At 46.2% G+C, this 57,671-nt stretch carries 48 protein-coding genes; 3 read left to right on the plus strand and 45 right to left on the minus strand.

The features are described 5' to 3' along the window. The 22 genes from AC0NJP_RS03985 to AC0NJP_RS04090 all read right to left on the minus strand — a co-directional run. Nucleotides 1-1,721, minus strand: a 1,721-nt coding sequence (locus AC0NJP_RS03985) for a hypothetical protein (RefSeq protein ID WP_474698850.1), incomplete at its 3' end; no start/stop codon positions are given. A gap of 898 nt (nucleotides 1,722-2,619) precedes the next feature. Next, nucleotides 2,620-3,057 carry a hypothetical protein gene (locus tag AC0NJP_RS03990; RefSeq protein WP_474698851.1) on the minus strand — a complete coding sequence of 146 codons (438 nt, stop codon included), beginning with the start codon at nucleotides 3,055-3,057 and terminating at the stop codon, nucleotides 2,620-2,622. Between the two features lie 96 nt (nucleotides 3,058-3,153). Next, on the minus strand, nucleotides 3,154-3,765 hold the full coding sequence (locus AC0NJP_RS03995; protein ID WP_474698852.1) for a LysE family translocator: 612 nt from the start codon (nucleotides 3,763-3,765) through the stop codon (nucleotides 3,154-3,156). Nucleotides 3,766-4,028: 263 nt separating this feature from the next. Continuing rightward, nucleotides 4,029-5,513 carry a hypothetical protein gene (locus AC0NJP_RS04000; protein WP_474698853.1) on the minus strand — a complete coding sequence of 495 codons (1,485 nt, stop codon included), beginning with the start codon at nucleotides 5,511-5,513 and terminating at the stop codon, nucleotides 4,029-4,031. 163 nt (nucleotides 5,514-5,676) lie between these two features. Next, nucleotides 5,677-6,147 carry an SsrA-binding protein SmpB gene (gene smpB / locus AC0NJP_RS04005; protein WP_474038929.1) on the minus strand — a complete coding sequence of 157 codons (471 nt, stop codon included), beginning with the start codon at nucleotides 6,145-6,147 and terminating at the stop codon, nucleotides 5,677-5,679. 126 nt (nucleotides 6,148-6,273) lie between these two features. Beyond that, nucleotides 6,274-8,811, minus strand: coding sequence for a ribonuclease R (gene rnr / locus AC0NJP_RS04010; RefSeq protein WP_474698854.1), 2,538 nt, complete (start codon nucleotides 8,809-8,811; stop codon nucleotides 6,274-6,276). A gap of 2 nt (nucleotides 8,812-8,813) precedes the next feature. Continuing rightward, entirely contained in the window at nucleotides 8,814-9,209 is a 396-nt protein-coding gene (locus AC0NJP_RS04015; protein WP_474038931.1) for a PaaI family thioesterase, read from the minus strand. A gap of 271 nt (nucleotides 9,210-9,480) precedes the next feature. Next, nucleotides 9,481-11,481, minus strand: coding sequence for a sodium-translocating pyrophosphatase (locus AC0NJP_RS04020; protein WP_474038932.1), 2,001 nt, complete (start codon nucleotides 11,479-11,481; stop codon nucleotides 9,481-9,483). Nucleotides 11,482-11,540: 59 nt separating this feature from the next. Continuing rightward, nucleotides 11,541-11,771, minus strand: coding sequence for a preprotein translocase subunit SecG (gene secG, locus AC0NJP_RS04025; protein WP_474038933.1), 231 nt, complete (start codon nucleotides 11,769-11,771; stop codon nucleotides 11,541-11,543). 117 nt (nucleotides 11,772-11,888) lie between these two features. Then, nucleotides 11,889-13,175 (minus strand): phosphopyruvate hydratase, encoded by a 1,287-nt coding sequence (gene eno / locus AC0NJP_RS04030; RefSeq protein WP_474038934.1) that lies wholly within the window; start codon nucleotides 13,173-13,175, stop codon nucleotides 11,889-11,891. Between the two features lie 28 nt (nucleotides 13,176-13,203). Continuing rightward, complete coding sequence (gene gpmI / locus AC0NJP_RS04035; RefSeq protein WP_474698855.1) at nucleotides 13,204-14,742, minus strand: 2,3-bisphosphoglycerate-independent phosphoglycerate mutase; 1,539 nt, start codon at nucleotides 14,740-14,742, stop codon at nucleotides 13,204-13,206. 75 nt (nucleotides 14,743-14,817) lie between these two features. After that, a complete protein-coding gene (tpiA, locus tag AC0NJP_RS04040; RefSeq protein ID WP_474698856.1) occupies nucleotides 14,818-16,740 on the minus strand; it encodes a triose-phosphate isomerase in 1,923 nt (640 codons plus the stop codon). A gap of 75 nt (nucleotides 16,741-16,815) precedes the next feature. Beyond that, the gene (gene gap, locus AC0NJP_RS04045; RefSeq protein ID WP_474038937.1) at nucleotides 16,816-17,820 is read right to left on the minus strand and encodes a type I glyceraldehyde-3-phosphate dehydrogenase; all 1,005 of its coding nucleotides are present in this window, start codon (nucleotides 17,818-17,820) and stop codon (nucleotides 16,816-16,818) included. A 13-nt stretch (nucleotides 17,821-17,833) separates the two neighbouring features. Beyond that, the gene (locus AC0NJP_RS04050; RefSeq protein ID WP_474038938.1) at nucleotides 17,834-18,865 is read right to left on the minus strand and encodes a sugar-binding transcriptional regulator; all 1,032 of its coding nucleotides are present in this window, start codon (nucleotides 18,863-18,865) and stop codon (nucleotides 17,834-17,836) included. Between the two features lie 313 nt (nucleotides 18,866-19,178). After that, complete coding sequence (gene rpoN / locus AC0NJP_RS04055; protein WP_474038939.1) at nucleotides 19,179-20,561, minus strand: RNA polymerase factor sigma-54; 1,383 nt, start codon at nucleotides 20,559-20,561, stop codon at nucleotides 19,179-19,181. Between the two features lie 15 nt (nucleotides 20,562-20,576). Further along, a complete protein-coding gene (hypE, locus tag AC0NJP_RS04060; RefSeq protein WP_474698857.1) occupies nucleotides 20,577-21,590 on the minus strand; it encodes a hydrogenase expression/formation protein HypE in 1,014 nt (337 codons plus the stop codon). Continuing rightward, nucleotides 21,587-22,678, minus strand: a complete 1,092-nt coding sequence (gene hypD / locus AC0NJP_RS04065; protein ID WP_474698858.1) for a hydrogenase formation protein HypD — start codon at nucleotides 22,676-22,678, stop codon at nucleotides 21,587-21,589. Before hypD ends, hypE begins: the two co-directional genes overlap by 4 nt. Further along, a complete protein-coding gene (locus tag AC0NJP_RS04070) occupies nucleotides 22,665-22,889 on the minus strand; it encodes a HypC/HybG/HupF family hydrogenase formation chaperone (RefSeq protein WP_474038942.1) in 225 nt (74 codons plus the stop codon). Before AC0NJP_RS04070 ends, hypD begins: the two co-directional genes overlap by 14 nt. Next, entirely contained in the window at nucleotides 22,880-25,156 is a 2,277-nt protein-coding gene (gene hypF, locus AC0NJP_RS04075) for a carbamoyltransferase HypF (protein WP_474698859.1), read from the minus strand. Before hypF ends, AC0NJP_RS04070 begins: the two co-directional genes overlap by 10 nt. Nucleotides 25,157-25,204: 48 nt before the next feature. Beyond that, nucleotides 25,205-26,569 (minus strand): thioether cross-link-forming SCIFF peptide maturase, encoded by a 1,365-nt coding sequence (gene scfB / locus AC0NJP_RS04080; RefSeq protein ID WP_474698860.1) that lies wholly within the window; start codon nucleotides 26,567-26,569, stop codon nucleotides 25,205-25,207. Between the two features lie 101 nt (nucleotides 26,570-26,670). Then, nucleotides 26,671-26,811 (minus strand): six-cysteine ranthipeptide SCIFF, encoded by a 141-nt coding sequence (gene scfA / locus AC0NJP_RS04085; RefSeq protein ID WP_474038945.1) that lies wholly within the window; start codon nucleotides 26,809-26,811, stop codon nucleotides 26,671-26,673. Nucleotides 26,812-26,875: 64 nt separating this feature from the next. Further along, nucleotides 26,876-27,964: a copper amine oxidase gene (locus AC0NJP_RS04090; protein WP_474038946.1), complete on the minus strand. Its 1,089-nt coding sequence runs from the start codon at nucleotides 27,962-27,964 to the stop codon at nucleotides 26,876-26,878. A gap of 82 nt (nucleotides 27,965-28,046) precedes the next feature. Here AC0NJP_RS04090 and AC0NJP_RS04095 point away from each other — a divergent pair, with 82 nt between their 5' ends. Next, nucleotides 28,047-29,183 carry a metallophosphoesterase gene (locus AC0NJP_RS04095; protein ID WP_474698861.1) on the plus strand — a complete coding sequence of 379 codons (1,137 nt, stop codon included), beginning with the start codon at nucleotides 28,047-28,049 and terminating at the stop codon, nucleotides 29,181-29,183. Here the strand turns inward: AC0NJP_RS04095 and AC0NJP_RS04100 are convergent. The 11 genes from AC0NJP_RS04100 to AC0NJP_RS04150 form a co-directional block, all read right to left on the minus strand. Next, on the minus strand, nucleotides 29,173-29,967 hold the full coding sequence (locus tag AC0NJP_RS04100; protein WP_474698862.1) for a polysaccharide deacetylase family protein: 795 nt from the start codon (nucleotides 29,965-29,967) through the stop codon (nucleotides 29,173-29,175). The genes AC0NJP_RS04095 and AC0NJP_RS04100 overlap by 11 nt on opposite strands. Beyond that, nucleotides 29,964-30,920 (minus strand): DNA-binding protein WhiA, encoded by a 957-nt coding sequence (whiA, locus tag AC0NJP_RS04105; RefSeq protein ID WP_474698863.1) that lies wholly within the window; start codon nucleotides 30,918-30,920, stop codon nucleotides 29,964-29,966. Before whiA ends, AC0NJP_RS04100 begins: the two co-directional genes overlap by 4 nt. Before the next feature lie 12 nt (nucleotides 30,921-30,932). Beyond that, a complete protein-coding gene (locus AC0NJP_RS04110) occupies nucleotides 30,933-32,294 on the minus strand; it encodes a gluconeogenesis factor YvcK family protein (RefSeq protein WP_474698864.1) in 1,362 nt (453 codons plus the stop codon). A 3-nt stretch (nucleotides 32,295-32,297) separates the two neighbouring features. Further along, a complete protein-coding gene (gene rapZ / locus AC0NJP_RS04115; RefSeq protein WP_474038951.1) occupies nucleotides 32,298-33,176 on the minus strand; it encodes an RNase adapter RapZ in 879 nt (292 codons plus the stop codon). 82 nt (nucleotides 33,177-33,258) lie between these two features. Continuing rightward, nucleotides 33,259-33,996: a PHP domain-containing protein gene (locus tag AC0NJP_RS04120; RefSeq protein WP_474698865.1), complete on the minus strand. Its 738-nt coding sequence runs from the start codon at nucleotides 33,994-33,996 to the stop codon at nucleotides 33,259-33,261. Nucleotides 33,997-34,072: 76 nt separating this feature from the next. Next, nucleotides 34,073-34,798, minus strand: a complete 726-nt coding sequence (gene bioD / locus AC0NJP_RS04125) for a dethiobiotin synthase (protein ID WP_474698866.1) — start codon at nucleotides 34,796-34,798, stop codon at nucleotides 34,073-34,075. A gap of 15 nt (nucleotides 34,799-34,813) precedes the next feature. Then, complete coding sequence (gene bioF / locus AC0NJP_RS04130; RefSeq protein WP_474698867.1) at nucleotides 34,814-35,998, minus strand: 8-amino-7-oxononanoate synthase; 1,185 nt, start codon at nucleotides 35,996-35,998, stop codon at nucleotides 34,814-34,816. Next, a complete protein-coding gene (locus AC0NJP_RS04135) occupies nucleotides 35,982-36,764 on the minus strand; it encodes a 6-carboxyhexanoate--CoA ligase (protein WP_474698868.1) in 783 nt (260 codons plus the stop codon). The genes bioF and AC0NJP_RS04135 overlap by 17 nt, the downstream gene beginning before the upstream one ends. Further along, nucleotides 36,742-37,233: a hypothetical protein gene (locus tag AC0NJP_RS04140; RefSeq protein ID WP_474698869.1), complete on the minus strand. Its 492-nt coding sequence runs from the start codon at nucleotides 37,231-37,233 to the stop codon at nucleotides 36,742-36,744. The genes AC0NJP_RS04135 and AC0NJP_RS04140 overlap by 23 nt, the downstream gene beginning before the upstream one ends. A 231-nt stretch (nucleotides 37,234-37,464) precedes the next feature. Further along, the gene (locus AC0NJP_RS04145) at nucleotides 37,465-38,268 is read right to left on the minus strand and encodes a Cof-type HAD-IIB family hydrolase (RefSeq protein WP_474698870.1); all 804 of its coding nucleotides are present in this window, start codon (nucleotides 38,266-38,268) and stop codon (nucleotides 37,465-37,467) included. Between the two features lie 95 nt (nucleotides 38,269-38,363). Continuing rightward, entirely contained in the window at nucleotides 38,364-40,067 is a 1,704-nt protein-coding gene (locus tag AC0NJP_RS04150) for a methyl-accepting chemotaxis protein (protein ID WP_474698871.1), read from the minus strand. A 315-nt stretch (nucleotides 40,068-40,382) separates the two neighbouring features. Between AC0NJP_RS04150 and AC0NJP_RS04155 the strand changes: the two genes are divergently transcribed. Continuing rightward, nucleotides 40,383-41,240 carry a MurR/RpiR family transcriptional regulator gene (locus tag AC0NJP_RS04155; RefSeq protein ID WP_474038959.1) on the plus strand — a complete coding sequence of 286 codons (858 nt, stop codon included), beginning with the start codon at nucleotides 40,383-40,385 and terminating at the stop codon, nucleotides 41,238-41,240. A gap of 247 nt (nucleotides 41,241-41,487) precedes the next feature. Here AC0NJP_RS04155 and AC0NJP_RS04160 read toward each other — a convergent pair whose 3' ends face one another. The 5 genes from AC0NJP_RS04160 to uvrC all read right to left on the minus strand — a co-directional run bounded on the left by AC0NJP_RS04160 (nucleotide 41,488) and on the right by uvrC (nucleotide 45,588). Then, a complete protein-coding gene (locus tag AC0NJP_RS04160; protein WP_474698872.1) occupies nucleotides 41,488-41,994 on the minus strand; it encodes a hypothetical protein in 507 nt (168 codons plus the stop codon). A 125-nt stretch (nucleotides 41,995-42,119) separates the two neighbouring features. Continuing rightward, nucleotides 42,120-42,281 (minus strand): rubredoxin, encoded by a 162-nt coding sequence (gene rd, locus AC0NJP_RS04165; protein WP_474038961.1) that lies wholly within the window; start codon nucleotides 42,279-42,281, stop codon nucleotides 42,120-42,122. 76 nt (nucleotides 42,282-42,357) lie between these two features. Beyond that, entirely contained in the window at nucleotides 42,358-43,125 is a 768-nt protein-coding gene (locus AC0NJP_RS04170) for a TPM domain-containing protein (protein ID WP_474698873.1), read from the minus strand. A 14-nt stretch (nucleotides 43,126-43,139) separates the two neighbouring features. Beyond that, entirely contained in the window at nucleotides 43,140-43,697 is a 558-nt protein-coding gene (locus AC0NJP_RS04175; RefSeq protein ID WP_474698874.1) for a LemA family protein, read from the minus strand. 97 nt (nucleotides 43,698-43,794) lie between these two features. Continuing rightward, nucleotides 43,795-45,588: an excinuclease ABC subunit UvrC gene (gene uvrC / locus AC0NJP_RS04180; protein ID WP_474698875.1), complete on the minus strand. Its 1,794-nt coding sequence runs from the start codon at nucleotides 45,586-45,588 to the stop codon at nucleotides 43,795-43,797. A gap of 147 nt (nucleotides 45,589-45,735) precedes the next feature. On the opposite strand from uvrC, the gene AC0NJP_RS04185 reads away from it, so the two are divergent. Beyond that, nucleotides 45,736-47,064, plus strand: a complete 1,329-nt coding sequence (locus AC0NJP_RS04185) for an acetyl-CoA carboxylase biotin carboxylase subunit (RefSeq protein ID WP_474698876.1) — start codon at nucleotides 45,736-45,738, stop codon at nucleotides 47,062-47,064. Nucleotides 47,065-47,170: 106 nt separating this feature from the next. Here the strand turns inward: AC0NJP_RS04185 and uvrA are convergent, their stop codons facing one another. From uvrA to AC0NJP_RS04220, 7 genes are all read right to left on the minus strand, one after another. Further along, nucleotides 47,171-49,993, minus strand: coding sequence for an excinuclease ABC subunit UvrA (uvrA, locus tag AC0NJP_RS04190; protein ID WP_474698877.1), 2,823 nt, complete (start codon nucleotides 49,991-49,993; stop codon nucleotides 47,171-47,173). Between the two features lie 110 nt (nucleotides 49,994-50,103). Then, nucleotides 50,104-52,218 (minus strand): excinuclease ABC subunit UvrB, encoded by a 2,115-nt coding sequence (uvrB, locus tag AC0NJP_RS04195; protein WP_474698878.1) that lies wholly within the window; start codon nucleotides 52,216-52,218, stop codon nucleotides 50,104-50,106. A 580-nt stretch (nucleotides 52,219-52,798) separates the two neighbouring features. After that, nucleotides 52,799-53,950, minus strand: coding sequence for a S41 family peptidase (locus AC0NJP_RS04200; RefSeq protein WP_474698879.1), 1,152 nt, complete (start codon nucleotides 53,948-53,950; stop codon nucleotides 52,799-52,801). 93 nt (nucleotides 53,951-54,043) lie between these two features. Beyond that, complete coding sequence (locus AC0NJP_RS04205) at nucleotides 54,044-55,162, minus strand: murein hydrolase activator EnvC family protein (protein ID WP_474698880.1); 1,119 nt, start codon at nucleotides 55,160-55,162, stop codon at nucleotides 54,044-54,046. Between the two features lie 46 nt (nucleotides 55,163-55,208). Continuing rightward, nucleotides 55,209-56,096 carry a permease-like cell division protein FtsX gene (ftsX, locus tag AC0NJP_RS04210; protein WP_474038970.1) on the minus strand — a complete coding sequence of 296 codons (888 nt, stop codon included), beginning with the start codon at nucleotides 56,094-56,096 and terminating at the stop codon, nucleotides 55,209-55,211. Beyond that, on the minus strand, nucleotides 56,086-56,772 hold the full coding sequence (gene ftsE, locus AC0NJP_RS04215; RefSeq protein WP_474038971.1) for a cell division ATP-binding protein FtsE: 687 nt from the start codon (nucleotides 56,770-56,772) through the stop codon (nucleotides 56,086-56,088). Before ftsE ends, ftsX begins: the two co-directional genes overlap by 11 nt. Nucleotides 56,773-56,912: 140 nt before the next feature. Beyond that, nucleotides 56,913-57,644 carry a zinc metalloprotease gene (locus AC0NJP_RS04220; protein WP_474698881.1) on the minus strand — a complete coding sequence of 244 codons (732 nt, stop codon included), beginning with the start codon at nucleotides 57,642-57,644 and terminating at the stop codon, nucleotides 56,913-56,915. Nucleotides 57,645-57,671: the final 27 nt, after the last annotated feature.

A 57,671-nucleotide genomic window follows, 5' to 3' on the forward strand; every position in this document is an offset into this window, starting at 1 on the left:
AGTTGCACATTCAATGTTTCTATATCATTTACGTCCGGATCGACAATCCTCATGCTGCTAAACGGCGTAATAGTCCCATTATCGTTCACGGTCTGCCCTGCTACCCCACCACTAATCGTCGGGGCAGTATCACTCGACTTTACTGTAATTCCAACTGCAGTTGATGCTGCCGTATAATGCGAATCGCTAACTCTTACTGTAAAGGTAACATCTTGCTCACTTCCAGCCGTCAACGGATTCGTTGGCGTATAGATCAGCGTGTTCAGATCATTTTGCACCTGCTCAACACTGCCTGTCGCGCTGTATACTCCGGTACTGGAATTGTAGCTACCACTAGCTGCAGTAAGCCTTCCCATCCACGGACTTTTCAGTTGCACATTCAATGTTTCAATCTCATTTACGTCCGGATCGCTGATCCTCATATTGCTAAACGGCGTAATAACCTCATTATCGGTTACCGTCTGCCCTGATACTACGCCACTAATCATCGGGGCAGTATCACTCGACTTTACTGTAATTCCAACTGCAGTTGATGCTGCTGTATAATGCGAATCACTAACTCTTACTGTAAAGGTAACATCTTCCTTACTTCCAGCCGTCAACGGATTCGCTGGTATAAAGTTCAGATTATTCAGATCATTTTGTACCTGCTCAACACTGCCTGTCGCACTGTATACTCCGGTACTGGAATTGTAGCTGCCACTAGCCGCTGTAAGCCTTCCCATCCACGGACTTTTCAGTTGCACATACAAGGTTTCAATCTCATTTACATCGGGATCGCTAATCCTTATGCTGCTAAACGGTGTAATAACTTCATTATCGGTTACTGTCTGCCCTGATACTACGCCACTAATCATCGGTGCAGTATCACTCGTCGGTGCAGTATCACTCGACTTTACTGTAATTCCAACTGCAGTTGATGCTGCCGTATAATGCGAATCGCTAACTCTTACTGTAAAGGTAACATCTTGCTCACTTCCAGCCGTCAACGGATTCGTTGGCGTATAGATCAGCGTGTTCAGATCATTTTGCACCTGCTCAACACTGCCTGTCGCGCTGTATACTCCGGTACTGGAATTGTAGCTACCACTAGCTGCAGTAAGCCTTCCCATCCACGGACTTTCCAGTTGCACATTCAATGTTTCAATATCATTTACGTCCGGATCGCTGATCCTCATATTGCTAAACGGCATAATAACTTCATTATCGGTTACCGTCTGGCCTGATACTACGCCACTAATCATCGGGGTAGTATCACTCGACTTTACTGTAATTCCAACTTCAGTTGATGCTGCCGTATAATGCGAATCGCTAACTCTTACTGTAAAGGTAACATCTTGCTCACTTCCAGCCGTCAACGGATTCGTTGGCGTATAGATCAGCGTGTTCAGATCATTTTGCACCTGCTCAACACTGCCTGTCGCGCTATATACTCCGGTACTAGAATTGTAGCTACCACTAGCTGCAGTAAGCCTTCCCATCCACGGACTTTTCAGTTGCACATTCAATGTTTCAATCTCATTTACGTCCGGATCGCTGATCCTCATATTGCTAAACGGCGTAATAACCTCATTATCGATTACCGTCTGCCCTGATACTCCTCCACTAATCATCGGGGCAGTATCACTCGACTTTACTGTAATTCCAACTGCAGTTGATGCTGCTGTATAATGCGAATCGGTCACTTTCACTGTAAAGGAAGGTTGTACCGTAACAACCATTTTTATTCCCCCCTGAAACTATAGATTTCTAAAATCTCTCGACGGGAAAGCCGCTTAACAAGCCTCCCACTATGACGCTTGATAATTTCACGATGTATAAAACCATGATATATATAATTACATTTTACCACTTCAGTATTTTTTTCCATTCCATATATAAACTATAATATTGTAGGATATATATCAAATATTATTTTTTTATTCATAATTGTCAAACGAGACAACATATTTAAACTATTCTAGCCAGATTCAGGAAAACCCTACAGAAACATATATTTTTTTATTTTAAGAAAAACTCATTTTACTGATTAAGATACCCGTAGCCTTTCAAAAAAACCGCAAATTTCGCGGGTTTTCAAATTTTCCAGATTTACATGGTGGAGGCGAGGGACATCGAACCCCTGTCCAAAAATATTAATAGTTCGTAACAGCCACGCCTCTATCCCTGCATTTCCCCGCTATAAATTCAGCCGTCTATTTTCACTAAAACTCTACACAAGCTTTAAACTTTCGTCATTATTTTCTTTATGAAAAGTTAGATATCTGTTTCACTTGTGATCAATCCAATTTAATATGGCGATGGTTACTTCCTGTTCTTTCCCCAAAAAACCATTATAAGATCGAGAATCGCAGGGTTTAGATATGGGGGTATCACCGCCATGCACTGTAACAAAGGGAATTTTAAATTTGTCAGCTATCTGTTTAGCACCCAAATAAGGACATACAGGGCACTCATCGTTATAGTTATGAATCATTAACATTGGAATTTTAATATCTTGAAAAGGAAAGTTTACTAAACCGCCTTTTAGTATATATGTTGAAGTTAACACAATCCCGGCTAACTTAGTTTGTAAATTCTTACAGATGTAAGCTGCTGAAACTGTTCCTCTACTAGTTCCTACAAAGAAACCCTGATTCCAGGAAATCGTGCTTTAACATCATCAACTATTTTCGCCAGATCGTCGGCATGAGTAGTACTTGCCCTAAAACTATTTGACATTCCCTCGCTATTATCAGACGGCATATCAACAACAATCGATGCGGTATAGTCATTGACGAAAAGTTCGCGCGACCTGACCAGAAAATTACTGGGATGCTCCAATTCTATCATGTTATCAACTTTCTTAATACCAACCTGTCCCTCACTACCGGGAAAAAGAATAACGGCCGTCGTAGGCATTCTACTATCTTGCCAAGTTATTAAATAGTTTTCTGTGAAATTATCTCTTACAGGGAAATTAACAACTTTAGAATTTATTTTGGCAAAGCTTATGGATGAAAAGAGACTAATAAGGAAAACAAAAATAGGTATTTTTACGCTAAATTTACGCAACATATTTTTCTCCTTAATAGCTTTTAGATTACACTTTACTAATTTACACTATAATTCAAGAAAATCCTCCTGTCACCACATATAGCTTCGAGTAAAAACTCAGGGTTTTTCATACAAAGCTAACTTTATTCCTAATCCTATTAAAATTGATCTGAGAAAACGGCCAAGCCAAGTGCTTACTGCGACATCATTCTGTAATACCTGTGTAATCTTAGAAGCCAATAGAACAAAAATGCACTCAATAGGAAACCCTATAAGAATTACAATTATCCCTAAGCCCGCTAGTTGCAGCGGCACTGAAGCAATTTCTGGACGAATAAACTGAGGTAAAAACGCCATAAAAAATATCGCGACCTTGGGATTGAGTATGTCAACTAGCATTCCTTGCTTAAATGCATTCCATGGGGACAGATGTTCTATAGATTCATCAGACAACTTTAAGCTCGTTCCTGGGCAACGCAAATTCTTTATTCCTAAATAGACTAAGTAAGCAGCACCTATGTATTTTACGACATTGAATGCTGTTATAGATGTTGCAAGAACAGCCGAAAGACCTAATGCGGCGGCACCTACATGCACTAGCGCACCAGTACAAACGCCTACGGATGAGGCTATTCCTACCGCTTTATCACTGGTAAAAGTCCTAGATAGAATAAAAATCAAATCCGGCCCAGGTGATAAATTTAAAGCAATTGCAGCAGCTAAAAACACGATTCAATAGGCATAATCCATATGATCATCTCCTTAGTAATCAGAAAGAAAAGTTTTAATTTTAATATTGTATTCCTTTAATAAGTTACAGACAATAGCGACTTAATTATTAAAAAGCCAATACTTAAATGAAGGAAACTATGGATAAATTAGAAAAAGAGAAAACAAACGCAGATCTGCATCACTAGACAGCAAAAGTCCAGATAATCTAAAAAAGATCATCTGGACTTCTATTGAAAAACAGTTATTCCCCAGCCTAAATCTCAGCGGGTTTTATAACCCTGATAGTCTTTCAACTTCGTATCCTTGGCGAGCATCTGTCCGATGGTCATGCCGCCATTGAGTTCAGCAACAGCTTTTAAAGCCCGATCTGACAAGAAGACTTTGCTCGATTTTCCTAAGAACTGTGTCTGCCGATCCGGCCACAACTGACCTGTTGTTTCATTGCGGCCCTGCAAAATATATTTCACGTCCCCCTGATCATTGGCCTGCTGCAACGAAATCTGCTGTGTTGTCTCATACTCAGCGATAGCAGCGCATAAAGCCGCATCATCTTTCCGTTGACGATTCATAATCAGCACGGCTTTCGTGTCCTTAAATTCTGTGCAGAAATTAAAGTCGCCCTGGGAATCCATCGCAGCGAAGATCGGCCCTTGTCCATTATATAAGGGACGAATTACTTTTTCGATACTTAGCGACTTACCCACGCCTTGCGTCTGATCATGCAAATCATAGTCATACTGATTGATATAAGTTCCGTCAGCGCCTAACTTATTGGTCATACCCACCACATTGACCACGCCGGGAATCGCAAAATACTGAACAGCCGCTTTCACCACATCGACCTGCGAGGCCGATACAACCCAAGGATCAATGCCATTGTCCGCTAAAGCGCGATATAATTCCTTCATTTCCGGTGTCACCGTAATTCCCAGTTTAAAGGATACAGCAACCGTTCCGGCTTCACTGGCAGTGCCATCAGGTGTCGTATATTTCCCTTTGGTCCAAGTCTGGCCTTTGGCCGGATCGCCATAATAGCTATCACACTGATAGGCCAAATTGAAAACTTCCTGGGGCGTCATGCCTGTAAACCAGTAAGTCACCCAAGGATAGGATACAGACGTATCCATAGTTTCTGACACAGCATCATAGAGCCAGCGCATTTTAGCACGAAAATCCTGATAAGCAAAGGTATTTTTTACATCGGTCGTGACTTCGCTGCCTGCCTTGGTCACAACTCCTGCTTCATATAAAGTCCGATAATCATTCACCGCATCATTAATCGCCGCCTGGATGGTGACAGGCTCGCCTTCACCATCATTAGCGCCATAAGTAAGTGTCAATTTATCATCAGGAATACCTGATTTCAGAATCGTTCCTAATTGATCTGGCTTAATGGCAAAAGCCAAATGATCTAATTGCCAAATAATCAGTTGTTCTTCTACGTCCATGATCGAGGTCGTATTATCAAAATCAAAGGTCGCATAAGGACGACGGCTCGCATGATAATTGGGCGAGTTTTTGCCATACTTCTGTAAAAACGCATTGATCGTTGCTTTCGTCTCTGGTTCCCAATTTACGCTCTGCAAATACCCTGACTGGGGTTGTTGGGCGGCAATCGGCGTAGTCATAGCAGCCAATTCGGCGGCTTGCGCATACACAGGGGGCTGCCATAAATTGAACGATAGTACCGTACTTAGAACGCCGCCGGCAAGACATAGCGCTTTTGCTGACTTCATTTTTTTCATAAGTGGTAACACATCCTTTCCATTCCTTTTCAGTATAGACCGGGAAAAGCGAGGCTGTATTATCGTTATATTAAGTTTTTGTTACGTTTCACCTACTGCAAAAAACAAATAAAAAAACGAGACAAAAATTTGTCCCGTTCGGTATTACCTTTATCACAGTTGTCTAATCTCGCTGCCGATCTTTTAAAGCACGATCCACGTCCCGTTTTGCCTCACGCGCTGCTAAATCCTGGCGTTTATCATAATTCTTTTTCCCGCTGGCAAGACCAAGCTGTAATTTCGCTTTTCCCCGCGCAAAGTAAATTTTAAGCGGCACAAGTGTATAGCCCTTGGTCTGAGTCTGACCAATCAGTTTCATGATTTCCCGTTTATGCAATAACAGCTTACGCGTCCTTAGCGGCTCATGATTATAACGATTTCCCTGTTCAAAGGGACTAATATGTACATTATGAAGCATCACTTCTGCATTTTCAATGCGAGCAAAGCCATCCTTTAAATTGGCTTTCCCGGCCCGCAGGGATTTCACTTCCGTACCAGTCAGCGCAATCCCGGCTTCATAGCTCTCGTGGATAAAATAATCATGTCTAGCTTTACGATTTTCTGCAACAATTTTAATACCGGTTTTGGCTTCCATAGGAAATACCCCCTTTTTTGCCTGTATTTCATCATATAGCAAAATGAAAGATCCGTCAAGGATGACAGCAATAACAAGGGCGGGAGCCTTTTCCCGCCCGAAAAAATCCTATTAGCGAATCACAAATCATCCTTCAAAAGACTGACGCTTTTTCTGGCGCGCCGCTTTGCTTTTCGAACGCTTCTTTTTCGCCCGTTTCGCTTTGGCGGCGATCGGATCATACCAAGCATTCTCTTTCTGCGTCACTGGCTTTGCCACGGGCGCTGTCTTAGCGATCTTGCCTGTTCTTCCTTTACTTGACGTTGTCCGTCCATTCTGTTTCACTGTCTTTTTATCAGAAGTCAACACATATACAGAAGAGTCCCCTGGTACATGCGTTCTCGACACAGTAGTGTCTTTACCTGTCCGGCTTCTATCGTCTTGACCACGCGAGTCTTTCCCACGGCCAAACTTTTTATTTTTTCCTGAGCCGCGACTATCACCGCGTCCTTTTTTCAGGAAAACAGGGCGATCGGCTTTAAAGCGAGGCGTAAGACCTTCGCCCTCCCCAGCTAATAAGATAAAATCAATACTGCGTTCTTCTGGATTCACCTTCACAAGTTTAATCTGCACGGGATCGCCTAAACGATACTGTTTACGCGTTCTCTCGCCTAGCAACATATAACGTTCTTCCAGGTACTGATAGTAATCGTCATCCATGGTAGAAACATGGACAAGACCCTCAATGCCATTTGCTAATTCCACAAAGAGACCAAAGGCCGTTACGCCGCTGATAAAGCCTGGGAACTCTTCGTCCACAAACTGTGCCATATATTCTACTTTCTTCAAGTCTACCGTTTCGCGTTCGGCATCTGCTGCCGCCCGTTCTCGCAGCGAACAATGATGCGCCCATTCCGGCAAAAGCTTCAAGAGAGCATCCTTTCGTTGTGGCGTTAAGCTCTTGCCTTGGAAGGTTTCGCGCAGCAGCCGATGAACAATCAAATCAGGATAACGGCGAATCGGTGATGTAAAGTGCGTGTAATAGGAAGCAGCCAAACCGAAATGACCTAAATTTTCCGCTTCATAGCGCGCCTGCTTTAACGATCGCAGCATAACTGTGCTAATAATTCGTTCTTCTGGCTGTCCTGCGATATTACTTAACACTTGCTGCAACGCCAAGGGCTTCACTTCGCCTGTCGTAGCAATTGCTTGGCCAAAATTATGTAAAAGCCCATTTAATTTCGCAATTTTCTCTGGTTCCGGTTCTTCATGCACGCGGTATACAAAAGGCAGTTTGCGCCGAACCATATGTTCGGCTACCGTTTCATTGGCGACAAGCATAAACTCTTCGACAATCGATTCAGCAATCGAGCGAACTCGCTTGACAATTTCTACAGGGTGTCCCGCTTCATCAAGTTTTACTTTTATTTCCGGGAAATCAAAGTCAATGGCGCCGCGGCGCATCCGACGATTCCGTAAAATCAGACAGAGGCGCTCCATTTCTTCAAAATGCGGCACAAACTCCTGATATTCTAAACGCAGCGACTCATCTTGCTCTGCAAGAATCTTACGAACGATCGTATAGGTCATCCGTTTTGTCACATGAATCACGCTAGGGAAAATCTCATAAGTTAAGACCTTGCCATCAGGGCTGATTTCCATTTCACAGGACATGGCCAGCCGATCTTCTCCGGCATTTAAGCTGCAGATTCCATTGGAAAGACGGCGTGGCAACATGGGGAGCACACGGTCGACAAGATAAACGCTTGTCCCTCTTTCGCGGGCTTCTTGATCGAGAATGCTGTCTTCCGTGACATAATAGCTAACATCCGCAATATGGACGCCGAGACGGTAGCGACCACCGCTTAAGCGCTCTACTTCTACTGCGTCATCAAGATCCTTCGCATCTTCCCCGTCAATTGTTACGATCGTCCGTTGCCGTAAATCGCGTCGTCCCGCCAATTCGTCCGGTGAAATCTGGCTAGGAGCCTGTTCAGCCGCTGCTTTGACTTCTTCGGGAAAATCGACTGGCAAATTATGCTTTTTTATAACGGATAGAATTTCGATTCCCACATCGCCAGGCGAGCCAAGAATTTCGCTGACAGAACCTTCGGCACTACGGCCCTTATCAGGCCACTTGTGAATAGTAGCAACAACTTTTTGCCCATTTTCCGCGCCATGAAATTCTTCTTGCGGAATAAAAATATCATAGCCAATCCGTTTATCGTCAGGCGTCACAAAGCCATAATGGCGCCGCGCCTCAAAGGTTCCTACAATGGATGAGTTCGCCCTAGTGACAATGCGAATAATTTCGCCTTCCTGAGCCCGTCCAATGATTTTGCCACCGTGAATTCGGGCGACAACACGATCATGATTCATCGCTCCATTTAACGCATGAGGTGCAATATGCACATCAGGCAAATCTGGAATTTCACTAATCACAAACCCAGCGCCCTTACGGGTCATCTCGAGTCGTCCGACCATGAGATTCATGCGCTGCGGTACGCCATATTTGTCAAAGCGCGTTTTAATGACTTGGGCACTCTGCTCCAAGCTCTCTAATACCTGCCAAAATTCTTGTAGCGCTTCACCGTCTACAGCAAGCTGATCGGCCAAATCTTCCGCCGCCAGCGGCTTATAAGCTTCGTGATTCATAAACGTAAGTATTCGTTCTGTTAAGTTCATTTTCATTCATCCTTTAGCACGATCACAGTAGTCTTGCCTTCGGCTGTCACTGTTCCGTCTGCCAATTGAATTTTACCAAGTAGTTCATACATCTTGCCCTTTACCTTTACAATACGGCCTGTCACTGTAAGGGGTTCACCGATAGGCGTCGGTGCGCGAAATCTTACTTCCAGCCTTGCGGTCAGTGCTTTCATTCCCTTAGCGTAAATATAGCGAGCCGTCGCTTCATCGAGAAGCGTACTGATAATGCCGCCATGCAAAATTCCATCATAACCTTGATGCTCTTTTTGCCCGACAAAAATCGTCTTATATACATTATCTTCTTCCGTGAATTCCAAATGCAACCCAATTGGATTTTGCCGTCCGCAGGCAAAACACCAGTCATTTTCTTCTTTCATTATTTTACCCCTCCAAGCTATAAAATACTCGTAAAAGGCTACAAATTCATCGCCTTCTTAAAAACATACTATACAGGCTCACGTGGGCTGATCATTCAGGCTTAGTATATATTTATAATTACCCCTTAAGGCAGTTTTCCGCCTAGACAAAAAAACACGTTGCTATTCATTGTATTTCTCCATTTTCCAATTAAAACCTTTAAAAAGTCGTCTTTTGCAAAAACAAGAAAACGACAGCCTCAAAAGAAGCTGTCGCGTCTTTACCGTTGCCCTAAAAGAAGAGCAAAGGTGCAATAATTAAAGAAATCGTTCCGGCCACTTTAATGAGGGGGTTCATTGCCGGTCCTGACGTATCCTTAAAGGGATCGCCAACCGTATCGCCAATAACAGCAGCCGCATGAGTCGGTGTGCCTTTACCGCCGTACTGACCTGATTCGATATACTTCTTAGCATTATCCCAAGCTCCGCCGGCATTGGCCATGAAAATCGCCATAAGTACGCCAGCAGCCGTAACCCCGGCTAAAAAGCCAGCAAGCGCTTTTGCGCCAAGAACAAAGCCGACAAAAATCGGCGATCCGACGGCAAACAAGCCTGGTACCATCATCTCACGAATGGCCGCCCGCGTGGAAATATCAACGCAACGAGCATAATCCGGTCGTCCCGTTCCTTCCATAATGCCAGAAATTTCACGAAATTGACGGCGTACTTCGCCGATCATTTCAAAAGCAGCCTTCCCAACCGCTTCCATAGTAAAGGCGCAAACAAGAAACGGCAGTGTCGCTCCTAAGAAAATCCCGATGAGCACACCTGGTTCAGTCAGATTCACCACGAGATGACCACCGATAAGTAACGAACTAAGCTTAGGATTCTTCGCCACCTCTTCACCAAAAGCAGTAAAGAGAGCTAACGCCGTCAAAGCGGCAGAACCGATCGCAAAGCCTTTCGCAATGGCGGCTGTCGTATTGCCTACAGCATCAAGCTGATCCGTCGTTTTCCGTACATTCGGTTCCAGTTCAGCCATTTCAGCAATACCGCCAGCATTATCAGCAACAGGACCAAAGCTATCGACAGCAACAACCATGCCAGCGGTGCAAAGCATGCCCATAGCGGCCATAGCAATACCGTAAATACCGGCTTGTTGAAAGGCAATCGCTGTAGCGATACAAAAAACAACCATAGGTAAAGCCGTGCTTCTTAAACCATTAGCAATACCAGCAATAATATTGGTGGCAGCGCCAGTCTGAGATGCATCGGCAATCAGGCGAGTCGGTTTTTTCGCATGGGACGTATAATACTCCGTAATCGAACCGACAAGCACATTGACGATAAGACCGCAAACCACAGCAATAAAAATACCTAATCCTTTACTGCCGAAGGTAGCCGTAGCCAGAAAGTAGGCAAGAACTGCTACAATGAGGTTCGTTCCCCAAAGACCACGATTCAAAGCAGCCTGAGGATCGCCATTTTCGCCGGTCCGCACCAAAAAGGTACTCACAAGGGCGGCAAAAATCCCAGCAGCGCCCAAGAGCAACGGGAAAATAACGCCATCAACGCCAAACAGTCCGTTGCCAATGAGCATAGCGGCAATCGCCGTAGCGCCATAAGATTCAAACAAGTCTGCTCCCATGCCCGCCGTATCGCCGACATTATCGCCGACATTATCAGCAATAACGGCCGGATTCCGTGGGTCATCCTCGGGAATCCCAGCTTCGACTTTGCCGACGAGGTCGGCCCCGACATCAGCTGCTTTCGTAAAAATACCACCGCCAACACGAGCGAAAAAAGCAATGGCGCTGGCGCCGAAAGCAAAGCTATTGATCACGCTAGGATCGCCAAAGATTAAATAAAGAACAGATACGCCAAGCAGTCCGAGTCCCACAACAGACATCCCCATAACCGCCCCAGCACGAAACGAAACGCTTAACGCTTTGTTGAGGCTGGTTCTGGCTGCTTCTGTTGTGCGGGCGTTCGCTTTTGTTGTCGAGCTCATGCCAATATAACCAGCAATGGCCGAACAAACTGCGCCCACTAAAAAGGAAATAGCGAGTTTATATCCGGAAACAACAAACAAGAGGACAAAGATAATGACAGTAAACGGAATGAGGGTTTTATACTGGCGGTTTAAAAATGCCATAGCCCCTTCAAAAATCGCCTGTGACAGGCCTTGCATTTTCTCATTACCGGGATTCTCCCTGAGGACGCTCGCAGCAAGATACGCTGCAAAAAGCAATGCGACAACTCCGGCAACAGGTGCAATGTAGATCATTTCCATTTTTGCATTCCTCCTTTATTTGGCTTACCAGAAAAAACCTTCCGCCAAATGCCCGGATTCTATTGTGAAAGTTTGACTAAGACCATGGTGACAATAGCGAACAAAACGCCTAGTACCATCGTTGCTTTCGCCAGAATTTCATCAACGCCTTTTTTCTTACCGCCGAAGATCGCTTCTGCGCCGCCGCTAATCGAACCGCCCATGCCGGCACTTTTACCGGACTGCAGAACGACTGTGGCGATAAGAGCCAGGCAAATAACGGCCTCTACAACCATCAGTGCTGTATACAAAGATATACACCCCCTACTTTATACAATTCATTGTAGCATACATTAAATGGCATCCGCAAGAGACCCTGAAAAGCGCTCTGCTTTTCAGGGTCTCTAAATTTGAAGCAACTATGCAATTTATTTCAGGTTATAAAACACTTTACGGCCTTTATATTGCGCTAAAGTGCTCAGTTCTTCTTCAATACGCAGCAGCTGATTGAACTTAGCAACGCGGTCCGTACGAGTCGGCGCGCCTGTTTTGATTTGGCCAGCATTCACAGCTACGGCAATATCAGCAATCGTAGCGTCTTCGGTTTCGCCGCTACGATGAGAAATTACGCAAGTGTAGCCAGCGCGTTTCGCCATTTCAATCGTATCAAACGTTTCTGTCAGCGTACCAATCTGATTGACTTTAATCAAAATGGAGTTAGCTGTCTGTTGTTTGATGCCTTGGCTGAGGCGTTCCGTATTCGTTACGAATAAGTCATCGCCAACGATCTGAATTTTGCTGCCTAGTTTATCTGTAAGCAACTTCCAGCCGTCCCAGTCGTCTTCACTGAGACCGTCTTCCAAGGAGATAATTGGGTATTTGGCGACAAGCGCTTCATAGTAGGCAACCATTTCTTCGGAAGTTTTTACGACACCTTCGCCTTCTAGATGATACTTGCCGTCTTTATACAGCTCCGTTGCGGCCGTATCAATGGCTAAAACGATTTGTTCGCCTGGTTTGTAGCCTGCTTTTTCAATGGCTTCTACAATCGCAGCGAGAGCTTCTTCATTCGAAGCAAGATCCGGTGCAAAGCCGCCTTCATCGCCGATCGCTGTATTTAAGCCTTTATCTTTCAATACTTTTTTCAAAGTATGATAGATTTCAGCATTCCAACGCAGACCTTCCGCAAAGCTTGGAGCGCCAACAGGCATGATCATGAATTCTTGAATATCGACGGTGTTGTCAGCGTGTTTACCGCCATTTAAAATATTCATCATTGGTACAGGCAGTTCTTTGGCATTGATACCGCCAAGATACTGATAGAGAGGCAGACCAATGGATTCTGCGGCGGCTTTCGCGGCGGCGATGGAAACGCCAAGAATGGCATTGGCGCCGAGTTTGGCTTTGTTGGGCGTACCGTCCAGTTCCAGCATCAATTTATCAATGCCAATCTGATCAAGAGCATCCATACCAATTACTTCTGGTGCAATCAGGTCGTTGACATTTTTCACAGCGTTCTGTACGCCTTTACCTAAATAACGGCTCTTGTCGCCATCGCGCAGTTCTACTGCTTCATAAGCGCCAGTCGAAGCGCCAGATGGAACAGCGGCGCGGCCTCTAGTGCCATCTTCTAAATATACATCTACTTCCACGGTAGGGTTTCCGCGGGAATCCATAATTTCACGGGCAAATACATCAGAAATAATTGTCGACATTGTAAAACCTCCTACAATAATTTACACTTTATTTTTCCAGCAAAGTCGTGCCAGTCATCACAGCAGGCTGCGGCACCTTAGCTAAATCAAGAATCGTCGGCGCAAGATCAGCGAGACGACCTTCCTTCAGTTTGGCCCCGCGATGCTGCTCAGAAATCAGAATGAGCGGCACTCGGTTTGTCGTATGAGCCGTAAAGGGCGTTTTATTCACTTCGTCATACATATACTCAGCATTGCCATGATCGGCTGTAACAAGAACGATTCCACCGCGATCATGCAGTGCATCAACGACACGACCGAGGCACGTATCAACCGTTTCAACAGCGCTAACCGCAGCATTCATAACCCCAGTATGCCCCACCATATCACCATTAGCAAAATTTAAAATGATGAGATCATGTTTGCCTGACTGAATTTCCGCTACTACGCGGTCAGTAACCTCCACCGCACTCATGGAAGGCTTCAAATCATAGGTGGCTACCTTAGGTGAAGGAATCAAAGCACGATCTTCCCCTTCATAAGGCTGCTCTTCGCCGCCGTTAAAAAAGTAAGTCACATGGGCATACTTTTCCGTTTCGGCAATGCGGAGCTGTTTTAAGCCTGCTTCGCTAAACACCTGTCCTAAAGTCTGGCGAATCTCCTGCGGCGGATAAGCTACAGGTACGCCAAAGGTTTCGTCATATTGCGTCATGGACGCAAACTGAACAGGTAAGTAGCCTTTTTCCCGCACAAAACCCGCAAAGTCTCCCTTGATGAAGGTTTGCGTTAACTGCCGAGCACGGTCGGGCCGGAAGTTGAAGAACACGATGCCGTCGCCCGCCTTGACACCACAGGCGGAACAAGCAACGGCCGTCGGTTTGACAAACTCATCGGTTTCCCCGCGTTCATAGGCGGCCTGCAATGCTTCCACTGCAGTTTTCGCCTGGAAACCAGTGCGGCTTACAATGGCGTCATAGGCAAGTTGCGTTCTTTCCCAGCGTTTATCACGATCCATTGCGTAATAACGGCCAGCGATCGTCGCGATCGCGCCAATACCTGTTTGGGCCATAGCCGCTTCCAGTTCGTCAATATATGCTTTAGCGCTCGATGGCGGCACATCACGCCCATCGAGAAAGGCATGAATATAGACTTCCTTCAAGCCCTGCTCTTTCGCCATAGCGACAAGGGCTTTGAGATGACCAATATGACTATGAACGCCGCCGTCAGACAAGAGCCCCATCAGATGCAGAGCGCCATCTTTCTGCTTTGTTTCATTCATAACTTGCAGCAAAACAGGATTTTGATAAAATTCGCCGTCCCGAATGGCTTTGGTAATCCGCGTAAGCTCTTGATAGACAACCCGGCCAGCGCCAATATTCAAATGGCCGACCTCGGAATTGCCCATCTGTCCGTCAGGCAAGCCTACGGCTTCACCGGAGCAGGCCAGAGTCGTATGCGGATACATTTCCGAGTACAGTGTCATATGGGGCGTATTTCCCTTGGCCACTGCATTAAAAGGATCATCAGCCCGGCCGATTCCCCATCCGTCTAAAATAACTAAGGCGATTGGACTTTTCAATTTACTCATGGCCTTCCCCCCTAACAGATCCATTTCTTATTCTATTGCACGATGAAGCAAGGTTTATAATTCGTAGTTTATGATTCAATAATTGATAATTTTAGCAAAGCCGTCAGCTTCGAGCGCTGCACCGCCCACCAGGGCGCCGTCAATATCGCTTTTCGCCATGAGTTCGCCAATATTTGAAGCTTTCACGCTGCCGCCGTAAAGAATGCGCACAGCTTGAGCTGCTTCATCGCCCACAAGTTCCGCTACTTTCGTGCGGATCACAGCGCAAACTTCATTGGCGTCGTCAGAAGAAGCTGTCCGGCCTGTACCTATAGCCCAAATGGGTTCATACGCAATGACAAGTCCAGCCACTTCACTTGCCGTAAGACCAGCTAGCCCGGCAGCGACCTGACCATTCACCCAGCTTTTCGTTTCGCCAGCTTCTTTTTGCGCCAGACTTTCACCAACGCAGAAAATCGGCAAGAGCTTCGCTGCGAGAGCCGCTTTAATTTTCTTATTGACGGTTTCATCGGTTTCGGCAAAATATTCCCGCCGTTCCGAATGACCAATAATTACGGCTTCACAACCAATATCGACAAGCATGGCTAGAGCGATTTCACCGGTAAAAGCGCCTTTGGGTTCAAAGTGAACATTTTGCGCCGCTACTTGAATCGCACTGTCTTTCACAGCCGCAGTTACTGCTGCTAATGCCGTAAAGGGCGGGGCAATAACGACTTGCGCTGCAGCGCCTTTGGCTGCGTCAATTAACGCCTGAGCCAATTCTACCGCTTCTGCAACCGTTTTATGCATCTTCCAGTTTCCCGCAATCACTGGACGTCTCATGTCCGCCAGAGCGGCAATACCAGGAAGAATCTTACCTTCTAAATATTCGAGCGAAGCGCCGCCGCCCGTAGAAATATGACTGATTTTTTCAGCAAGACCGGTCTTTTCTAAGGCAGCAATGGAATCGCCGCCGCCGACAATACTGGTAGCGCCTGATTCGGCTACCGCTTTCGCTACAGCTTCGGTGCCCTTCGCAAAAGCATCCATTTCAAAGACGCCCATGGGTCCGTTCCAAACGACGGTCTTAACACCAGCAAGAGCAGCAGCAAAAGCTGCCTGACTTTTGGCGCCAATATCAAGAGCCATGCCCGCTTCGTCAATTTGATCAACAGGAACGGTTTTATGGGGAGCATCAGCTGCAAAAGCCGCCGCTACAACTACATCTTCCGGCAGCAGCAGATTGACCTTTCTTTCCTTCGCTTTGGCAATGAGTTCTTTCGCCAAATCAATTTTTTCTGCTTCTACCAAGGATTTACCGGTTTTATAGCCCTGAGCCGCTAGGAAGGTATTAGCCATCCCGCCGCCAATAATGAGCGTATCCACTTTGGTTAAGAGATTGTCAATTACACCGATTTTATCGGAAACTTTCGCACCGCCGATAATGGCTGCAAAGGGACGAGCCGGATTGGCCACAGCCTGACCGACAAAAGCAATTTCTTTTTCCATTAAGAAACCAGCTACCATGGGGATGAACTTCGTGATCCCTTCGACCGAAGCATGGGCCCGATGGGATACGCCGAAAGCGTCATTGACTGCCACATCAGCCAGTTCCGCCAATTGACGGGAGAACTCTGGATCATTCTTTTCTTCGGCCTTATGATAGCGCAGATTTTCTAACAGCAAAATCTGACCAGGCTGTAACGCCATGGCTTTTTCTTTGGCAACAGGTCCGATACAATCTTCGGCAAACAAAATTTCCTTGCCAAGCAAGCTGCCGAGCGCTTTAGCCACAGGTTGCAAACTGAATTCTGGCACTCTTTCGCCTTTTGGTCGTCCCAAATGAGCTGCCAAAACGAGCGAAGCCCCTTGTTCCAAAAGATAGTTCAGTGTTGGCAGCGTAGCCCGAATCCGCGTATCGTCTGTAATGTTTTGGGCTTTGTCCATGGGTACATTGTAGTCGACCCGAACAAATACGCGCTTTCCTGTGAGAGAAATATCGCGAATTGATTTTTTCACAGTAAATTCCTCCTAAAAAGGGTCACAAGTAGCTTGTGACCCTTTCGTTGTTTACTGATTGGCATTATGAATCGATTAGAGGCCTTTTTTCGCAATATAGACAACTAAGTCTACAACGCGGTTCGAATAACCCCATTCATTGTCATACCAAGATACGACTTTGGCCATGCCGTCAACAACCATTGTGGACAGTGCATCAATCGTTGAGGAAGCGGGGCAATGGTTATAGTCAATTGATACAAGCGGTTCTTCCGAATAATCCATGATACCTTTCAGTTCGTTCTCTGATGCTTTCTTCAAAGCTGCGTTAATTTCCTCCACAGTAGCCGGTTTTTCCAAATTTACCACTAAATCGGTAATGGAAACATTGGCTGTAGGCACACGCATGGCAAAACCGTTCAATTTGCCTTTCAGTTCAGGCAGTACAAGAGCTACTGCTTTCGCAGCGCCTGTCGTAGTCGGAATAATGCTCTTAGCCGCAGCACGAGCACGGCGCAGGTCTTTATGGGGCAGATCAAGAATCTGCTGGTCATTCGTGTAGGAATGAACTGTTGTCATCAGACCTTGTTTGATACCGAAGTTTTCCATCAGAACTTTGGCAAAAGGCGCCAAGCAGTTCGTCGTGCAGGAAGCGTTGGAAATAATATGATGCGCAGCAGCGTCATATTTGCCTTCGTTAACGCCCATAACAATGGTAATATCTTCCCCTTTAGCTGGAGCGGAAATAATAACTTTTTTAGCGCCTGCTTCAATATGAGCTTTGGCTTTGTCTCCTTCGGTAAAACGCCCCGTCGATTCAATAACAACTTCTACGCCAAGCGCTTTCCAAGGCAGTTTGGCTGGTTCCCGTTCAGCCAATACTTTAATTTTTTTGCCGTTAACAACAATATCAGAACCTTCTACTGTAACTTCTGCATCAATTTTACCGTGAATGGAATCATATTTTAGAAGGTGAGCCAGCGTTTTTGCATCCGTTAAATCATTAACTGCCACAATTTCTACGTCGGGGTTATTCAAAGCTGCCCGAAATACGTTGCGACCAATTCGCCCAAAACCATTAATCCCTACTGTCGTTGCCATAATGTGATTCCTCCTATTTTTTGTTATGTATAATCATTTGCATGACTTTCGCCGCCGCTTCGTCAATGACGAGAATTCCGGTACGACTCGCTCTGGCAACGGCAATGACTGCCTCTGCCTTACTGGCGCCGCCGGCGACGGCAATTACGGAATCAATGCCCGCTAAGTCACCCAAATGCAATCCCACGCTACTTGTTGCATAAACGATTTCCCCAGAAAGTGTACAGAAATGACCAAGAGCCTCGCCAACTGCCCCTTTTTCTAGCAGTTCTGCGACGACAGCGGGGTCCATCTTTCGCCGTCTAGCCATGGCGTCAGCTTGCCCGATACTATGAAGCAATACATTTGTATGCTGCGTCAACGCGCGAATTTCCTTGGCCTGGGGATCATTCGCCAAAATAACTTCCAGTGCACTTTCATGAATCCCATCAGGAATATGAAGCATCCGATAAGACCCGCCTAATTTTGCCGCCATTACCGCAGCAATCGTATTGGCCTGCAGTTCAACTTGCTCACCTAAGCCGCCACGGGCTGGAACAACAACCGAATTAGGCCGTGAAAAGGTAATTGATTCAGCTACCATCGACATGGTAGAACCGCCGCAAACACCGACGATCATGCCATCTTTTAGCTTTTCGGCTAATAGCGTTGCCGCTGCTCTGCCTAATTCTTTTAAAACAGTATGATCCTGCTCAGAATCGCCAGGAATAATCATCACTTTTTCTAGCGCCAGACTCTGTTCCAGTTCTTCTTCTAACGGAGTGAGTCCATGAACCAGTCTAATATAATCGGACAGATCGGCAATGAGCTGCTGCCCCTCAGCCGTGACAGTCATACCTAGTGAGCTAAAATCAAGCAGCCCGGCATTTTTCAAAAAATCCACTTGCGCTCGAATAATTCGTTCGCCTGTGTCAAGCAGCCCAGCCAATGCTCGCCTGCCAATCGGCTGAGCATATTGGATATGTCGCAGAATATGATAGCGTTCTTCAATAACAGCAATGAGTTCTGGAGCAATTTTGCGATGAATCTGGACTATCTTCTTCATGGGAAGGCTCCTTCTCCTTGAAAGGTTGCGCATGAACAAAAAATGACGTTTTTTAGCCAATTATGACAAACCTTCTCTTAGTATGCTTCTCTTTTTAACGAAAAATCCCTTCTAAGAAAAAATGAGTCATTGAATTTAGTTTAGGGACTTTTTTTGTCCCTGCACGTTATTATCTGTCCCTCGTACTATGTTATTCTTGCTGCGCCAAAAAATTCCTTCTCACTATAAAAACTTTTTTATTTTTTTCTGAAAATAAGAAAAGACTTGCTTTCGCGGGAATTTTCATCCTAATCAAAGCAAGTCTTCCTGATTTTCAATAACGTTTTCGTTTACTGGAAGAAGGTATCCCGAGTTCTTCCCGATACTTTGTCACCGTACGACGCGACAAAACAAGGTTCTTACGACCAAGCAATTCGGATAACATCTGATCACTATAAGGCTTCTTCGGATTCTCCGCCGCAATCAGATCTTTGAGTTCATCCTTGGCTTTGCTTGCCGCTACGTCTTCGCCTGTGGCGCTGTGCACACTAGAGGAGAAAAAGGTCCTGAGTGCAAATAGTCCGTGGCTTGTAGCCACATATTTATTAGCAATGGCCCGACTTACTGTAGACTCATGCATTTGAATGCCGTCAGCCACTTTTTTCATCGTCAAAGGCTTAATATATTTGGGACCATATTCAAAAAAGTCGTGCTGAAATTCTACAATCTGTTCCATTACGGCAGCCAAAGTCCGCCGCCGCTGCTCAATACTTTTAATGAGCCAAAGCGCCGCGCTGAGGCGACCTTCAATAAATTTTTTCGCTTCTGTCCCGGCTTCTTTCACAACATGGCGATAATAGGGGTTAATCGTCAAACGAGGAACGAGTGAGTCATTGACCAGGATGACAAACTGACCATTGATTTTCTCTACCGTAACGTCAGGTGAAATATAGCCAGGATCACTCTCGCTGCCGAAAGCCCGTCCCGGTTTCGGATCAAGTGTCTTGATTAGATCAATCGCTTCTTGGACTTCTACAGGACTTGTGTGCAGCTTCTCCGCAATCAATTTGCATTTTCCCGCCGCCACTTCGTCTAGATAGTATTCAATAATCTGCTCAACGAGATCCTCTTTAATCTGCTTATGAGAAAGTTGCAGCCGCAGACATTCCTTTAAGTCACGGGCGCCAACACCGCTGGGATCAAAGGTCTGAATAATATGGAGCATTCTTTCTACAAGCTCTTCGGGCTGTTTGAGCTGTTTTGCCGCTTCTTCGAGCGTCAGCATCAGATAGCCATTGTCATTGATACAGCCAATTAAATACCGACCAATTGCCAACGATGGCTTATCAAGGACCGTAAAATTCAATTGAAATTCCAAATGTTCATGGAGCGATACCGTACGCAGGCCTACATTTTCATGAGGACCCTGCCCGGCCTCTTTCAGCCACTCCTTTTGGGAATCTTCGTCAAAGTAGTCAAGCCATTCGGCCACCTCGGTGCTGTTATCCTGCTCAGACGTATCAGCGCTCTCATCTTCCCCGTTTTTTTCTGCCGTAGGCTCCTCAATTTCCAATACGGGATTTTCCTGCAACTGCTCTTCAATCATGTCCGATAACTCCAGCGATGACAGTTGCAAAATAGCAATCGCCTGTCGCAATTCCGGTGTCATAACGAGTTTCTGATTTAATTCCAGTTTCAAACCATAATCTAGATTCATCGTTCCTCCTCCCTTCTAGCAAATACGAGGAAGCTGATCGCCAATCAGCATATCCAATTTGCGAATCCCTCCAATTGTTGTTCGAAGCCCAACTTGCCCTGCCGGTTCGGTTACGACTTGACCTATGCGCGCCGCTTCTTGACCATAAGGATGACGCCGTAGTACTGCCAACGCTTTCTCAGCCAGTTCTTCAGCAACTAGCACGATCATTTTCCCTTCATTGGCAAGATATAAGGGATCAAAGCCCAATAAATCACAAATGCTCTGCACTTGCGGCCGTACTGGAATTGCTGTCTCATCAAGCAAAATACCGACTTTCGCCTGCTCCGCTATTTCGCAGAGAGTTGTGGCCAGTCCCCCTCGCGTTGGGTCCCGTAACACAGCCACTTCTGGCACTTCAGCCAGCAGGCTTTCGGCTAAACCGTTTAAGGGTGCACAGTCACTCACTATTTCTGCGGGAAAAGTCAAGCCGTGACGCTCTTTCATCACCGCCAACGCATGCTCTCCTAATGTCCCGCTGATCAGTACGGCCTGGCTTGGCGCTGCCAAATCAGCTGAAATCTGTACCTTAGGCAAAATCCGCCCAACGCCAGCCGTATTAATATAAAGTCCGTCAGCCAAACCGCGCTCGACTACTTTCGTATCGCCTGTAACAATCTGTACCCCAGCCGCTTTCGCAGTTTCGCCCATAGCCGCAGCAATCTTCTTTAAATCTGCCAACGGATATCCTTCTGCAATAATAAAGCCAGCGCTCAAATAGAGAGGCACGGCGCCATTCATGGCTAAGTCATTGACTGTGCCGCACACAGCGAGCTTACCAATATTACCGCCGGGAAAAAAATGCGGGCTAACCACAAAAGAATCCGTCGAAAAAGCCAGTCTGGCGCCGTCAATAGTAAACTGAGCGCCATCATGACGCGCTTCCAACATCTCATTGGCAAAAGCAGGCATCATGACTGATTCAATTAACTCTTGGCTCAGCCTGCCGCCACTGCCATGAGCCATTTCAATAAATTCTTTTTCCTTCATATTGACCACCTGCTATCGCCGTATTTATACCATGCTGCGCATGTTCCTTCCACACTGACCATGCAGGCGCCTACAGGACTCTCTGGTCGACAAACCTGCCGAAACAGCGGACAAGACGGCGGCGTAATTCGCCCCTTCAAGACCTCGCCGCAGCGACAACCTGCTGGTTCCGCCGCTGTAACTGGCGGCAAAGGCAGACGATTTCTAATATCAAAGTCCTGATAAGCTTCCCGTAAAGCCAAGCCGGAAAGCGGTACTGAACCAATGCCGCGCCAGATTGCATCGACCGGTTCATAGACTGTATCAACAAGCTGGCTGGCCACAGGATTTCCGATTGATTTCACTACGCGTCTATACTCATTTTCCAATCTGGCTTCGCCGGAAGTAGCCTGACGGGCTAGTTGCGCCACAGCTTGTAGAATATCAAGCGGGTCAAATCCAGCAACAACCGCAGGCATGTGATACTGCTCCGCTAGAAAATCAAAGGGCGCAAGACCCGTCACAGCACAAACATGACCTGGCAGTAAAAATCCGTCAATTTTCGTAAGTGGGTCATCTAATAAGGCTTTTAATGCTGGCGGCACCAGCTTATGAGCTGGTAATACAGCAAAATTTCGCAAATTTTCCTGCTGCGCCGTAAGAATGGTAGCCGCTGCTGTTGGTGTTGTTGTCTCAAAGCCGACAGCTAAAAAAACAACCGTTTTATCTGGTTCTTCTCGGGCAATTTTCAGACTGTCTAAGGGCGAATAGACGATACGAATATCGGCGCCTTGCGCTTTTTCCTGTAGCAAAGTGCCTAACGATCCCGGCACTTTCAGCATATCGCCAAAAGTTGCAATAATCACATCACTACAGCGACTATAGAGAATCGCTTGATCCATATAAGCGCTTCCAGTCACGCAGACCGGACAACCTGGACCGCTGACAAGCTCAATATTTTCCGGCAAAAGTTGACGAATTCCCGCTTTAAAAATAGAGACTGTATGAGTGCCGCAAACTTCCATGAATCTCACTGGTCGATCGAGTAAGGCCAGCTCTGCCGCAATGTTTGCTGCCGCTTGTTTCATTTCCTGGTCAGATGGCTTCATGCGCTGCTATCTCCCTAAATAATTCCATGGTTTTTTCGGCCTCTGCCGCATCAATGACCTGAATGGCAAAGCCCGCATGAATCAGTACATAATCGCCAATGGCAGCCTCAGGTAGCAACATGAGACTAATTTGACGCGTAACGCCAGTGACATCCACTTCAGCGCTATATTCTTCACGCGACAGAATTTTTCCGGGAACTGCTAAACACATCCTCGTACCCTCCTCATACCGGCGATGACCGCCTGTCCTAAAGCCAAGCCACCGTCATTCGCCGGAACTTGTTGATTCCAATAAACCTGAAGTCCTTGAGTCTCAAGTTTCTCAATCATATATTCCAGTAAAAAAATATTTTGAAAGACGCCGCCGCTCAGAGCGACTTTGGTAAGCTTATGATCTCGGCTGATGGCAATCACCTGATCCACAGCAGCCTGCGCTAAGGTCAATTGAAAGGACGCGGCAAGATCAGCCTGACTTTCTCCTGCCAACAGCCCTTCCGTTAAGGCCGCCATGGTCGGCAGAAAATCGAGTTCTTTCCTAGTTGAAACGCGATAAGGCAACAATCGGCCCCGCCCCTTCGCAGCTAGCTGCTCTAGTTCCACTGCAGCTTGTCCTTCATAGTGCGTTGTAAAACGCAGCCCCAGCAGTGAAGCCGCCATATCGAAAAGACGTCCAACACTGGAAGTAAGCGGCGCCTGTAGTTTTTTATCAACAGCCTGTAACACAAGCTCCCAGCCTGACGGCAACGCCTGTACTAGTGCCAGATCTAGCGTCGTAAACGCATCACCATATATTTGCCTAAGGGCCCATAGACCAAGACGCCACGGTTCAGCAATCGCTTTGCCGCCGCCAGGTAATGGAATATAAGCAAAATGGGCGATCCGCTGATACTCCGTTAGAGAGGCGATTAAAAACTCGCCACCCCACAGTTTGCCATCAGCGCCATAGCCAGTACCGTCAAAAGCAACGCCAATGACCGGTTCATCCAGACCATGCTCAGCCATGACACTAGCAATATGAGCATGATGATGCTGTACTGCTGTTTTGGGCCCCGAAAGCGTTGCCACATATTGCGTGGAAAAGTAGCGAGGATGAAGATCATAGGCGGCTAGCTCCGGCTCCATATGGGTCAAACGCGATAAATGCATAATATTAGCACAATAATGCTGATAGGTCGCTTCATTTTCCAAATCACCAATATGAGCGCTCATAAAGGCCTGACGGCCGCGAATCAAACAGAAGGTATTCTTTTGCTCCCCACCGGCGCCTAGCACGGGCGGTAACTCCCAGGCAAGTAACAGAGGCAAGGGTACATAGCCGCGACTGCGTCTAATAAATGACGGTTTATGCCGAACAAGACGCATCACACTATCATCAACTGGCCGGAAAATTTCCCGATTGTGAATTAAAAAGAAATCGGCTAATAACGCCAGTTTTTCCTGGGCGACTACATCGTCATAAGCCAAAGGCTCTTCGCTTTTATTGCCGCTTGTCATGACTAAAAGATCGTCTTTCTCTAGCAATAGATAATGAAAAGGTCCATAAGGCAGCATCACGCCAAGATATTCATTGTCAGGCGCTACTAAAGAAGCAAGTATTTTGCCCGCTTCCGGCCGTTTTTTTAGTAATACAATAGGCCTTGCCCGACTGGTAAGCAAAGCTTCTTCCTCCGAATTAACGAAGCAGACAGTTTTTACGGCAGCAAGACTTCCAGCCATAACCGCCAGCGGTTTTCCTTGACGGAATTTTTTAGCCCGCAGTTTCGCTACAGCTCGTTCCATGCGAGCATCACAGCATATGTGATAGCCGCCGATCCCTTTTACGGCTAGCAGCGCCTCCTGCTGTAACAGGGCTCGCGTCTGTTTCCATAAAAGCGCCGACTCGCTAGCCAGCTCCCTGCCGTGATTATCGGTAAGGCGATAAGTCGGACCACAATCCGGACAGGCATTAGGCTGCGCATGAAAGCGGCGACTGTGCGGATCATCATACTCAGCTTGACAGCGAGGGCACATGGGAAAATCAGACATCGTCGTCAGGGGCCGATCATAGGGAATATCACGAATAATGGTATAGCGAGGACCGCAGTGCGTACAGTTAATGAAAGAATAGTGATAACGCCGATCTCGCGGATCATTCAGTTCCTGCTCACATGCGCGGCAAATGGCCACATCTGGTGAAATGAGAGCGATTTTATCCGCTGTTTCCTCTGAGGCCAGGATAGTAAATTCCGTCGCCTTAGTCGTAGCAATGTCTTGCACAGTCACTTGCAATAAAATAGCCAGAGGCGGTTTTTCGGTCGTCAGACTCGTCTTAAAAGCGTCCAAGGACCTTTCATCTCCCTCGACCTCAATCACTACACCTTGCCCATCATTTTTCACCCAGCCCCCCAACGCGAAACGCTGGGCTAAAGAAAAAATAAAGGGGCGGAAACCCACCCCCTGCACAATCCCTTGAACAGTAAGTCGTTGACGTTTCATCATTTCTCCTGTGAGGATCGGTTTAGTATATTATTAAAAATTCACCATCTGCTATTTCTTTTCCTGCTCCATAGCCAACTTTGCCTGAATATACAGAGCGCACTCTAGGCGCTTTTTCTGCAGTTCACAGCCTAATTCATAAGGCTTAGTAATATCATGATGGAAAAGATCCGCATTGGCGTGACAACCGCCGCTGCAGTAAAAACGGGCCCAGCAATTCGCACAAGCCGGTTTATTTAAAACATGAGCCTGTCGGAATTTCAGTGGCAGTTCCTGATTCTGCACGCCCGTAAATACTGTACCTAGCTTGTATTCATCACGGCCTACGAACTGATGACAGGGATATAAATCTCCGTCTGGCGTAACCGCATAATATTCATGACCAGCGCCACAACCGCTCAGCCGTTTGGCAACACACGGTCCATGGTCAAGATCTACGTTAAAATGGAAAAATTCAAAGCCATTACCAGCAAACTTCCGTTCTAAATAGGCTTTAGCCAATTTTTCATATTCGGCGGCAATCGCTGGCAGATGTTCTTCGGTCAAACGATAGTCAGCCGATTTTTCCACTACAGGCTCTACTGATAATTCTTTAAAGCCCATGTCGGCCATAGCTAACACATCACTGGCAAAATCGAGATTCTTAGCGGTATAAGTGCCCCGCAAATAGTAGTTTTGGTTATTACGCGAAAAAATCGCCTTGGAAATATTGGGCTGCACTTGAGCAAAACTGCCCTTGCCGCCTGGATAAGGCCGCATAGCGTCATGAACCTCTTCGCGCCCATCCATGCTCAGCACCAAACTAATATTATTTTCATTTAAGTATTCAATAACGGCATCATTTAATAAGACGGCATTTGTCGTAAGGGTCAGTTTAAAGATTTTGCCTGCTTCTTGCTCGCGTTTACGTACATAAGCGACAATCTCTTTAACGACATCAAGATTCATGAGCGGCTCGCCGCCGAAGAAATCAATTTCACAATGCTTGCGCGTGCCGCTATGTTCAATAATAAACTCCACAGCTCGTTTGCCTACTTCACTTGTCATCATGGTGCGGTTATGGCCAAAATCGCCCGTTCCGGCAAAACAGTAGCCGCAGCGCAAATTACAGTCATGGGCGATATGGAGACACAACGACTTTACAATTGGCTCTTCGCTAAAAGTAAGCGGCACTGTTAAGTCAGGCGAAAAAAGCTGTTCCGCTGCTTCGAGTTCCTTCAGTTCAGCCATTACTTCCATTAATTCAGCGGCATCATAAGTATGAGCCCATTTTTCTAGCACTACAGCTTCATTGGCGCCGTCAAAATCCTCGAGTATATCATAGACAAGTTGATCGACCACATGAACGATCCCGCTGTTAATATCAAGGACAATATAAAGTCCGTCTAAAGAAAATTTATGAATTCCCTTATGCATAGTACAATCCTTTCTTTCTCACACTATTTATAGCAGCCCGAAGGCGTCATAAAAAAAGCAAGCCCCTGCGAAAAAGTCAACAGGGGCTGGCTGCTAAAAGCTTACTTTTGGCAAACCTGATTGCCAACGGTGCAAGAAGTCTTGCATGCCGACTGGCAGGATGCCTGACATTCGCCGCAGCCGCCGGTATAAACGGTCTTTTTCAAAGATTCTTTGTTAATTGTAAGAATATGTTTTGCCATTGTAGTCCCTCCTTAACCTGGATATTCTTTTTAAGTGTACCATAGATCCCTTAGCCGAACAAGATTACTTCTTGTCTAGCGCTTTCGTAAGAGAGTCTGGCACAAAGAGCAGACGAATCGGCAGATTGGAAGCGCCGGGCGGTGAAAAAGTAACCCATAGCGACTTGCCGGACTGATACGTGCCGAACAGTTCCGCCGCAGTAATCGTATCAGCGCCAAATACCGGCTGATCTTTCGGAGTCAACACAGGTGGTTGAATCTTAAAATCATACTTAATCCCTAAAGCACCGCCATAATCGCCGCCAAGCGGATTTAGATACCCTTTAAAGGTTTGTTTGCCATCAATAGAAGGCATAAATACATGATACATGACACCGTAATTGCCATAATTCATCACGGGGCGACCACTCGTCGCATCTGTGCCGATCACATAAGGATCTACTTCATTATCGGCTAGCGTAATTACGACGGAACCATCTTGGGTCGGATTGTAGACCGCATTAGGGATAAGCAGCTTATCACGACCAGCAAAGGTACCGCGCAGCGCTGTCTCATCATTCGGCAATACTTTTAGCGATTTAATCGTTTCCTGTTTATACTTTTCCGGTACCATAACCGTTTTTACGGTTATGGGTTGATCGACTTTAAAGTCAAAAATACCATTTACGAGTTCATCTGGTTTTACCGTCATTTTCTGTAAAGGCTCCCAGAGCAAAGAACTGCCGCCTGCCGGTACCGACACCGTATAAGCTTCATGGCGATCCGCCAAGTAATCCAGTTGCGCGTCCTTGCCAATTAAACCGTAAGCAAGACCGGGACCTGAGAAACCATAACGATACACATTAATGTTAGCCTCTTTTGTACCGTGATTTTCAAGTAATACTAAAATCTTTTTCGGCTCTTTCGTACCATTCACATGGTGAAAAAAGAGTCGTACATCGCCATGCACTTTGTCTTCGTATAGAACGCCATCGGCTGGCGCCGTTTCTGGACTGTCTGATAATAACAGCGTTCCACCATATTGCGTAGTCGTCAAAGCCCATTCCGGTGAATCGACAAATACTTTATCAGGTAGCGGGGCTGATGCAGCAAAGCCAGCACTTTGTCCCAAGAGCATTACAGCAGAACTAAGAAGTACTAATAATTTTTTCATGTCTCGTCCCCCTTATCTCGTTTATTATAGCAAAGGCTCTTCTGTCTGTAAACGGAAGGCATTAGAGCGAAAGGAAGATCGAATGAAAAAGGGAGTCATGCTTTTCTATGGTTTTTACGCCTTAGCCCACATCTACATAGGCTTTCGTCTCACGATCCTACTCAAGCTGCCCGCTTTTGGCACGGGGCTGCTCTGGGCTACGCTTTTCTTGTTGTTTTTTGCTTTTTTACTTGGCAGAAAAATCTCTTCATCGGCAAAACTGGCGAATATTTTTCTGAAAACAGGTGCTTATTGGTTCGGCATTTCATACTATTTACTGCTATTTCTCCTGCTTGGTGAAGCGCTGTTATTTCTGCATCGCCGCCACCCTTTTCTACCGCCTGTTTTTCTCGCCACCCCTCGCCTAAGCGCCTTGTTCTTATTCTGTTTACTAAGCTTGATTCTCCTCTGGGGCGCTTACCAAGCGCGTACGGTAAAAATCCGCTCCTACAAGCTTGCTATCGCTAAATCTGCCGGTTCTCTTACATCGCTGCACATCGCCTTCGCAGCAGATCTACACTTAGGCAGCATCATTACGAAAAAAGACCTACAGCGCTTTGTGAAATCCCTAGAAACGCTGCAACCTGACCTTATTTTACTAGCTGGCGACATCATTGACGGCGACGCCTTTACTTGCCGTCCGATGCTGCCGCTATTAAAAAAGCTCCAAGCTCCCTATGGCGTCTATGCCGTACTGGGCAATCACGAGTACCTCAATGGGCAAGTTCAAGAAATTACCGCTTTATTAACACAAGCTGGAATTCGTGTCTTGCGCGACGAAATAGTGATCCTCGCCAATAACTTAGTATTGGCGGGACGTGACGATAACACCAGCAAAACCTTTACCGGCAAAAACCGACTCTCCCTAAACAACCTGCTAACAAAGGTCGATCGCCGCCTTCCTATTTTGCTATTAGATCATCAACCGATCGAATTAGACAAAGCCCGGACGGAAGGAGTCGATCTCCATCTGTCCGGGCATACTCACTACGGTCAATTATTTCCGAATAGCTTGATTACAGGCAAAGTATTTGAAGTAGATTGGGGCTATCGCCAAAAAGAAACTCTGCAAATTCTCGTCACCTGTGGCTTCGGAACGTGGGGCCCGCCGCTACGCATTGGCAGCCAGTCAGAAATCATTGATCTTACGATTACTTTTGCCGACCCGATCATCCCGTAAAGGGAGTAACGAAGCAGGCCTTCCAGAGGCGCAGTTTGAATTCGAGCAGCCCCCAACGCGGCCGATGCATGTTTACTCGTTTTAGCCGATACGGTTCATCGCCAGCAAGCCAATAACCGGAAACGCCGGAGCAGGCGCCGCGATAGCCCGCTTCTTTGAGCAAAGCGAAAGATTCCTGATCATAAGAACCGAAGGGATACGCCAAAAATTCTACAGGTCGCCCCAGTTTGGCCTCTAGCGCCGCTTTCGATCCGGCAATTTCCTGCTGTTTTTGCGGCAATGGCGTTTCCGCTAAGGCTACGTGATTTAACGTATGCGAACCGATTTCGATGCCGCGCTGTTGCATATCTTTGATTTGATCCCATGTAAGATATTCCTCTTGTCCGATCGAATTTACAATGACAAAAACAGTACCGCGAAAGCCTTGCTGTTCCATGAGCGGCAAGGCCGCCGTATAATTATTGGCATACCCATCATCAAAAGACAGCACGATCGGCTTGTCTGGCAGCGTCGCCCGCCCAGCCTGGGCTTCAGCCACTTCATAGAGTGAAACCGTATGATAACCGGCCGCTTTAAGATAGTCTAACTGCTCTGTAAATTCGGACGGTGAAATTCGATAATCTTCCTCTAGATCACTGGGATCATGCTCAGCCACTTCATGATAAGCAATAATCGGCACGCCGCTGTGATAAGCCACATGCCACTTTGCCAGCAAAATTCCCAAAACAAGTAAACCAACAAGTAAAAGCGCTTTTTGCGGCTTTGACAGAGATTTATTTCTCATAAGGGTCCTCTTTCCGGTAAGTTTTTCGCGATTTCCGCTAATTTGCGCAGCCGATGATTCATTCCTGATTTGCCAACCGTCCCCCCCAAATGATCGACCAGTTCCTGCAGCGTCGCCTCAGGAAAATTCAGACGTACTTCCGCTGCTTCCCGCAGATTCGCGGGGAGACTCCCCAGTCCTTGGTAGGCTTGAATTTGTTTAATAAATTCGACCTGACGAAAAGCAGCATCAACGGTTTTTTGCAAATTTGCTGTCTCGCAGTTGACGAGACGATTGACTTGATTGCGCATGTCCTTGACTTTGCGAACTTTTTTAAAAGTCTTGACTGCTTCGCTAGCGCCAATGAGCCGCAAAAAAGCTTCAACGGCATCGCCATCTTTTAAATATACAATAAAGTCAGCTTTGCGATCGGTCATACGGGCAGGAAACTGAAAATACTTCATGAGACCTACCAAAGTTTTCGCATATTCTTCACTACTTGTAACAAGCTCTAAATGATAATCGCCCTCGGGGCGATTCACTGAACCGCCGCCGAGAAAAGCGCCGCGAAGATAGCCCTTCCGGCAGCAGGCCTTCCGAAAAAAAGCCTTGTCCTGCCCAGAGTAAATACCACCTTCGCGCATCAGGCCAAGCTGTGCCAAAAGTTCCATGACTTCTGGCGTTGGCATAATTTTAATCAAATAGCTATTATTTTTTTTGAGCCGACGGCCTTTCGAAACAACGACCTGCGTTTTCAATTGAAAACGCTGCTTTACTAAAACTAGAAATTTTCTAGCTACAGCAGCGTTCTCTGTCGTAAAATTAATTCCCAGTGTCTGGTTACCGCCAATTACCATGTTGCCGCCCATGCGCATCAAAGAAGCCAGTTCAGCAACTAGGCAGCAACTTTTACCACCCACCATGCGGGCCAGTTCATTTTTTACCGTATTCGAAAAGGAAATGGGAAAAGACATATTCTCACCTAACTATTTATCGTCCTTTAATTCCTTGATATGTTCGCTAATTAAGTAGTAATCCAGCAGCTTCATGCGCTCTGAATTGGCTTTTAATTTATAAACCATCGACATAATCGTTCGTGACAGCCTAACAGGATCGTGACGGACAAGATTTGTCTCACTGATTAGATTAGCCTGTACGACTTTTACACCTAATTTTTCAATAGCGGCAATGTCTTCCGCCATAACGGGTCGCGCGCCTTGCTGCGCATAAACTTCCTGCAGTTCTGGCGCAACCTTTTGGCTATTGACTACCACATAGTCAATGCAAGGACCCACATGATCGAGAATCGCTTTGACATGATCGTACGCTGTAAATCCGTCCGTTTCCCCAGGCTGGGTCATGACATTGCAAATATAAATTTTTACGGCATCGCTTTGGCGCAGCGTTTCCGCCATTCCCCGAATCAAGAGATTAGGCAATACGCTCGTATATAGGCTGCCTGGTCCTAAAATGACGGCATCGGCTTCGGTAATCGCTTCCAGCGCCGCTTGTACCGGTTTCACATCAGGCGGCACAATATCGACGCGATGAATCCGTTTTTGCACGAGAGGAATCTGCGATTCCCCTTCCACAATGGTTCCGTCTTCCATAGTCGCCACAAGGCGAATCGTATCAACGGAAGAGGGCAAAACCTGGCCGCGTACAGCCAAGACTTTACTGGATTTTTTCAAGGCTAGCTCTACATCGCCCAACACTTCCGTCATGGCGGCAATATACAGATTGCCAAAGCTATGCCCCGCTAAATTCCCGGTACCGCCAAAACGGTGCTGAAACAACTTTTCCATGAGCGGTTCTGTATCGGCCAAGGCCACAAGACAATTGCGTAAATCGCCTGGCGGAATCATGCCAAGATCCTGGCGTAAACGACCTGACGAACCACCATCATCAGCGACTGTCACAATGGCCGTAATATTGCTTGTAACGCTTTTGATCCCGCGTAGCAGTACCGATAAGCCTGTCCCACCGCCAATGACGGTAACACAAGGTCCGCGATTCAATTTACGTTTTTCAAAAATCATCTCCACAAGCTTATCAGCGCCATCAGGAATGAGTACTGTCACAACCGATCGAATAATTTTGCGTGTGGCAAAAAGCATAATAATCAAACCGACGACAATGATTATAGATCCGGTTACGAAGGTTGCTGTGTAATCATATTTTCCGGTACTCAAATAGACCATGCGAAAAATGGTCTCTTCCACAAAGCCAATATACTTATAGTTAAACACCATGGCTAGGCCTAGACTTGCCGCAATAACACCGACAGAAAAAAGCAGTAGCCACCGTTTAAAATTCATGCCAGGATAAAGCCACTTCAAATAATGCATCTACTACACCTCAACGACATTATGCTGAATGTCTCTATGCTCCAAATTCACTTTGTAGCCTTTTTTACGCAATCCATCATGAATTTGTCGCGCCACATAAACAGATCGATGCAGACCGCCCGTACAGCCAATAGCAATAATCAGCTGACTTTTTCCTTCTTTAATATAGTTAGGAATAAGAAAATCGACAAGTCCGCCAAGCTTTTCCATAAACTGATGGGTAATGGGCCATTTGGCAATATACGCCGCCACATCGGTTTCTTCACCACTATGACGCCGCAGCGATTCGACATAAAAAGGATTCGGTAAAAACCGCACATCAAAGACCATGTCAGCATCAATCGGCATGCCATGTTTAAAGCCAAAAGAAACGACAGTAATATTCATGCGTTCGTATTCCTGATCACTGGAAAAAAGGCGAATAATCCGCTCCTTTAACTGGCTAGTTGCGAGTTCCGACGTATCAATAATATGAGTTGCCCGACCACGAATCGGCTCAAGTTTTTCCCGTTCTTTTAAAATTCCTTCACTAATCCGTCCCTGCTGCGCCATAGGATGGCGACGACGCGTTTCTTTATAACGTCGAATCAGCGTTTCATCAGAGGCTTCTAGAAAGAGCACTTCATATAAATGGCCTTGTGTCTCCATCTCTTCTAAGGTAGCCACAAGCGAGTCAAAAAATTCACCGCCGCGGATATCCACAACTAGGGCAATCTTATGAACGCCACCGCCAGACTGTGCGCACAAGTCAAAAAATTTAGAAATCAGCATGGGCGGTAAATTGTCGACACAAAAATAGCCTAAGTCCTCCATAGCGCGAACAACCTGTGTTTTACCGGCTCCAGACATGCCGGTGATGATCACTAAACGAATATTATCCATAAAAATTTACCACCTCCTGCAAAAATAACCAACTAAAAGAGTAACAAATAAACCTAAACAAAACTTTATTTATAAATTATGGTTAAAATACGACTTTATGCGTACGATTACTGCGCCGATTTAAATGATCTAGAATTCGCTCAACCGATGTATTTAAGACTTGTTCTGCTGGAATCCCATGGGTAGAAAGAATCTCTTGCGCTGCGCCAAAATCAGCCACCGTATCAGCAAAATGGCTATCAGAACCAACAACAAGCTTCGCACCATACAATTTAGCTAAATTCACGATATTGTGGCAATGGGGTTCACTCCCCTTGCGCGCAGCCGTTAGTGAGCAATTGTTTATTTCAAGCGCCACATCTAACTCCGCTGCCGCCTGCACAATAATTGCTTCATCCATCAAATATTCTGGATTACCAGGATGGACAATAATATCAACAAAACGATTTTTCATCGCATTAATGAGCATCATCGTATTTTCGTCCATCGAACCATAAGGGGCGCAAAAAGTATGCAGACCAGCTGCTACTACGTCAAGCTTTGCTAAGCGATCGTCATCCAGGTCTAGTCCGCCATCACGATTCATAATATTAGCTTCAATCCCTTTTAAAATTCGAACACCATGCACCCGATTAGGAATCGCCACTTGATTACTAAAGTGATAAGCACAGGGAGCTCCAGGCATACTTGGACCATGGTCTGTCAAAGCAATCATTTCTAGCCCTTCCTTTTTCGAAGCAGCCTGAGCAATTTCTAATACCGTACTATAGGCATGACCGCTGGAAATGGTGTGAACATGCAAATCAGCGATAAATTTCACAAAAATCACCTTCCTCATCACTTTTCACTACAATTATAGGACAGAGCGGTCAAAAAAGCAAAGCCTCCTTCCTGTCTTAGCGAAAGAGGCTGATGATTTGATCCATCTGGAGGTACTGTTCAGCAAGAGCGGCTAACGAATCGGTTTTTTCGGTACTGACATCAATCGAGGGTGAGAAAGGAAACTTACCTAGTGTAGGAATAGCGGCAAGTCGTTCAATATAGTCGGCATTGGTTGACTCTAATACTCCAGTTTTTTCTTTATTCCATCCGTTATAAATCAGGCCTTGCCAGTCGACGCCGCGCTGACGACCATATTCTGCCGTGAGCAAAACGTGATTAATAGCGCCAAGATTCGGCCAGGTTACAAGTAAGGTAGGAAGCTGTAGCTCTCGCATAAAATCAATCAACAAATAGTCTTCCCAAAGAGGTGACGTAATCCCGCCAACTCCTTCTACTAAAACAAACTCATGACGCTGCTGCATTATAGCGACCGCCTGTAATAAAACATTCACATCGACAGTAACACCACTGACTTTTGCCGCTACAGCCGGAGTGAGAGCTAGCTCCAAACAAAGCGGATTGACTAACTCTCGCTCCGCTTCGCCAAGACCGGCCGCTTTCATGAGAAACGACGCATCCTCTGACAGAAGCCGACCGCCAGCGTTGCGAACACCGCCTGAAGCTACGGGTTTGACAACCCCCACATCAAGTCCCCTCGCTTGCAGTGCCGCTGCGATTGCCCCAGTAATTACTGTCTTGCCAACTTCTGTACTTGTCGCTGTAATAAATAAACCAGCCACATTTTCGCCTTCCTTCTATAAGTCTGTTGTGAGTAGCTTCATTTCTTGCAGTACCTGCCCAATTTTTTGGGCCGCCACGGTCAAATCGTCTTTATTGTGTGCCGCCGTTACGGTCAGACGCAACCGACTGCTCCCCTGTGGCACTGTAGGCGGACGAATTGCCGAAACAAGCAAGCCTGCCGCTTCTAATCTTTTCGCAGCTTCCATCGTTTTAGCGGCATCGCCGATTAAAATCGGTATAATCGCTGTTTCACTAATCATAATCGGTACCTTGTAGGACTGTAACAGCATTTTAAAATATTCACTTTTCGCTGCAAGGATTTGAACAATTCCTGGCTCAGCCACTAAGACATCGATCGCTGCCGCTGCCGCTGCCAAAGTTTGCGGCGCCAAAGCCGTCGAGAAAATAAAACTACGTGATCGATTCATTAGATAGTCAATCAGTAGAGTTTTGCCAGCAACAAAGCCGCCTTCCGCCGCAAGCGACTTGCTGAGTGTCCCCACCTCTAAATGAATGCGGCCCTTTAAACCAAAATGAGCGGAAGTTCCTTTGCCGCCTGGTCCAATCACGCCAGTGGCATGAGCGTCATCGACCATAAGCAAAGCATCATACTGTTCGCCTAACGCCACAATCTCAGGCAATTTAGCAATATCACCATCCATACTGAAAACACCATCAGTTACAATGAACCGCTGGCCTGCACAAGGCGTCACTGCAAGTAGCTCTGCCAAGTGGTCCATATCACTATGACGGTATACGACAGTTTTTCCTTTTGCCAAACGGCAACCATCAATGATGCTCGCGTGATTTAAGGCATCGCTGAATACAATGTCTTGTTCGCCAACCATGGCGCTGACAATTCCCAGGTTCGCCATATAGCCTGTATTAAAAATCAAAGCAGCTTCCGTTTCTTTGAACTGTGCCAACTTTGTCTCAACAAGCCTGTAGCCGCTGTGATTGCCGCTCGTCAAGCGCGCTCCGCCCGAACCAGTTCCGTAGGCTACCGCTTCACGCGTCTGTGCCATGACGGTTTCGTGGTGAGTCAGTCCAAGATAATTATTGGAAGAAAATAAAATATATTCCTTGCCATCTTTTCGCACTCGCGCTGGCGTAACTGGTTCAAAGTCCACTAAGCGCCGCCGCAGCTTATTATCATCAAGCGCCGCCAACTGTGCCGCCATTTCATCGAATTTTTTCATGGTCTGCCTCCTGAGGAATCGCTAAAACAGGCTGATTCTCTAAATAATCCACAAGTTTGTCTAAATCAACTGCTTCAGTAACAAAAAAAGCTCTGCCGCCTGAAGGACTACCAAAGCGTTTTAAGTGGGGCAATCGAAAATAACACTGGCTCGATCCTACATACCCTGTCGTATAGTCAGGATCATCAGACCAACATAGCTCGGCAACAACTCCAGGCGCCGCCTGAACTTTCGAAGCCAGAACCAGCGCCTCTCTAACATGAAGATTCGTAAGCCCCTGCTCCGCTAAAAACTTCTCATAAAGCGGCCCGTCAGCCACATCCATAGCGCTAACCCGAACGCCTCGCTTAGCAAAAGAATCAAGGCGTCGTCCGTCAACCGCTGACAAGATCATCGCCCCGCGCATGCTATCAGGTAAAGCTGCCAGAGCTTCCATTCCCTTATAAGCTGCTCGCTCAGTCACACCAGCTTGAACTAGCGCTAAAATCGCCTGTTCGCGCCCTTGTTCAATCGTTGCCGCTTTCCCAGTAACAATCGGCAAAAGCGGAATTTCCTGGATTTGTGGTTGCTCAATTCCTTCGATCTTCAGATTAATAAAATCGGCGGCACCGCGACTATGACGGAAAGCCCGCTCAATCATCGCCAGCGCCGCCTGCTTTACAACTTCTTCACGGACAATCCGTTCGGCGCCTGATATATGACGTCCGCCCATTTCGTGCGCGCCACCTTGAGACGAACGCATCTTAACGCTGTATAACATGCTCATAAGCCCTCTCTGTTTCCCGACGAACCCGCCGCAACAATAAGGTAAGCGGCCAAGCCGCAATCGCCGTATACACCATGCCTGGTACAGCAGCAAACACAACGGCCCAAGCTGCCTGCCCAATCACCAACATCAACGTCAATCTTGCCACAAACGAAGCGATAGGCCCAGCTATAGCAACAGTAATAAAGGATGTTCCACCAAGTGCCAACACCGCGCCTACTGTTAGGCGAAAGAGTAATGCAATCGCCGTATTAAATATAGTTTGCGTCCCCAATAGCAGCATGGCTAAACTTGCTAAAACCCCCGCTAAAAAATACCGTCGAAAACCATAGACAGCGCAAACGGCTACCGCTAAAGGCGCTGACAATTGAAATTCCGTTCCTGGTAGAATGCCCGGCAGCTTTAACGAACCAGATACCGCAATAAGCGCCGCCAAAAGTGCTGTGACTGTCATATCCTGTACTCGCATAATTTTTCTTTGGCCGCCTTTCCAACATGAATAATATGAAATAAACCTTTGTAGTCATCTACGTAAACCAAATAAAATTAATAGGTTAACATTAAACCGAAAGAAAAACCGCTGCCGCGATAAAAATCGCCAAAGCTACGCCGCAACGGTTAACTTATTATTTTTATTCAGTTTACAATTATCACTATACTGCAAAATTCACCAAAAGTAAAGGCAAAGAATTCAGACGAATCAAATGTCCAATACATATTTTTCTATGGCTTTAGCAACGCCATCATTGTCATTCGTGTCGGTAACCGCCTGAGCAATCGCTTTCACGGCCGAAGCGCCATTTCCCATAGCAACCCCCCAGCCGGCAAAAGAAATCATATCTGTATCATTGAGCGAATCTCCCAACGCCATCACTTCTTCTTGTGAAATAGAGAATCGTTTGGCCAAGAAATCTAGAGCTGCCCCTTTATTGACTGCGGCATGCATAATTTCGACATAGCCAGGCTGAGAGCTTGTTGCGTAAATCTCGCCAGGATACAAACGATGTAATTCATCAATGACGCTTGCCACCTGCTGTTCTCCCACCATGCCTAAAAGCTTCGTAGGCGCTTTAGCAAGCCGATAAAGATCCTTGCCGATCGCTACCGCCTCTACCTTTACGCGACTAGCATAGGTCTTGGCAATCGCATTAAGCCGATCCACATAGAGTTTATCATCAGCATAGGCTTGAATATACCACCCTTTATCTTGAAACAAAGTAAGAATCTCTTTCGAAATCGGGCTAGGAATCGGCTGATGATAAAGTACCTCCCCTGATAAAGCGGATTGGATCAAAGCGCCATTATAAGTGATCAAAGGAACATCTAGTCCGATCTGCTTGGCAAAGATCACCGCAGAAGCAAACATTCTGCCTGTAGCTATGGTAACAACTACATCCTTGGCCACAGCACTTTGCAGCGCTGCAATCGTCCGCGGCGATACTGTCAGATTTTCTTGCAATAACGTTCCGTCTAAATCAATCGCCACAAGGCGAATTTTCGGCATAAAAACCCCTCTTTTCTTGGTATATACCATTTTTTCTTGATATGTACCCTCTTTTGTTCGTCATGCCGAAAAAAAACTCCTGTCATGGCTTCCGATTAGAGTTTAAACTTCTCTACAATCTGCCGCATAGACATTGCTAAATTCGCCAAATCAGCAGCACTGCTATTAATCTCTTCCATCCCCCGACTTTGCTGATGAGCCGTTTGCGCAACTTGATCAGCACTGGTAGCCGCAACAGCAGCTATTGAGCTAATGCTTTCCACATTCTGCACCATCGACTGCGTCCCTTGGGCCGTTTCCGCAACAGACAAAGCAATATGGCCAATTCCCTTCTGAACATCGGCTAGCCGCTGTAGAATACTTTCAAAGCCTTTTTGCGTATCAATTGCCGATACCTGCCCCTGTTCAGCTTCCTTCGTACTTTCTTTGACTGCCGTAACGGCATAGGCGATTTTCTCACTCATTTGACTAATAATATCACCAATATCCTTCGTCGCCTCAGAGCTTTGTTCCGCTAATCTCCGCACTTCTTCCGCGACCACAGCAAAACCGCGACCTGCTTCTCCAGCCCTAGCAGCTTCAATGGCCGCATTTAAAGCGAGCAGATTCGTCTGTCCAGCTATTTGGTCAATGACGCTAACTATACCACTGATTTTTTCCGATCCCGTCGATAAGTCAGCCGCTACTGTATCGATTTCTTGCATTTTATTACTAATAGATTCGTTTTGTTCCACGACGCGTCGCAACATTCCCATGCCTTGCGAAGCTGCTTCGGCCGTTGTCTTAGTGCTCTGATCGACTTCATTGGCACCATGACGAATCGTCTCTGCCCCTGCTGAGATTTCTTCCAATGTTGCCGACATCGTATGGATACTATCAGCATTTTTTACTGATCCTACAGCAATTTGATCTATACTTTGTGCAATCAAAGCTACCGAGCGCATTTGTTCCGTCACCGTAGCGCTAAGTTCTTCGCTAGCAGCAGCCAACTGTTCACTATTGCTATGAATCTGTTTGACAAACCCTTTTAAAGACTCACGCATAGAATTACCGATGCGACCAATATCGCCTAATTCATCATTACGAATAATAGGAATCGGATTGCCCGATAAATTCAATTGACCGACCTGCTCAAGATTACGACAGACACGCTCAAGCCGCGTTGATAAATGGCGACTGTATAAAAAGATCAGTAAAATAACCACAACGAGAATAACACCGCTCAAAATTGCTGCTATCTGGCTATTTCTCTCCGAAGAAGTCGCAATCTTTTGACCTTGGCTTGCCAAATAAACTTGCTGAGCTTCCGCTAATTTTGCAAATCCTGCATCAATTTCCGTAACGGCGTTACGCCCTTCGCCAGTCAAAGCAAGCCAATTAGGCGCATTGCTTTTTCTTGCCGGAATCATCCGTTTATCTGCATAATCTATATACCACTCTAAAGCCTTTTGTATTTTTTCGCCCTCACTTTTCCGTTCCGGCGAAGTGACGGTCTGATTATATTCCTTAATTAAATCCAAACTCTTTACGATACTATCGCGATAATTTTTTTCATAAACAGCCATCCCATCAGGATAAAACAGAAAGCCTCTCATATTGAGTAAAGCCCGCGTAAACTCTGTATGACCGCTTTTTATCGTCGCAAGATCTACTGCCGTACGATTGACAATCACATCAGCTTCCCGTCCCGCCTGGCGAAACTCTAGCAAAGTAAATCCTAAAATGCCCATAAACAAAACAACCACTACAGTAAACATTAAAGCAAGCTGCATCCCCATTGAAAACCGAACATTCCCCATAATTAGTCCCCCTACTCTGTAATTTTCCCACATTTTTCTATTTTTTTCTTTTTTCTACTTTATCTAATTTCATTTTATTATTTACAACATTATTTTACAAGAGACTATTGACTGAAAATTTTGCAGTCCAAAATATCTGCTATAAAACAATAGGACCATTCGATACCACAATAATTAAAATACCAAAGAAAAGCCGCAACCTGTCCTATTTGAAACCGTAGTAGTCATATTTTAGCTGACTTAGAAAAGAAATTTTGCTTATTCCTAAGTCTATAGTAAAATAAAAAGTATATTTTCTTGTTCGGAGGCGCTATCATGAAAGATCAATCAAAATCAGCTTGCTTACTGCGTATTCGCAGCGTCTTCCATAATCTAACCAAGGCGGAACAAAAATCAGCCCAATTTATTCTTGATCACCCTGCCGATATTATCCATATGACAATTACCGAACTAGCCGAAACAATCGAGACGGCAGAATCAACGATTTTCCGGCTTTGCAAAAAAGTAGGTTTCTCCGGTTACCAGCAATTCAAAATTGCCTTAGCTAGCGACTTATATACGCCTTTTGAATCGCTTGTCAATGAAGTGGAATTGTCCGATTCTGTTTTAGAGATTGCCGGCAAGGTCTTTCAACAAATTGCTGAAGGACTGCAGGATACCTTAAAACTCATGGAAGAACCAGCGATGAGTAAAGCCATTGCCGCTTTAGCACAAGCTCGTCGCATTGATGCTTATGGTTGTGGCGGTTCTGCTGTAATCGCTGCTGACATTGAACACCGCTTTATGCGGTTTGGCGGCGCCGTACGAGCATATGCCGATCCGCATATGCAGTTAGCTTCAGCGTCACTCTTACAAGCAGGCGATGTAGTCCTTGCCATTTCCCACAGCGGTTCCAATCAAGACATTCTCGCTGCCGCAGCCTGTGCCAAAGAAAGCGGCGCAACAATCATTGCTCTGACAAGTCACATGCGCTCGCCTTTATCGCTGCTTGCTCATATTTCGCTGTACGGCATGTCACGCGAGGTAAAATACCGCTCAGAAGCCATGTCATCGCGGCTCATTCACCTCGCAATTATTGATGTCTTATATGTGGGCGTTATGTTGCTGCAACAAGATACGATTACTGATAATATGGAAAAAGTCCGTAAAGCCATTGCAATGAGACGCCTCTAAGAGGAGGAAGGGTTTCGTAACGCGTCAACGTTAGCACTTAACTTCCGCTTTTACGAAATCCCTTCCTCCTTGGCCTGGTTACTAAAAACTAGATGGGTTTCGTAACGCGTCAACGTTAGCACTTGACTTCCGCTTTTACGAAAATCCTTCCTCCTTGCCTATCTATAAAATTTAAGAAGGGGTTCGTGGCGCATAGCAAAGAAAAAGGCACCTATTTTCGCAAGAAAATAAGTGCCTTTTTCTTTGTTTATTTTTTAAAAAGTGTTTTGACGCCAAAAACTATTACAACGGCAACCCCGAAAAACATTAGTGCAATCGAAGGGGCGGCCAATAAATGAATGGTTGCTTTCGCCGCAGGTATACTCCCGACGACAGGAGCCTGAAAAGCGACTAAGAGCCAGGAGCAAGCATAGCCTAGTCCGCCTAAACCAAGTGCCAAGGAAGCCCATTTCTTCATTTGCTCGCCTACATTCAAACAAGCCAAAACAAAATTCAAAATCAGCATGGCCGTACCAATAGCGGCGCCATGTAAATGTGCTCGCAACAACATTCGCCAGCACCGATCCACCAGCGCAGTAATTTTCTGCGGATCATTTTGGTAAAGTGTTGCCAAGCCAGGCTGGGCCAATTCTTTCCAGTAATGCTTTATTGCTTCTTCTGCCCCACCCATAATAACACCAATAGAGAAGCCAAATAAAATAGTTAATATAGCTAGCAAGCTTCCCCATCTAACACTTTTTAATTTTTCTTCCACTCTTTCTTCTCTCCTTCACACATTCAATAAACTATTTATGGTCAAAACAGCTTGATACTAATTAGAAATATTTCTAAAATATTCTAAAAAAAGGTTCTGCTGCTGCAGAACCTTTTGTATCACTACTATTCTTGTTTTTCAAACTGATCTTTGCCTACGCCGCAGAGAGGACATACCCAATCATCTGGAAGGCTATCGAAAGTTGTCCCTGGTGCTAAACCGTTATCAGGATCACCAGCTGCTTCATCATAAACATAACCGCAAACTACGCATACATACTTTGCCATATCACTAAACACTCCTTTTTCTTTTCGCTATTTAGTATTATGAAGATATTATTATTTTACCATACAAATTCTCAGATTACCAGTTTCTGTTTGAGCCACCGCCGCCGCCGCTGCCACCGCCATAGCCGCCTCCGCCGGAGCCGCCGCCAAAACCACCACCGCCGCCGCGTCGAAATAAAATAGATAAGATCATCCCAGTTATAAAACCGCCAAAAAATACCCAGTCACTTACCAACAGCAACACTAGCAAGGCAATACCGGCAATTTGCAGCCATTCGGGAATATTCGTACTGTTTGTCTGCTGCGCCGTGCTGTGAGCGCGCGCTTCTGGTCGGGCAATATCTACATTGTATTCTTTCGCCGTTTCGCCGATGATAGCAAAATAGCCATTCAAGATTCCTTGCTCATATTGATTATTTTTAAAATAAGGAATCATATACTCATCTTGAATGCGCCCGGTTTTGCCGTCAGGCAACGCGCCCTCCAGACCATAACCGACTTCAATGCGCGATTGCCGATCATTTATCGCCACAAGCAAGACTACGCCATTATTTAATTTCTTATCGCCAATACCCCACTGTCGTAAAAAAGCAAGGCCCAGTTCGTCAATGGCTTGTCCTTCTGTCGATTTTAAGGTAACCACAACAACCTGAGCCTTTGTTTTCGCTGCTAATCTTGCCCCGACTTCATTGATTTTATTCTTTGCTTCCGCCCCTAAAACGCCAGCGTAATCCTGTACGTAAATGCTTGATGTCGGCGCAGGCGGAATGGCAACCTGCGCCGCTGCCAGCGAAGGCAAAAGCAAGCTTGTAAGAAGCAGTAATCCGATAAGCCATTTCTTCAAGCTAATCGCCTCACTTAAAATTGAACTTTCGGCACCTCTTTTGCTCCTTCATCAGCCTTGAAGTACTCTTTCGGCATAAAGCCCATCATACCCGCAAAAATACTCGTCGGCAGAGTACGGATTTTCGTATTATAAATCTGTACGGAATCATTGTAGTCCTTACGGGCTACAGCAATCCGATTCTCCGTGCCGCTTAACTCGTCCATTAACTGGCGGAAATTTTTATCAGCTTTCAAATTCGGATAATTTTCGGCCACAACCAGCAACCGGCTTAAAGCTCCGTTTAATTCACCATTCGCCGCCGCTTTCGCTGCAGGTCCCTGCGCGCCGCCTAGTTTGGCACGCGCATCAGCTACTGCTTGAATCGCGCTTTGTTCATGAGCTGCATAGCCTTTGACTGTATTGACTAAGTTGGGGATAAGATCACTGCGGCGCTGCAATTGATTTTCAATTTGGCTCCACTTTCCGTTTACATTTTCATTCAGATTGACTAAACCGTTATAGCTTGTCACAGATCCAATGAGCAGTAAAGCAATGACCCCGATCACAACCCATAATGTTTTATTTTGCATTGACCAAAGCCCCCTCGAGTTTCTAATTTGTTATCAATTACCAAGCAATTGTTGATACTTTTATTTTACTACGTCTGTCCCAAAAAACAAAAGCTTTTTACTTCTGGCGAAAGAAAAGATATACAGCTTCTGCCGCCGCTTGATTCATCCCGTCCGCCGCCAACAGTTCTGCTACAGAAGCCGTTTTGATTTTGGCCAAAGTGCCAAAATGATCCCACAAGGCCTGACGTCGCTTAGGGCCGATTCCTTGCACATGGTCAAGAACGGAAACAAGATTTCGTTTTGACCGAAGCTTACGATGATAGGTAATCGCGAAGCGATGAGCCTCGTCACGAATGCGCTGCACCAAATAAAGCGCTTGACTATGGCGCGGCAAAATTACCGGATTAGACTCGCCCTCGCGAAAGATATGCTCAAATTCCTTAGCGAGCCCGACCACGGGACCATCGTAACCGCAAGCGCGGATCACTGTCAGCGCAGAACTCAACTGTCCTTTGCCACCGTCAATGATAATCAGATCAGGTAACGGCCAGTCCTCCTTACCATAGCGACGCCCGACCACCTCCTGCATGGATTTAAAATCATCGGGTTTCCCTTCCACTGTTTTCAGCTTAAAGCGCCGATAATCCTCTTTCTTGGGCTTTCCACCTTCAAAAACGACCATAGAGGCTACGGTCTCAGCACCTTGAATATGAGAAATATCAAAACACTCCATGCGATAAGGCTCCTTGGCAAGACCGAGATAGCGCCCAAGATCAGCCACAGCGCCGCTTGTCTGGGCATCTTCATGGGCAAGTTTCTGGGCTTGCTGCTCTAATACAATAGCCGCATTACCTGAAGCCATTTCCACTAAATCATGTTTCGTGCCACGCTGCGGCGTAATTAGTTTCACCGAACCACCTTTTGTTTCGCTGAGCCACTGGGCGAAAAGTTCCTGTTCCGGCACAGGAAGCGGCAAAAGAATTTCACGAGGAATAAAGGTAGTTTGATTATAGTACTGCTTTAAAAAAGCGTCGAGAACAGCGCCATCGTCCTCCAATTCACTACCAGCAAGCAAAAAGTGATCTCGGCCAATGAGCTTGCCGCTGCGAATAAAAAAGACTTGCACACACGTACCAATAGCAGACCTAGCAAGTCCGATAGCATCCTGATCACCAGAACCTGTAACAATATTCTGCTTCGCTTGTACCTGCTCAATCGCGGCAAGCTGATCCCGCCGTCTAGCTGCCGTTTCAAAGTCAAGAGCTTCCGCCGCCGATTCCATGCTTTTTCGCAGTTTTTTGGTCACATTGTCACTGCGTCCCTCTAAGAACAGACAAATCGATTCTACCATTTCCCGATAATCTTCCGTCTTAACCAGCCCGGCGCAAGGCGCTAGACAGCGTTTAATATGATACTGCAAACAAGGTCTTTGCCCATGCAGTTTCGGACAAGTCCGCAACGGAAAAAGCTGCCTAATTAATTTTACCGTTTCATGCATCGCGCCAGCATTCGTAAAGGGGCCGAAATAACGAGCGCCGTCTTTTAACACCTTCCGCGTCACATACAAGCGGGGAAAGGGCTCACCCACAGTAACTTTAATATAAGGAAAGGTTTTATCATCACGCAGGCTGATATTATATTTCGGGCGATGCTTCTTAATTAGATTACATTCTAAAATCAGCGCCTCAATTTCTGATGTTGTAATAATCGTTTCCAAATTAGCAATATGTGATACCATCGCCTTGACTTTTGGCGAATGATTTGCGCTCAGCTGAAAATAAGAACGAACGCGATTTTTCAAGTTGACAGCCTTACCAACGTATATGATTTTCCCCTGACTGTCCTTCATGAGGTAACATCCTGGACGATCTGGCAGTACTTTGAGTTTTTCCGCTACCTCTTCTGTCATATTAGTCCTCCTATTTTTGTATACAAAATACTGTATTTTTAGAGAATTTCTTTTATTCTAGTTGCCAAAATAATATTTGCGTCCTATAATAGTTGATATTAGGACCAAGTATAAATTATATATTATTTGCTAATGGAGGTCTAGACGATGTTCAATCGACTGCTCATTGCCAACCGCGGTGAGATTGCTGTCCGAATTATCAGGGCCTGCCAGGAGCTTGGAGTAAAAACAGTTGCCGTATACTCTGATGCAGATGTAGATTCTCTACACGTGCAGCTTGCCGACTACTCCTGCCGTATCGGTCCTGCTGACGCGGTCAGCAGCTATTTAAACAGTACAGCGCTTATTAACGCTGCTAAAACAGTGCAAGCCGACGCCATTCATCCTGGCTACGGGTTTCTCTCTGAAAACGCTGAATTTGCCGAAGCAGTAACAACTGCAGGCCTTACTTTTGTAGGTCCTACGGCAGCAACGCTAAATCAAGTAGGCAATAAAGACGCCGCGAGAGCTGCTATGAAATCAATCGGCATCCCTTTAATTGAAGGCAGCGGTCTATTAACTACCAAAGAAGCTACAGTCGCAATTGCCCGTGAAGTTGGCTATCCGGTTATTTTAAAACCTAGCACCGGCGGCGGCGGTCACGGTATGATAATTTGCAATACGGAGGAAGAACTCCTTCACAATTATGAAATGTTAGAAAGTGCCGGTCAAGTACATACCTTTCTACTAGAGCACTATATTACAGGTGCGCGTCATATTGAAGTACAAATTTTAGCTGACCACTATGGTCACACCATTCACTTAGGCGAGCGCGAATGTTCTTTGCAGCGGCGGAATCAAAAGCTGCTAGAAGAATGTCCTTCCAGCGCTCTTACCAGCGCCTTGCGCGACCGTGTAGGAGAACTGGCTGTTCGCGCCGCCAAAGCAGTTCACTACCGCAATATTGGTACAGTAGAGTTTTTGATGGATCATTCAGGGAATTTTTACTTTATGGAAATCAACCCGCGTGTTCAGGTTGAACATGGTATTACGGAACTTGTCACTGGTGTTGATTTAGTGAAAAAACAAATTAAAATTGCTGCAGGGAAAGTCCTCAATCTCAATCAGGAAGATATCACCTTTCATGGTCACGCCATTGAGTGCCGCATTAACGCCGAGGACCCTGCTCAGCAATTTCTTCCTTCGGCTGGAACCATTTCCATTTACCATCAGCCTGGCGGTCCTTCTGTCCGTGTCGACAGCGGCGTCATGGCTGGCTCTACAATCCAGCCTTATTATGATTCTTTGATTGCCAAGGTCATGGTTCTTGGCAGATCACGCGGCGAAGCAATTCGCATTATGGAAAGAGCACTTGCCGAATACCGAATTGGCGGTATTCACACAACCATTCCGTTTCACCAGCAAGTGCTCAGTAACGCCCTCTTTTGCTCAGGCGACATTGACACACAATTTGTTGCCAAAAAGATGGCTCTTTAATCGTTAATAAGGTTTAGACCCTTATTATAAAAGCCTATTTGTTCAAGCCTGTAGGGCTTGGCGGCCACCGCTATGGCCGCTTTTTTTATTTATATGCCAAATTTAGCTAGTTTCGCGCTAGTATTGGGGCAAGGAACTGACCTGTATAGGATTTCTTCTCCTTGGCAACTTCTTCGGGCGTGCCTGCAGCAACAATCGTACCGCCTCTTACGCCGCCTTCCGGTCCCAGATCAATTAAATAGTCTGCCGTCTTAATCACATCGAGATTGTGTTCAATGACTAGGACAGAATCGCCGCCATCGACTAGACGCTGCAGAACTTCTAAAAGTTTATGAATATCTGCCGTGTGCAGCCCGGTCGTCGGTTCGTCTAAAATATAAAGAGTTCTGCCGGTACTGCGGCGTGCTAGTTCCGTCGCGAGTTTTACCCGTTGAGCTTCGCCGCCGGAAAGTGTCGTGGCCGGCTGGCCTAATTTAATGTAACCAAGGCCCACATCCTGAAGAATTTGCAATTTGCGATGGAGTTTAGGAATATTTTGAAAGAATTCTACAGCTTCATCAACAATCATCGCCAGGACCTGAGAAATACTCTTCCCCTTATAATGTACCTCCAGGGTTTCTCGATTATAACGGGCGCCCTTGCAAACTTCACAAGGCACATACACGTCAGGTAGAAAATGCATTTCAATTTTGATAATCCCATCGCCATGACAAGCTTCACAGCGACCGCCTTTGACATTAAAACTGAAGCGCCCCGGCTTATAACCGCGCATCCGGCTTTCCGGCGTCTGGCTAAAAACTTCACGAATAATATCAAAGAGTCCCGTATAGGTAGCCGGATTCGACCGCGGCGTGCGGCCAATCGGCGATTGGTCGATTTCAATAATTTTATCAATAAACTCGGCGCCCTTTAAGAGCTTATGCTCGCCAGCGCGATGGCGGGATCCATATACCTGCTGCGCCAATCCTTTATAGAGAATCTCGTTGACGAGAGTACTCTTACCAGACCCTGATACGCCAGTTACTGCTGTAAACAGGCCCAAAGGGAACTTCACGGTAACATTTTTAAGATTATTTTCTTTCGCGCCAACGACTTCCAGCCATTTGCCATTGGGTTTACGTCGTTCCTGCGGCACTGGAATTCGCCGCACACCGCTGAGATACTGGCCAGTAATCGATTCGGGACAGGCTTTAATGTCCTCAATCGTCCCTTGAGCGACTACGCGGCCGCCGTGAACGCCAGCTTCTGGACCAATATCAATAATGTGATCAGCCGCAATCATCGTATCTTCATCATGTTCTACTACAAGCAGCGTGTTGCCAAGATCGCGCAGATGCTTTAGCGTCGCCAACAGACGATTATTATCGCGCTGATGCAGTCCAATGCTCGGCTCATCTAGAATATATAAAACGCCTACGAGACCTGAGCCAATCTGCGTAGCCAAACGAATTCGCTGAGCCTCGCCGCCGGAAAGCGTCCCCGCCGCCCGATCGAGCGTCAAATAATCGAGTCCCACATCATTTAAAAAGCCAAGTCTTGCGGCAATTTCTTTAAAAATCTGTTTGGCAATCGTTTGCTGCCGCGGCGTAAGTGTTAGTGAGGCAAAAAACTCTTGGCAGTCCGCAATATTAAGCTGTGTGACTTCATAAATATTTTTATCGCCAATGCGAATCGCAAGAGCTTCAGGTTTCAACCTGGCGCCGTGACATTTCGGGCAAGGCTTAGAACTCATAAATGCTTCGATTTCTTCGCGCATCATGTCAGAGGAAGATTCGCGGTAACGGCGGTTCAGCGTTGGCACGACCCCTTCAAACGCAACATGATAGGTCTTTTCTTCGCCGTACATATTTTCATAAGAAAACGTAATCTTATCATCGCCAGTTCCCTGCAAAATCGTCTGCTGTAAATCTTGCGGCAGACTATCCCAAGAGTTATCCAGGGAAAACCCGGCCTGACGAACCAACGCATCAAGCTGGCACATAAAGTAGGAATTCAAATTCTTGCTAAGAGCGGCAATGGCGCCGTCAATTAGAGCTTTGCCGCCGTCAGGAATCACTAACGACGGATCAATTTCCATGTTGTTGCCAAGGCCAGTGCAGGAAGGACAAGCGCCGAACGGACTGTTAAAAGAAAACATACGCGGCGCAATTTCCGGCAAACTAATCCCGCAATCAACACAAGCAAAATTTTCACTAAAGGTCAACTCGCCTTGCTCGGCAGTACCGACAAGAACAATCCCATCACCCTGCTCTAATGCCGCCTCCAAGGACTCGGCCAAGCGAGCTTGCACATTGTCACGAAGAATAATGCGGTCAACAACAATCTCAATAGAGTGTTTCTTGTTTTTTTCCAAAGAAATTTCTTCTGATACGTCATAAATCTGACCATCTACGCGCACGCGAATATAGCCAGCCTTGCGAATCTGTTCAAAAACCTTGACATGCTCGCCTTTTTTACCACGAACAACAGGCGCCAAGATCGTGAGCTTAGCTCCTTCGCCTAAAGTCAGCAGTTGGTCCACCATTTGTTCCACCGTCTGCTGCTGAATCGGCTTACCACAACGCGGGCAGTAAGGAATTCCGGCTCGGGCAAACAGCAACCGAAGATAATCGTAAATTTCCGTAACTGTTCCCACCGTAGAACGTGGATTACGGCTGGTTGTTTTCTGATCAATCGAAATCGCTGGCGAAAGACCTTCAATATAATCGACATCAGGCTTGTCCATCTGACCTAAAAACTGTCTAGCATAAGCCGAAAGCGACTCTACATAGCGTCTTTGCCCTTCGGCGTAAATCGTATCAAAGGCCAATGAGGATTTACCAGAACCACTCAAGCCAGTAATAACAACAAACTGATCACGGGGAATGGTAATATCAATATTCTTTAAATTATGTTGCCTTGCACCCTTTACAATAATCTGATCCTTCACAACAAATTCCTCTCTATTCTCTCTCGCAGACTCGCTTTGCCCTTTAGACACGTCGTTTGCTGCTTGCTTTTTATTGAGTATCAGCTATTTGCTTTGTCATATTATTGCCTTTAGCTGCGTCGCGTGCTACTTGCTTTTGGTTTACTACTTCCTTTGGTCTTGCTCGTTCCCGGCGTCTTGCCATTCCCTCGCCCTTTCGGAGCAGCCATCTCCAGGCGTTGCCTGAGTTCTACAATCTGATCACGTAACTGCGCTGCTCGTTCAAACTCTAAAGCCTTGGAGGCAGCTTTCATTTCTTTTTCCAGGCTAGCTGCCAAATCCTGCATTTCCCGCAGACTCAATGAAGTAATACGCGGTACTTTATATTCAGTCGGTTCTTCGGCCACCTTTGTTGTCTCAATCAAATCTCGTACCTGCTTTTGAATCGTCTGTGGCGTAATACCATACTTTTCATTATGAGCCACCTGAATTTCCCGGCGACGATTTGTTTCATTAATGGCTCGCTGCATGGAACCAGTTATCCGATCAGCATACATAATAACCATGCCTTCGGCATTTCGCGCCGCCCGGCCAATTGTTTGAATCAGCGACGTTTCTGAACGCAAAAAACCTTCTTTGTCGGCATCAAGAATCGCCACAAGCGAGACTTCCGGCAAATCAAGGCCTTCTCTGAGCAAATTGATGCCGATTAATACATCAAACACGCCAGCACGAAGATCTCGGATAATTTCACCACGTTCAATCGTGGCAATATCAGAATGAAGATAACGAACCTTTACACCTGTTTCTTTCAGAAAATCCGTCAAGTCCTCAGCCATTTTTTTCGTCAGCGTCGTCACAAGAACGCGCTCATTTTTAGCAGTACGCTGCTTAATTTCACCAAGTAAATCATCCATCTGTCCCGGAATCGGCCGTACTTCAATCATAGGGTCCACAAGACCGGTAGGACGAATAATCTGCTGTACAATCTGACTGCATTCTTTAATCTCATAATCAGCCGGAGTGGCTGATACATAAATAATCTGATTGATCCGTTCGACAAACTCGTCAAATTTCAGCGGCCTGTTATCATAAGCCGAAGGCAGACGAAAGCCGTTCTGCACAAGCGAATCCTTGCGTGAACGGTCTCCGGCATACATGGCCCGAATCTGCGGCAAAGTTACATGAGATTCATCAATCACCATAAGGAAATCTTCCGGAAAATAATCGAGCAGCGTATAGGGCGAATCGCCGCTCTGCCGCGCCGTCAGATGACGCGAATAATTTTCAATACCGGAACAATAGCCCATTTCCAGCATCATTTCAATATCGTAATTCGTCCGTTGCTCCAGCCGTTGCGCTTCTAGTAACTTGCCATCAGCGCGCATCTTGGCTAACTGCTCCCCTAGTTCGGCCTGAATATCGTCTACGGCTCGCAGCAAATTTTCCCGGGAAGTAACATAGTGAGATGCCGGATAGATAGCAATATGCTTACGGCGTGCGAGAATTTCGCCAGTCATCGTATCAATCTCGACAATCCGTTCCACTTCATCACCGAAAAGTTCCACTCTAACAGCTCGCTCGGCATAGCCAGCCGGAAAAATCTCAATCACATCGCCGCGAACACGGAACTTACCGCGTACAAAATTAATATCATTGCGCTCATACTGAATTTCGATCAGCTTCCGCAAAATCTCGTCACGATCTTTAATCTGGCCTTCGCGCAACGATAATACGAGCCCTTGATATTCATCAGGCGAACCTAAACCGTAAATGCAAGATACGCTTGCCACAATAATAACATCACGCCGTTCAAAGAGCGAACTAGTCGCCGAATGGCGTAGTTTATCAATTTCATCATTAATCGATGCATCTTTAGCAATATAAGTATCAGTCTGAGCAATATAGGCTTCCGGCTGATAATAATCATAATAACTTACAAAATAGCCAACTGCGTTATTCGGAAAAAACTGCTTAAACTCACTGGCCAGCTGCGCCGCCAGAGTTTTATTATGAGCAATAACCAAAGTCGGCTTTTGTACCTGTTCAATTACCTTGGCAATCGTAAAAGTCTTGCCTGTTCCGGTAGCGCCAAGTAGAACCTGACTAAACTGATTCTGCCTGATTCCTTGGGCTAAGCGTTCAATCGCTTCCGGCTGATCGCCTTTCGGCTCATAGGGCGCCTCCACTTGAAAAGGAATGCCGCCTTCGTGATAGACCGTATTCAGCTTAGGAACCGTCGCCATCGTGCACCCTTCTTTCCTCTAACAATCGACAAACGCCGTCGCCAGATAATCATTATTATATCACAATAATTATAATCATATATATAAACTGCTACGAAAAAATACTACCACAATTGCGACTTAAAAAGCAAACATAAGTTCGTATTTTTTATTGCCGAACAGGCCTCAGCGAAATGTTCTTTGCGATTCTCTTCTCCCACTCCTTTCGAATCGACTGCATTCATGTTTGTCACCGAGCAGACCTGAAGTAGGTGGCGATAACGTGCCTCAACCATTACTGCCACTCAGCAGAACGGAGTAGGAGTGGTCTTTCCCCTCATCCCCCTACTCACGAATCACTGCATTCATTTTTCACCGCCGAGCAGACCTGAAGTAAGCGGCGATTACGTGCTCCAACCATGACTGCCACCCAGCAGGCCGGAGAGGAATGGCCTTTGCATAAGCGGAAGTCAAGTGCTAACGGTGGAGCGTTGCAATCGCCATTCCTCTCCGGCCGTCTATTAGGCAAAAAGGCGAAAAAAGGAAGCAGTCGATTCGCCCCTCCTTCCTAGGCTCACCTTCTGCTTCCCTTTTTATAACTTTATTGTTTCAGCTTACCGCTGACCACTTCAATTGCCTTTTGCAGCTGTACATCCGAAGCCTGGTCCTTCGGCGGCGGCGCATCAAGTACAATATCAGGCTCAATCCCAATGCCGTTAATCGATCGATCATTCGGCGTAAGATATTTTGCGATTGTCAATTTAATTGCCGTCGAACCGTCGAGTCGTACGAGAGTCTGTACCGACCCTTTACCATAGGTCTTCGTACCAATCAGCGTTCCTGCCTGCGTATCTTGAATCGCTCCTGCTACAATTTCCGAGGCACTGGCACTGCCGCCGTTAACTAGTACCGCCACAGGATATTTGACTGCAGGCAAATTCGATGTATGGGTTTCCCTTTTGCCGTCACGCGTCACTACTGATACAATCGGCCCTTGCGGTACAAAACGATTTGCCACTTTCACGCATTCTTCCAGCAAGCCGCCGGGATCGTCGCGAAGATCAAGAATCACAGCCTTCATTCCTTGATTTTCTAGCTCCTGATACTGCTTATTAAAATCGCTGCCTGTATTTTCATTAAACATGGAAATACGGATGTAGCCGATCTGATTGGGCAGCATCTTGCTGCTGACTGTTTTAATCTGGATATTAGAGCGAACAAGCGAATAATCTTTCGGTTCTTCGTTACCGCGCTTAATCGACAATACAACAGTGGTCCCTTCTGGACCGCGAATTTTGCTTACGGCGCCGTCAAGGGGCATATCTTTCGTTGGCTGTCCATCAATCCCAACAATCTGATCACCGCTTTTAATGCCTGACTGTTCACCAGGCGTTCCTTCGATTGGCGATATAACGAGAAGCTTTTTATCTTTTACACCAACTACAATTCCTACACCGCCAAAAGAGCCTTCTGTCTCAATCATAAACTCTTTGAACATCTTCGCGTCCATATAGAGGGAGTGAGGATCGCCGAGCGACTCAACCATGCCTTTAATCGCTCCAGCCATCAGCTTATCAAGTGGTACATCTTCTACGTATTTCGATTCTACAACCTGCACCGCTCGAAAAAACTGCAGAGATGACAATACATCACCTGTATGAACTTTCAACACGTAAAGAAACCCAGCTGTCGTTACAACAAAAGTACAAAACACGAGTAAAATTGCGCTGGCAATCAGTTTGCGCCGACTCATAACCCCATCACCTAACTCTCTTCACCTGCAGCGCCACGAGCGCCGTCCCGTCTTAACTATATGCAAAATCAGCACAAACTATGCTCTTACCACTTACGGCAGATACCCCATCGGGTTCACAGGCGTACCGTTTTCCCTCACTTCAAAGTGAACATGGGGACCTGTAGCATAACCGGTTGCGCCAGCTAAAGCAACAGCCTGACCTTTGCCAATTTGCTGGCCTTCGCTGACAAGTAGCTGACTATTATGACCATACAGTGTCGTAATACCATTGCCATGGTCAATCATAACTGCTTTGCCATAGCCGCCCATCCAATCAGCATAGATGACTACGCCCGAATCAGCCGCCACGACGGTATCGCCATAATCAGCGCCAATGTCAATCCCGGTATGAAACCGTGGATCGCCGAACACAGGATGATTTCGCCCGCCAAAGGGCGAGGTAATTGGGCCGGAAATCGGCCACATCATGGCACCGCTACCACTGCCATGGCCAATATTATAGCCGCCGCCGCGAATCATCCGTTCAATCCGTTGCGATGTTTCCATGAGTTCCTGATAAGCACGATTCGCTGCATCACGCTCATTGATCGCGCTATTCATGAGCGACTGCAGCCCATTCTTCTTTTCTTCCATGATTTGCTTTTTCTGGGCTGCCACATTTTTCAACTGCTGAATCTGCGCCTGATTTTGTTCTAGCTCATTCTTCTTTGTTAGAATGAGCTCACGTTCTGCCTTTACTTCCATCACAAGGTCAATATCCTGTTTGACCACACGCTGCAGTAAGTCCAGACGCGTCGTAAAATCAGTAAAGTCTGTTGCACCAAGCAACACGTCAAGATAACTGATCTGACCGTTTTTATAAACATCGCGCATGCGCTTATTCAGTACAATCGTTCTGGCTGCTAGCGTTTTTTCCGCCTTAGCCAATACTTCTTTATTTGTCTCAAGCTGTCCTTGCGTTTCTTTTAGCTGCGAATCGACGCTCTTATACTCATTAAGAGCCGTCTCATAAGACACCTGTGCTGACTGCAGCATCGGGTTAATCGCATCTACTTTTTTCTGTGCTTCCGAAATCTTATTTTGCTGTGTATTCATTTGCTGCTGTACGCTTTGCAGATCACTTTCATTATCGGCAAAAGCAGTAACTGTGCCAAAAACTAACAGTACCAGAGCTGCTATTACAGCAGTTCCTTTACGAAACCGATTCATCCAATCCCTCCAAAACCCGCTGATGCATAATCGCTTATCCCTGGTCTTATACTCGTAAAAATTTCTTCAAGGAAATCGTACTGCCCACTGCGCCAATAACCGTACCGACGATGAGCAAAAAAATGCTGATTTCCGTTACAAAAGGATATCGTGGAATTAAGGGGAAAAAGGCCATTGTTTGGTAGACCTTTTCAGTAAGAAACCCGTAAGACTGTCCTAATAGCAGAACAGCAATCAGAGCGCCGCCGAAGCCAAGAATCATACCTTCTAAAATAAAGGGCCAGCGGATAAACCAGTCTGTCGCTCCGACATACTTCATAATGCCAATTTCCTTACGCCGTGCAAACACGGTAATACGAATCGTATTGGCAATAATAAATAAGGCGGCAAAACCAAGAAAGACGATTAAAATAAGCCCAACAATCCGAATCATCTTGGTAAGCTGGAAGAGATGTTCAATCACCTCTTGGCCGAAGCGAGCATTTTCTACGCCCTGAATTTCGCCAGCCGCCTGAGCTACAGTTTTCACCTGCTCTGGCCTGTCTACCTTGACTTCAAAAGCATTTGGCAGCGGATTGCTATCGCCAAGAGCGGTTAAGAGTCCTTGCTGCTCGCCAAGGCGCTGCTTGAATTTCACGAGCGCATCTTCCTTGCTGACAAATAAAACTTCCGTTACGCCAGACACCTTCGTAAGTTTTGTACCGACTTCGCGCATATCTTTATCACTGAGATTGTCTTTTAAGTAAACGGAAATTTCCACCTGCGACTCTAAAATTGATGCCATGTGATTTAAGTTAAGCACCATCATTAAAAAAATCCCCAGAATCAGCAGGGACAAAGCCACCGTACTAATGGAGGCAATACTCATTAGGCCGTTATGGCGCAGGGATTTGAAAGATTCGGCAACAAAATATTCCGCCGTTCTAATCTTCATAGCCGTATACCCCTTTCAATTCATCACGGACAATACGGCCCTGCTCCATAGCGATGACTCGCCGCTTTAAAGCGTCAACGACGTAGCGGTCATGCGTCGCCATAATAATCGTCGTGCCTTCCCGATTGATTTTTTCAAAGATCTGCATAATTTCCCAAGATGTTTCCGGATCAAGATTTCCTGTCGGTTCGTCGGCAATAATCACCGCAGGCTTATTCACCAAAGCTCGGGCAATCGCTACACGCTGCTGCTCGCCCCCTGATAATTCCGACGGATAATGTCTAGCGCGATGCCTCAGTCCCACACGGTCAAGCACAAAATGAACGCGCTTTTGAATTTCCCGGTGCGGCGCCTCAATAACCAGCATGGCAAAAGCCACATTTTCATAGACTGTTTTATTAGGAAGTAAGCGAAAATCTTGAAAAACAGTGCCAAGACTTCGCCGTAAATAGGGAACATCCTTTACTGCCATTTTCGTTACATCATATCCATTGACAAAAATCTGACCGGAACTTGGCAACTCTTCGCGAAACAATAATTTTACAAAAGTTGATTTACCAGCGCCACTCGGGCCAACAAGAAAAACAAAATCGCCTGCTGCAATCTTCACTGTAATGTCAGACAAGGCGACAGAGCCGTTGCTATAGACTTTCGATACCCCTGTCATGCTAATCAAACCAAAAGCACTCCTTTAACTTCAGAACAAAATCAGAACAATAATCAAACTGTACTTAAATTGAACCATATGTAAGGACCTGTATTCGACAGGAGTCATAAAAAACCTTCTTCTTTCAAAAAAATCGCCTAGTAAAATCCTTATTTTAACAAGCCCCATACATACCAAGTCAAAAATCCGAGCAAAAATAACAAACCAAAATACCAACAGCCTACGGTCATGCGCTGATAGAAAGCAATCCGATAATAAGCGCCTTCACTATTTTGCCGCCAGAGCTGCCGTAAGGAGCCGACAAAAACAAGTAAAACCAGCAAGTTTGCTGTAAAAAAACAAAAACAGCCGAGCACCAGACTACCAATCCACCACAGCCGCGGCGTAATCGCTTCGGCAATTTTGCCGCCATCCAGGGGAGCACAGGGAATAAGATTCAACAAATTGAGTAGACAGGCTGTATAGGAAAGCACCAGCCAGAAGAGACTGTCAGACCAAAAATAGGCTGTCAGAAATAACAAGGCGGAAAGCGTTCCGGCTGCCGGACCACCTATGGCAATATTGGCTGCCATTTTCGCATTACTCGGGCCTTGCTTCAGTTGAATCACAGCGCCCACAAAGGGCACGAACCATAATCCCCCTGTTTCAATACCCACGGCAGCCGAAGCTAGAAGATGACCCAGTTCGTGAATCAATAGCAACACAATAAAGCCAACCGCAAAATGCCAGCCGAACGCAGCGGCATAAAGCCCCAGAGAGAGCGCGATCGAGGCGGCTGTCGTCAGAATCGGCCCTAGCGATGCCATAGCGCCAAGACCCATAAGTGCAATGGCCAACCGCTGGGCCAGGCGTCCTCCCAAACGGACTACCCGAGTCATCATGGCTACGCCTCCCTTGTATCGCTAAAA

The organism is Pelorhabdus sp. sgz311002 (assembly GCF_056134285.1).

Bases quoted from the DNA above. Each gene is read 5' to 3' on its own strand.
- AC0NJP_RS03990 (WP_474698851.1), bottom strand. From the start codon at position 3,057: ATGTTGCGTAAATTTAGCGTAAAAATACCTATTTTTGTTTTCCTTATT.
- AC0NJP_RS04000 (WP_474698853.1), bottom strand. From the start codon at position 5,513: ATGAAAAAAATGAAGTCAGCAAAAGCGCTATGTCTTGCCGGCGGCGTT.
- smpB (WP_474038929.1), bottom strand. From the start codon at position 6,147: ATGGAAGCCAAAACCGGTATTAAAATTGTTGCAGAAAATCGTAAAGCT.
- rnr (WP_474698854.1), bottom strand. From the start codon at position 8,811: ATGAACTTAACAGAACGAATACTTACGTTTATGAATCACGAAGCTTAT.
- AC0NJP_RS04015 (WP_474038931.1), bottom strand. From the start codon at position 9,209: ATGAAAGAAGAAAATGACTGGTGTTTTGCCTGCGGACGGCAAAATCCA.
- AC0NJP_RS04020 (WP_474038932.1), bottom strand. From the start codon at position 11,481: ATGGAAATGATCTACATTGCACCTGTTGCCGGAGTTGTCGCATTGCTT.
- eno (WP_474038934.1), bottom strand. From the start codon at position 13,175: ATGTCGACAATTATTTCTGATGTATTTGCCCGTGAAATTATGGATTCC.
- gpmI (WP_474698855.1), bottom strand. From the start codon at position 14,742: ATGAGTAAATTGAAAAGTCCAATCGCCTTAGTTATTTTAGACGGATGG.
- gap (WP_474038937.1), bottom strand. From the start codon at position 17,820: ATGGCAACGACAGTAGGGATTAATGGTTTTGGGCGAATTGGTCGCAAC.
- AC0NJP_RS04050 (WP_474038938.1), bottom strand. From the start codon at position 18,865: ATGAAGAAGATAGTCCAGATTCATCGCAAAATTGCTCCAGAACTCATT.
- rpoN (WP_474038939.1), bottom strand. From the start codon at position 20,561: ATGAATCTAGATTATGGTTTGAAACTGGAATTAAATCAGAAACTCGTT.
- hypE (WP_474698857.1), bottom strand. From the start codon at position 21,590: ATGAAGGAAAAAGAATTTATTGAAATGGCTCATGGCAGTGGCGGCAGG.
- hypD (WP_474698858.1), bottom strand. From the start codon at position 22,678: ATGAAGCCATCTGACCAGGAAATGAAACAAGCGGCAGCAAACATTGCG.
- AC0NJP_RS04070 (WP_474038942.1), bottom strand. From the start codon at position 22,889: ATGTGTTTAGCAGTTCCCGGAAAAATTCTGTCGCGTGAAGAATATAGC.
- hypF (WP_474698859.1), bottom strand. From the start codon at position 25,156: ATGATGAAACGTCAACGACTTACTGTTCAAGGGATTGTGCAGGGGGTG.
- scfB (WP_474698860.1), bottom strand. From the start codon at position 26,569: ATGCATAAGGGAATTCATAAATTTTCTTTAGACGGACTTTATATTGTC.
- scfA (WP_474038945.1), bottom strand. From the start codon at position 26,811: ATGGCAAAACATATTCTTACAATTAACAAAGAATCTTTGAAAAAGACC.
- AC0NJP_RS04090 (WP_474038946.1), bottom strand. From the start codon at position 27,964: ATGAAAAAATTATTAGTACTTCTTAGTTCTGCTGTAATGCTCTTGGGA.
- AC0NJP_RS04095 (WP_474698861.1), top strand. From the start codon at position 28,047: ATGAAAAAGGGAGTCATGCTTTTCTATGGTTTTTACGCCTTAGCCCAC.
- AC0NJP_RS04100 (WP_474698862.1), bottom strand. From the start codon at position 29,967: ATGAGAAATAAATCTCTGTCAAAGCCGCAAAAAGCGCTTTTACTTGTT.
- whiA (WP_474698863.1), bottom strand. From the start codon at position 30,920: ATGTCTTTTCCCATTTCCTTTTCGAATACGGTAAAAAATGAACTGGCC.
- AC0NJP_RS04110 (WP_474698864.1), bottom strand. From the start codon at position 32,294: ATGCATTATTTGAAGTGGCTTTATCCTGGCATGAATTTTAAACGGTGG.
- rapZ (WP_474038951.1), bottom strand. From the start codon at position 33,176: ATGGATAATATTCGTTTAGTGATCATCACCGGCATGTCTGGAGCCGGT.
- bioF (WP_474698867.1), bottom strand. From the start codon at position 35,998: ATGAAAAAATTCGATGAAATGGCGGCACAGTTGGCGGCGCTTGATGAT.
- AC0NJP_RS04135 (WP_474698868.1), bottom strand. From the start codon at position 36,764: ATGAGCATGTTATACAGCGTTAAGATGCGTTCGTCTCAAGGTGGCGCG.
- AC0NJP_RS04140 (WP_474698869.1), bottom strand. From the start codon at position 37,233: ATGCGAGTACAGGATATGACAGTCACAGCACTTTTGGCGGCGCTTATT.
- AC0NJP_RS04145 (WP_474698870.1), bottom strand. From the start codon at position 38,268: ATGCCGAAAATTCGCCTTGTGGCGATTGATTTAGACGGAACGTTATTG.
- AC0NJP_RS04150 (WP_474698871.1), bottom strand. From the start codon at position 40,067: ATGGGGAATGTTCGGTTTTCAATGGGGATGCAGCTTGCTTTAATGTTT.
- AC0NJP_RS04155 (WP_474038959.1), top strand. From the start codon at position 40,383: ATGAAAGATCAATCAAAATCAGCTTGCTTACTGCGTATTCGCAGCGTC.
- rd (WP_474038961.1), bottom strand. From the start codon at position 42,281: ATGGCAAAGTATGTATGCGTAGTTTGCGGTTATGTTTATGATGAAGCA.
- AC0NJP_RS04175 (WP_474698874.1), bottom strand. From the start codon at position 43,697: ATGCAAAATAAAACATTATGGGTTGTGATCGGGGTCATTGCTTTACTG.
- uvrC (WP_474698875.1), bottom strand. From the start codon at position 45,588: ATGACAGAAGAGGTAGCGGAAAAACTCAAAGTACTGCCAGATCGTCCA.
- AC0NJP_RS04185 (WP_474698876.1), top strand. From the start codon at position 45,736: ATGTTCAATCGACTGCTCATTGCCAACCGCGGTGAGATTGCTGTCCGA.
- uvrB (WP_474698878.1), bottom strand. From the start codon at position 52,218: ATGGCGACGGTTCCTAAGCTGAATACGGTCTATCACGAAGGCGGCATT.
- AC0NJP_RS04200 (WP_474698879.1), bottom strand. From the start codon at position 53,950: ATGAGTCGGCGCAAACTGATTGCCAGCGCAATTTTACTCGTGTTTTGT.
- AC0NJP_RS04205 (WP_474698880.1), bottom strand. From the start codon at position 55,162: ATGAATCGGTTTCGTAAAGGAACTGCTGTAATAGCAGCTCTGGTACTG.
- ftsX (WP_474038970.1), bottom strand. From the start codon at position 56,096: ATGAAGATTAGAACGGCGGAATATTTTGTTGCCGAATCTTTCAAATCC.
- AC0NJP_RS04220 (WP_474698881.1), bottom strand. From the start codon at position 57,644: ATGATGACTCGGGTAGTCCGTTTGGGAGGACGCCTGGCCCAGCGGTTG.